At 33.4% G+C, this 57,671-nt stretch carries 53 protein-coding genes and 1 pseudogene (1 of these 54 running past the window's edge); 16 read left to right on the top strand and 38 right to left on the bottom strand.

Annotated features, from left to right (window positions below):
• The 4 genes in view from QZN45_RS05760 to QZN45_RS05745 are tightly spaced (at most 11 nt apart) and all read right to left on the bottom strand, a layout consistent with a single transcriptional unit that may run on beyond the window.
• Positions 1–551 carry the 5' portion of a zinc-ribbon domain-containing protein gene (locus tag QZN45_RS05760; RefSeq protein ID WP_296811798.1) on the bottom strand. Its footprint begins 259 nt before the window's first position, so the window shows 551 of its 810 coding nt (coding positions 1–551); its start codon is at positions 549–551; the stop codon falls past the left edge of the window.
• 11 nt (positions 552–562) lie between these two features.
• Entirely contained in the window at positions 563–1,522 is a 960-nt protein-coding gene (locus QZN45_RS05755) for a zinc-ribbon domain-containing protein (RefSeq protein ID WP_292606755.1), read from the bottom strand.
• A gap of 3 nt (positions 1,523–1,525) precedes the next feature.
• Positions 1,526–2,080 carry a hypothetical protein gene (locus tag QZN45_RS05750; protein ID WP_292606753.1) on the bottom strand — a complete coding sequence of 185 codons (555 nt, stop codon included), beginning with the start codon at positions 2,078–2,080 and terminating at the stop codon, positions 1,526–1,528.
• Positions 2,081–2,090: 10 nt separating this feature from the next.
• Entirely contained in the window at positions 2,091–2,522 is a 432-nt protein-coding gene (locus tag QZN45_RS05745) for a hypothetical protein (protein WP_296811792.1), read from the bottom strand.
• Between the two features lie 173 nt (positions 2,523–2,695).
• On the opposite strand from QZN45_RS05745, the gene QZN45_RS05740 reads away from it, so the two are divergent.
• Entirely contained in the window at positions 2,696–2,974 is a 279-nt protein-coding gene (locus QZN45_RS05740; RefSeq protein WP_292606749.1) for a winged helix-turn-helix domain-containing protein, read from the top strand.
• A gap of 12 nt (positions 2,975–2,986) precedes the next feature.
• Here the strand turns inward: QZN45_RS05740 and QZN45_RS05735 are convergent, their stop codons facing one another.
• The 4 genes from QZN45_RS05735 to QZN45_RS05720 all read right to left on the bottom strand — a co-directional run bounded on the left by QZN45_RS05735 (position 2,987) and on the right by QZN45_RS05720 (position 6,571).
• Positions 2,987–4,324 (bottom strand): NCS2 family permease, encoded by a 1,338-nt coding sequence (locus QZN45_RS05735; RefSeq protein ID WP_296811790.1) that lies wholly within the window; start codon positions 4,322–4,324, stop codon positions 2,987–2,989.
• Between the two features lie 94 nt (positions 4,325–4,418).
• Positions 4,419–5,240 carry a 4Fe-4S dicluster domain-containing protein gene (locus tag QZN45_RS05730; RefSeq protein WP_296811787.1) on the bottom strand — a complete coding sequence of 274 codons (822 nt, stop codon included), beginning with the start codon at positions 5,238–5,240 and terminating at the stop codon, positions 4,419–4,421.
• A 32-nt stretch (positions 5,241–5,272) separates the two neighbouring features.
• Positions 5,273–6,139: an agmatinase gene (speB, locus tag QZN45_RS05725; RefSeq protein ID WP_296811784.1), complete on the bottom strand. Its 867-nt coding sequence runs from the start codon at positions 6,137–6,139 to the stop codon at positions 5,273–5,275.
• A gap of 33 nt (positions 6,140–6,172) precedes the next feature.
• Positions 6,173–6,571, bottom strand: a complete 399-nt coding sequence (locus QZN45_RS05720) for a translation initiation factor IF-5A (protein WP_292606741.1) — start codon at positions 6,569–6,571, stop codon at positions 6,173–6,175.
• 246 nt (positions 6,572–6,817) lie between these two features.
• Between QZN45_RS05720 and QZN45_RS05715 the strand changes: the two genes are divergently transcribed.
• The 8 genes and pseudogenes from QZN45_RS05715 (at position 6,818) to QZN45_RS05680 (ending at position 15,132) form a co-directional block, all read left to right on the top strand.
• Entirely contained in the window at positions 6,818–7,279 is a 462-nt protein-coding gene (locus tag QZN45_RS05715) for a pyruvoyl-dependent arginine decarboxylase (RefSeq protein ID WP_296811781.1), read from the top strand.
• 1 nt (position 7,280) lies between these two features.
• Positions 7,281–9,134 (top strand): bifunctional NADP phosphatase/NAD kinase, encoded by a 1,854-nt coding sequence (locus QZN45_RS05710; protein ID WP_296811778.1) that lies wholly within the window; start codon positions 7,281–7,283, stop codon positions 9,132–9,134.
• The gene (gene cfbE, locus QZN45_RS05705) at positions 9,109–10,554 is read left to right on the top strand and encodes a coenzyme F430 synthase (protein ID WP_296811775.1); all 1,446 of its coding nucleotides are present in this window, start codon (positions 9,109–9,111) and stop codon (positions 10,552–10,554) included. Before QZN45_RS05710 ends, cfbE begins: the two co-directional genes overlap by 26 nt.
• Positions 10,555–10,679: 125 nt before the next feature.
• Positions 10,680–11,549: a hydroxymethylbilane synthase gene (gene hemC / locus QZN45_RS05700; RefSeq protein WP_292882811.1), complete on the top strand. Its 870-nt coding sequence runs from the start codon at positions 10,680–10,682 to the stop codon at positions 11,547–11,549.
• 14 nt (positions 11,550–11,563) lie between these two features.
• Positions 11,564–12,520, top strand: a complete 957-nt coding sequence (locus tag QZN45_RS05695; protein ID WP_296801694.1) for a Gfo/Idh/MocA family protein — start codon at positions 11,564–11,566, stop codon at positions 12,518–12,520.
• 9 nt (positions 12,521–12,529) lie between these two features.
• Positions 12,530–13,141, top strand: a complete 612-nt coding sequence (locus QZN45_RS05690) for an orotate phosphoribosyltransferase-like protein (protein ID WP_292606729.1) — start codon at positions 12,530–12,532, stop codon at positions 13,139–13,141.
• Between the two features lie 50 nt (positions 13,142–13,191).
• Positions 13,192–14,238 (top strand): annotated as a pseudogene (locus tag QZN45_RS11080) (cation:proton antiporter); the annotation flags it as partial.
• Between the two features lie 126 nt (positions 14,239–14,364).
• Entirely contained in the window at positions 14,365–15,132 is a 768-nt protein-coding gene (locus QZN45_RS05680) for a potassium channel protein (protein ID WP_296811746.1), read from the top strand.
• Here QZN45_RS05680 and QZN45_RS05675 read toward each other — a convergent pair.
• From QZN45_RS05675 to QZN45_RS05660, 4 genes are read right to left on the bottom strand one after another with little or no spacing between them, the layout of a single operon-like run.
• Positions 15,125–16,789 (bottom strand): N-6 DNA methylase, encoded by a 1,665-nt coding sequence (locus QZN45_RS05675; protein WP_296811743.1) that lies wholly within the window; start codon positions 16,787–16,789, stop codon positions 15,125–15,127. The genes QZN45_RS05680 and QZN45_RS05675 overlap by 8 nt on opposite strands.
• Complete coding sequence (locus QZN45_RS05670; protein ID WP_296811740.1) at positions 16,782–17,348, bottom strand: restriction endonuclease subunit S; 567 nt, start codon at positions 17,346–17,348, stop codon at positions 16,782–16,784. Before QZN45_RS05670 ends, QZN45_RS05675 begins: the two co-directional genes overlap by 8 nt.
• Before the next feature lie 43 nt (positions 17,349–17,391).
• Positions 17,392–17,784, bottom strand: a complete 393-nt coding sequence (locus tag QZN45_RS05665; protein ID WP_296811737.1) for a hypothetical protein — start codon at positions 17,782–17,784, stop codon at positions 17,392–17,394.
• 23 nt (positions 17,785–17,807) lie between these two features.
• The gene (locus tag QZN45_RS05660; protein ID WP_296811735.1) at positions 17,808–18,170 is read right to left on the bottom strand and encodes a hypothetical protein; all 363 of its coding nucleotides are present in this window, start codon (positions 18,168–18,170) and stop codon (positions 17,808–17,810) included.
• 370 nt (positions 18,171–18,540) lie between these two features.
• Here QZN45_RS05660 and QZN45_RS05655 point away from each other — a divergent pair, with 370 nt between their 5' ends.
• Entirely contained in the window at positions 18,541–18,702 is a 162-nt protein-coding gene (locus QZN45_RS05655; protein ID WP_296811732.1) for a hypothetical protein, read from the top strand.
• Positions 18,703–18,819: 117 nt separating this feature from the next.
• On the opposite strand, the gene mtrA is transcribed toward QZN45_RS05655, so the two are convergent.
• Entirely contained in the window at positions 18,820–19,386 is a 567-nt protein-coding gene (mtrA, locus tag QZN45_RS05650; protein WP_292606717.1) for a tetrahydromethanopterin S-methyltransferase subunit A, read from the bottom strand.
• Positions 19,387–19,782: 396 nt separating this feature from the next.
• On the opposite strand from mtrA, the gene QZN45_RS05645 reads away from it, so the two are divergent.
• Positions 19,783–20,343, top strand: a complete 561-nt coding sequence (locus tag QZN45_RS05645) for a phosphatase PAP2 family protein (RefSeq protein ID WP_296811728.1) — start codon at positions 19,783–19,785, stop codon at positions 20,341–20,343.
• Here QZN45_RS05645 and QZN45_RS05640 read toward each other — a convergent pair.
• The 11 genes from QZN45_RS05640 to QZN45_RS05590 form a co-directional block, all read right to left on the bottom strand.
• Positions 20,332–20,622 (bottom strand): hypothetical protein, encoded by a 291-nt coding sequence (locus tag QZN45_RS05640; RefSeq protein ID WP_292606713.1) that lies wholly within the window; start codon positions 20,620–20,622, stop codon positions 20,332–20,334. The two genes, QZN45_RS05645 and QZN45_RS05640, sit on opposite strands and share 12 nt — an antisense overlap.
• A 79-nt stretch (positions 20,623–20,701) precedes the next feature.
• Entirely contained in the window at positions 20,702–23,389 is a 2,688-nt protein-coding gene (locus QZN45_RS05635) for a CDP-glycerol glycerophosphotransferase family protein (RefSeq protein WP_296811724.1), read from the bottom strand.
• A 143-nt stretch (positions 23,390–23,532) separates the two neighbouring features.
• Entirely contained in the window at positions 23,533–24,855 is a 1,323-nt protein-coding gene (locus QZN45_RS05630) for a UDP-glucose/GDP-mannose dehydrogenase family protein (protein WP_296801724.1), read from the bottom strand.
• 22 nt (positions 24,856–24,877) lie between these two features.
• Positions 24,878–25,720, bottom strand: a complete 843-nt coding sequence (gene galU, locus QZN45_RS05625; protein ID WP_296811722.1) for a UTP--glucose-1-phosphate uridylyltransferase GalU — start codon at positions 25,718–25,720, stop codon at positions 24,878–24,880.
• A gap of 10 nt (positions 25,721–25,730) precedes the next feature.
• Positions 25,731–26,534 carry an acyltransferase gene (locus tag QZN45_RS05620; RefSeq protein WP_296811719.1) on the bottom strand — a complete coding sequence of 268 codons (804 nt, stop codon included), beginning with the start codon at positions 26,532–26,534 and terminating at the stop codon, positions 25,731–25,733.
• 138 nt (positions 26,535–26,672) lie between these two features.
• A complete protein-coding gene (locus QZN45_RS05615; protein ID WP_296811715.1) occupies positions 26,673–27,857 on the bottom strand; it encodes a coenzyme F420-0:L-glutamate ligase in 1,185 nt (394 codons plus the stop codon).
• 292 nt (positions 27,858–28,149) lie between these two features.
• Positions 28,150–29,325 (bottom strand): methionine adenosyltransferase, encoded by a 1,176-nt coding sequence (gene metK / locus QZN45_RS05610; protein ID WP_296811713.1) that lies wholly within the window; start codon positions 29,323–29,325, stop codon positions 28,150–28,152.
• Between the two features lie 509 nt (positions 29,326–29,834).
• On the bottom strand, positions 29,835–30,761 hold the full coding sequence (locus QZN45_RS05605; protein WP_296811711.1) for a glycosyltransferase: 927 nt from the start codon (positions 30,759–30,761) through the stop codon (positions 29,835–29,837).
• 309 nt (positions 30,762–31,070) lie between these two features.
• Entirely contained in the window at positions 31,071–31,766 is a 696-nt protein-coding gene (locus tag QZN45_RS05600) for a hypothetical protein (RefSeq protein WP_296811708.1), read from the bottom strand.
• Positions 31,767–31,771: 5 nt separating this feature from the next.
• A complete protein-coding gene (locus QZN45_RS05595) occupies positions 31,772–32,338 on the bottom strand; it encodes a hypothetical protein (protein WP_296811705.1) in 567 nt (188 codons plus the stop codon).
• A 351-nt stretch (positions 32,339–32,689) separates the two neighbouring features.
• A complete protein-coding gene (locus QZN45_RS05590) occupies positions 32,690–32,854 on the bottom strand; it encodes a hypothetical protein (protein ID WP_296811681.1) in 165 nt (54 codons plus the stop codon).
• A gap of 801 nt (positions 32,855–33,655) precedes the next feature.
• On the opposite strand from QZN45_RS05590, the gene QZN45_RS05585 reads away from it, so the two are divergent.
• On the top strand, positions 33,656–34,942 hold the full coding sequence (locus QZN45_RS05585) for a helix-turn-helix domain-containing protein (protein ID WP_296811678.1): 1,287 nt from the start codon (positions 33,656–33,658) through the stop codon (positions 34,940–34,942).
• A gap of 48 nt (positions 34,943–34,990) precedes the next feature.
• Here QZN45_RS05585 and QZN45_RS05580 read toward each other — a convergent pair whose 3' ends face one another.
• Positions 34,991–36,811: a hypothetical protein gene (locus tag QZN45_RS05580; protein WP_296811676.1), complete on the bottom strand. Its 1,821-nt coding sequence runs from the start codon at positions 36,809–36,811 to the stop codon at positions 34,991–34,993.
• Positions 36,812–36,891: 80 nt separating this feature from the next.
• A complete protein-coding gene (locus QZN45_RS05575; RefSeq protein WP_296811673.1) occupies positions 36,892–38,145 on the bottom strand; it encodes a hypothetical protein in 1,254 nt (417 codons plus the stop codon).
• A 131-nt stretch (positions 38,146–38,276) separates the two neighbouring features.
• Here QZN45_RS05575 and QZN45_RS05570 point away from each other — a divergent pair, with 131 nt between their 5' ends.
• Positions 38,277–39,887, top strand: coding sequence for a hypothetical protein (locus QZN45_RS05570; protein WP_296811671.1), 1,611 nt, complete (start codon positions 38,277–38,279; stop codon positions 39,885–39,887).
• Between the two features lie 183 nt (positions 39,888–40,070).
• Here QZN45_RS05570 and QZN45_RS05565 read toward each other — a convergent pair whose 3' ends face one another.
• The 4 genes from QZN45_RS05565 to QZN45_RS05550 all read right to left on the bottom strand — a co-directional run bounded on the left by QZN45_RS05565 (position 40,071) and on the right by QZN45_RS05550 (position 42,006).
• A complete protein-coding gene (locus tag QZN45_RS05565; protein ID WP_296811668.1) occupies positions 40,071–40,244 on the bottom strand; it encodes a hypothetical protein in 174 nt (57 codons plus the stop codon).
• Between the two features lie 165 nt (positions 40,245–40,409).
• Positions 40,410–41,060, bottom strand: a complete 651-nt coding sequence (locus QZN45_RS05560; RefSeq protein WP_296811665.1) for a hypothetical protein — start codon at positions 41,058–41,060, stop codon at positions 40,410–40,412.
• On the bottom strand, positions 41,057–41,425 hold the full coding sequence (locus tag QZN45_RS05555) for a hypothetical protein (protein WP_296811662.1): 369 nt from the start codon (positions 41,423–41,425) through the stop codon (positions 41,057–41,059). Before QZN45_RS05555 ends, QZN45_RS05560 begins: the two co-directional genes overlap by 4 nt.
• Positions 41,425–42,006, bottom strand: a complete 582-nt coding sequence (locus QZN45_RS05550; protein ID WP_296811660.1) for a hypothetical protein — start codon at positions 42,004–42,006, stop codon at positions 41,425–41,427. Before QZN45_RS05550 ends, QZN45_RS05555 begins: the two co-directional genes overlap by 1 nt.
• A gap of 172 nt (positions 42,007–42,178) precedes the next feature.
• On the opposite strand from QZN45_RS05550, the gene QZN45_RS05545 reads away from it, so the two are divergent.
• The gene (locus tag QZN45_RS05545; RefSeq protein ID WP_296811657.1) at positions 42,179–42,793 is read left to right on the top strand and encodes a hypothetical protein; all 615 of its coding nucleotides are present in this window, start codon (positions 42,179–42,181) and stop codon (positions 42,791–42,793) included.
• 336 nt (positions 42,794–43,129) lie between these two features.
• Positions 43,130–44,023, top strand: coding sequence for an ROK family protein (locus tag QZN45_RS05540; RefSeq protein WP_296811655.1), 894 nt, complete (start codon positions 43,130–43,132; stop codon positions 44,021–44,023).
• An 80-nt stretch (positions 44,024–44,103) separates the two neighbouring features.
• Here the strand turns inward: QZN45_RS05540 and QZN45_RS05535 are convergent, their stop codons facing one another.
• The 6 genes from QZN45_RS05535 to QZN45_RS05510 all read right to left on the bottom strand — a co-directional run bounded on the left by QZN45_RS05535 (position 44,104) and on the right by QZN45_RS05510 (position 51,804).
• Positions 44,104–46,020: a hypothetical protein gene (locus QZN45_RS05535; protein ID WP_296811653.1), complete on the bottom strand. Its 1,917-nt coding sequence runs from the start codon at positions 46,018–46,020 to the stop codon at positions 44,104–44,106.
• Between the two features lie 390 nt (positions 46,021–46,410).
• Positions 46,411–47,490: a phosphonoacetaldehyde reductase gene (locus QZN45_RS05530; RefSeq protein WP_296811651.1), complete on the bottom strand. Its 1,080-nt coding sequence runs from the start codon at positions 47,488–47,490 to the stop codon at positions 46,411–46,413.
• A gap of 2 nt (positions 47,491–47,492) precedes the next feature.
• Positions 47,493–48,614: a phosphonopyruvate decarboxylase gene (gene aepY / locus QZN45_RS05525; protein ID WP_296811648.1), complete on the bottom strand. Its 1,122-nt coding sequence runs from the start codon at positions 48,612–48,614 to the stop codon at positions 47,493–47,495.
• Between the two features lie 4 nt (positions 48,615–48,618).
• Complete coding sequence (gene aepX, locus QZN45_RS05520; protein ID WP_296811646.1) at positions 48,619–49,914, bottom strand: phosphoenolpyruvate mutase; 1,296 nt, start codon at positions 49,912–49,914, stop codon at positions 48,619–48,621.
• Positions 49,911–50,615: a sugar phosphate nucleotidyltransferase gene (locus tag QZN45_RS05515; protein WP_296811643.1), complete on the bottom strand. Its 705-nt coding sequence runs from the start codon at positions 50,613–50,615 to the stop codon at positions 49,911–49,913. Before QZN45_RS05515 ends, aepX begins: the two co-directional genes overlap by 4 nt.
• Before the next feature lie 289 nt (positions 50,616–50,904).
• Positions 50,905–51,804, bottom strand: coding sequence for a hypothetical protein (locus tag QZN45_RS05510; protein WP_296811640.1), 900 nt, complete (start codon positions 51,802–51,804; stop codon positions 50,905–50,907).
• A 493-nt stretch (positions 51,805–52,297) separates the two neighbouring features.
• On the opposite strand from QZN45_RS05510, the gene QZN45_RS05505 reads away from it, so the two are divergent.
• Positions 52,298–53,191 carry an ROK family protein gene (locus tag QZN45_RS05505; protein WP_296811636.1) on the top strand — a complete coding sequence of 298 codons (894 nt, stop codon included), beginning with the start codon at positions 52,298–52,300 and terminating at the stop codon, positions 53,189–53,191.
• A gap of 676 nt (positions 53,192–53,867) precedes the next feature.
• On the opposite strand, the gene QZN45_RS05500 is transcribed toward QZN45_RS05505, so the two are convergent.
• Positions 53,868–56,585, bottom strand: coding sequence for a glycosyltransferase (locus tag QZN45_RS05500; protein ID WP_296811634.1), 2,718 nt, complete (start codon positions 56,583–56,585; stop codon positions 53,868–53,870).
• A gap of 530 nt (positions 56,586–57,115) precedes the next feature.
• The coding region (locus QZN45_RS05495) for a DDE-type integrase/transposase/recombinase (RefSeq protein ID WP_296811631.1) at positions 57,116–57,671 on the bottom strand (556 nt) is incomplete at its 5' end.

Here is a 57,671-nt window from a genome sequence, read left to right as displayed (position 1 = left end):
GCACTCAATATTACTGCAATAACAAAAGAATACCATGAAAATCCTATTCCCAAACCAATTATGGATAAAATAATCCCCACTATTAATGCAATTATAGAAGGCTTGACCAGTACATTAAAATCGATTTTGCCTGCAGAGGAATGGGAGGTTGGAGCGTTATGCTTGTTTTTCTCACCAGTGAATACGTTTGCCCCGCATTCCTGGCAGAATGTGGTGTTGGCGTCAACTTCCCCGCCACAATTTGGGCAAGTTCTTTTTGAGGTCTGTTCGATTTTTTCTACCTTGGCCCCACATACCTGGCAGAACACAGCATTTTGAGACAATTCACTGCCACAATTTTTACATTTCAATGCCGAATTTTCAATTTCAACTTTGCTTCCGCAACTTGGACAGAATGAATCCGAATCCTTTAGCGGTGCCCCGCAACTGTTGCATGTTGAGATTTCTTCCTTTTTAACTTCAACATCTGATTTTGACAAATCATTTCCGCAATTCGGGCAGTTTTGAAAATTATCATCAATCTCCAATCCACAGTTACTACATTTAACCATCTAATCACCAATCAACCGAATAGCAAATCCTTTTTGAGTTGGTCAAATTCATCTCGAGTAATCGCACCGCTTTCAAGTAATTCCTGGAATTCCTTTAATTGCTGTGCTTTTGTAGGCTCGGATGTTGGATTTTGAACAACAACTGTCTGCGGTTTTCCCCTTAATGTTTCAAAGAGATCTATCAGATTTTGACCGAATTTATAGCTTGGAAGTCTGATTTCATATGAAGTGTTGTCAACCAATTTGATTAGCAATCTGTCAAACATGTCGGCACTGTCATTGTTTGTAATCATGTCTTTGAATCGTGTGGCTTTAAGTGATTGAATATCATTTTTTATTGAGCGTCTGATATCGTTGGCTGATGTCCATCCCCTTTTGGTAATATCTTCATATCTACTTTCATCACCTAACCTTTTTGTGACTCTCATTGATACGATTTTATCAAAATAGAAATTGTTTATTCCTGCATTGACCTTTTCCCAGTCCCTGTTGTCAATTTCCATGAAAACAAATTTATCTTCTTTTATGAGGAAAAATCCATCAATGATAGTTTCATTACCCAAATCTCTTTTCAACAATCTGTTTACCGGAATTCCAAATACTGCAGTGTCAACAACATCATTAGTCAATTGGTGTTTAGTTGTAGTCTGTTCCAACTTATTGAATCTTTTAACGCTGGTTAAAAAATAATCTTCATCTTTTATGCCGAATTCTTCAGCCAACATATCATATCTTCTAATAATCTCATCGTGACGTGCCTGCCATTCCTTTTGAGAATGAGATGAGCCGAAACCAACTCCATTATCCAACTTATGTCCGCATTCACGGCAAAATGTTGTGTTTTTACCATTTTTTGTACCGCATTTCGGACAGACATCAGAACCTGCTTCATATTTTTCTACTTTTTCACCACAGTTAAAACAGAAATCAGATCCGACAACTTCCGCTCCACACTTACTACACTTTACCATAGTTTAACCCCAGTTATTTTGATCAATGGACTTTCTAATCTTATTTCCCCATGAATTTTCTTCAATATCATCAACTGTAGCCTGCAGATTATTTGAAACATCTGCAATAGAGGAATTTAAAGCATTGATTTTATTGTCCAGAATATCTATTTCCAACTTCATGAATCCTTTTTCAATGTCGCTGTAGACCTTTGAAGTTTCTTCAGAAATAATTTCAACATCAGTTCCCTCATTTAGCATGTCCATCAATCTTAAAAATACATGCTCCTGATGCTGCTTTTCATATTCCTTGATATCTGCAATAGCATAAATCTTATCCAGCAGCATTTTAATTACATTTATGAAATCTTCCCTGTCGGAATGTTCATTGACATTGCTTGGGACAATATCAGTTTTCAATAAAAATAATGAATCAATAACATCTTCATTTTTTAAAACCAAAGAATATCCTTTACCGTTAATGTATACCAAAGCAATGGATTTATTGTCGTAAATCGTAATTTCAACTTTGGAAAACTCTTTAGGTATGGATAGAAAATCCAAATTACGAACTAACATTTTTATTCACCTATTTAAATTCAACAGAATGTGCATATCTTTTCAAGTCATTGAGATTGTGTCCTCCAACAAAAACAGCTTCACTGCCATCATCATTTGCAGTGCCTACAAGATATGGTGGCATATTTCTCATTCCGATATCATTGGTCAATACAAATAAATTTCCATCATTTTGCTCAATTTTATACAAATATGATGTATTTAAACCATTGAGAGAATGTTGCAATGCATTTGATTCACCTTCAACCAGCAGTGAATTATTATAATAATAAACAACGAATTCATTTTTATCCAATTCACAGCCGGCACTATCTTCCCAATATTCAGCGGCGCAACCTAATGCACCATTGGGGCGGCACCATGCAACATCACTATAATGCTTGCCCAAAGGAACATTCATTGTAAAATGCCCATCAAAATCATAAGTAGAACTAATAGGCATTATAATGATTAATGCAACAATAACAACAGGAATTACAAGAAAAATTTTTTTGTTGAAAATATCACCTCAATTCAGTACTGATAAATATGTTACACACATAATATAAACATTGCTATTAGCATGCTAATATCATATAGATATCTATTAAATAGCCAAAATTTAAATTGAAAATCATGATTAAAAAAGATGATATGAGCATCATATCTCTGCTGGCAAGGTCCAAAAAAAGAATAAACGTTTTAAAATCCCTTGAAAAGGAGGATAAGATTCCTTCAAAAATCAGCAAGGATATTAATGACAACAGCAATCACGTGTCAAAGTACTTAAAAACACTAAAAGAAGCGGATTTAGTGGAATGTCTTAATGAAGAAGACAAAAGGTACAGATTCTACAGCATAACCGATAAAGGCAAATATTATCTTGACAAAGTAGAAAAAGACTACAATGACTAATTTTAAAAATATCTAAAGCCCAAAGAAGAGATAAACTAAAAATACAATCATCAGGGCATACATTCCCCAACCCATCTCCTTGAACTTGCCTTCAGCAAGGGATCCTACGAAATAAGCAATGAACCCCCATGCAATACCTATGGAAATTGAGTATGAAAGAATCATCATAATGATTGTCATAAAAACAGATGCTGAAATTACCGAATTGGCCCAATCCACACTTCCTAATTGAGCCATCATCAAGAAACCTACAATAACCAAAGCTGCAGCAGTTACAGAAGGAGTAAACAATGCCAATATGAGTGGAGCGACAAATATTGAAAGCAAGAATAAGATACCAGTTACAACAGATGCCAAACCTGTCTTTGCACCCATGCCCACACCTGTTGCACTTTCAACAAAAGCAGTTACTGTACTTGTACCACATACAGAACCTATTATTCCACCTATAGCATCACTTAAAAATGCCTTTTCAATTCCCATCGATTGACCTTTTTCATCAATGAACCCGCATTGTTTACCTAATGACATTAAAGTTCCGGTAGCATCAAAGAATGTAACAAAAAGAAGCGAAAACACCATCATAAACAGGTTAGGAATATTTGAGAAAAGCTGTGCGAATCCTCGCAAAAATCCTCCAAAGAGACTAAAATCAAAATTGACAGATATGAATTGTGCAGGAATTGACGGCATTAACGGATTTCCAGTTCCGAATCCTAAAAAACTGAATACAATGCCTATTGCTGCAGTGATTATCATACCGAAAAATACTGCTGCTGGCACCTTTCGAATATAGAAAACCAATGTTATTAAAATGCCAATCAAAGCCAAAATTACAGAAGGTGCAAGCAGATTACCCATTGTAACATAAGTTGACTGGTCATTTACAATAATTCCCGCACCTTTAAATCCAAGAAATGCCAGGAAAAATCCGATACCTGCACCTATACCTATTTTCAAATCTGCAGGAATAAGATTTAAAATAGCTTCCCTTAAACCTGAGATGGTAATGATAAAAAATATTATGGATGAAATAAATACTGCTGCAAGTGCAGTTTCCCAGGAGTTTCCCATTTCCAATATGATTGTATATGTGAAAAGGGCATTCAGCCCCATACCAGGAGCCAATCCAACAGGGAATTTGGCAACCAATCCCATAACTATACATGCGAGACCTGATGCAATTGCTGTTGAAAAAAATACTGCATTGGCAGGCATTCCACCTTCAGCCAGCATCGACGGATTTACACCTAAAATATAAGCCATTGCAAGAAATGTGGTGATGCCTGCAATTATTTCAGTTCTATAATCAGCCCCATTTTCCTTAAATTTGAAAAAATCATCCAACATACAGTGCACCTTGGAAAACATGAATTCCGATATTAATCAGTATATAAAATGAAATTAATAATGTTATCGATAATCATCCATTATTTTTTAATTATCATATACTTATTGCCTTTTTCGGACAATCCATAACGCAATTGAGACACAATATACATTCTGTTCCGTTTTTTCTCTTTCTGGAATTGTTTAAAATTTCAACATCCATCGGACATCTTTTCATGCATTTGCCGCATTCATTGCATTTATCCCTGTTGACTTTCACCCTCAAAAGTGAGAAATAACTTGACATCTTTAAAAATACTGTAATCGGACATACATATTTGCAAAATGCACGGTTGTCCTTTAGTTTATATGCCAAGAATATCCCTAAAACATAGTATATGACATTTCCAATGACGAACATGTAAAACAAAACATTGTCCAGGTGATTTACCTTGAATATGAAGAGTGCTGAAACAAGACACAATATGGATGCAAAGAGCACATACCTCACATATCCCCAGTTCTTTCGTTCATTGGCAGGAGTCTTATATGGAAGCAGATCCAATATCATCGCAGTCCAGCAGGCATATCCGCACCATCCACGGCCGAATATGAAAGGACCTGCAATTTTAGCTATAAGATAGTGAACTACAGCAGCTTCAAATACTCCCAAAAACAGATAATACCAGAATCCGGAAAGCAAAAGATTTTCCCTGCCCAATATTCCAACATATATCAAAATATATGATCCTACCGCAAGCATTATGATATTGCGACCGAACTTATAACCATTTTGAGTTAAAAACACACCAACAGCTACAGAAGTTCCGATAAATGCAAAATTATATATGAAAAACACATTTCCAGAGAAAAAATAGATTGAAAATGCTATCAAAAGAAAAATTGTTTCAATAAATATTGGTCCCTTGATTCTCATATGATATTATATGAAAAAATAAGGTTAAATAATTATTCCATCAATGTTAAAAAATCATAGATTATTTTTGAGGCTACAACGGCAGTGGCATCACCCAATCTGTCACTTGCAGTTTCAACGACATCCAATCCTACAATAGTCTTATGGCACAATGTCTTTAGAATTGATTCTATTTCATGAACGAGCAATCCACCTGGTGTCGGATTTCCAACATTAGGAGCAACGGCAGGGTCTATGACATCCATGTCTATTGAAATGTAGATTGGTCCGTCGATGTTGGTGAGATAATATTTTATTGCATCCATATGCTTGTGGGCATCCTTGTTTTTGAATGTCTGGACATTGTATGTTGACTTTACGAATTCCTCTTCCTCAAGTGATGATGACCTTATTCCGATTTGTACCAAATCGGCACCCATTTCGTGAGCCCTCCTCATTACTGTTGCATGAGAGTATTTCTCGCCGATGAATTCGAATGCAAGATCCCTGTGAGCGTCGAGGTGAATCACTGTCAATTTTTCATATCTTCCACACAATGCCTTGATGGCTCCGATTGATGCCGAATGCTCTCCTCCAATTATAATCGGCTTGAGATTCATGTCCAAAATTTCATTGACGGTGTCTTCAACAATCTGTGATGTCTTTTCGCAGTTTCCAGGAACAACATTGACGTCACCGAAATCATAAAATGTGGCTGTCAGGCTCTTGTTAAAAACAGTATTGAATTTTTCAAAACCAAATGATGCTTCACGCACAACGATTGGTCCTAAACGTGCACCGGAGTGATAAGAAGTAGTGCTGTCAAAGGGAACTCCGATTATCCCATATGAGTTTTCTTTTATTTCTTCATTTTCAGATGAAAATGCAAATTTCCACGGTTCGTATGTATTAAAAAGCATAATTTATCTAAAAAAGGAAAATAATTAGAGGAATTAAGCAGATCCTCTAGTTCTCATTATTTTCATGTTTCCTAAAGCGACGATATATTCAACTTCAATACCTTCGACGATGTCGTCTTTTAAATCTTCAGGCATTGGTAAGTCAATGGTATCATAGTTTTCCATATCCATAATTTGAACGTTGTCGCCTTGAATGGAAATGACTTGACCTAATCTTTTGTCGATAATAGGAATATCTACTTTGTTATCTACAGGTTTAACGAGACTTCTTTTTTGGTTGTCGAATACACCTACAGCTTCAATTCTTGCTTTTGCCGCTCCGTGTTTACCTGGAGATGAAGTAGTATAACTAATAATTTTACAAGCTTCTCCGCCTAAAACAATATATTTTCCAACTTTTAATGTTTTAATTTCTACAACTTTTGTTGACATTAATTTTCCTCCATAAATAAAAACCGGTTTTTATAATCTTATAATAAGGAATATTATTAGATTAATATAAGATATATTTTCTATTTTATATAAAGTATTCGATTATTTTGCTTTTTTTAAAGGTTGAAATAAAGCCTTGTTTTTAAATCAAAGCCCCAAATGAAAGCCCAATTCATAAATGGGCAATTAAAAAATATGAGTAATTTATTATATGATAAATATCAAAATATTAAATTAAGTGATATAATGAAAATAGCTATAGTAAGTGGAAAGTCTGAAGGCCCAACAAAACTGAATGCCTTCGACAATGCATTGAGTGACGCCGGAATCGGTGATGTAAACCTAATTAAAGTATCAAGCATGCTTGCAGGCAATGCCGAAATTCAGGAATTGCCTAAACTTAAAGCGGGAAGCATGGTAAACTGCGTTTTATCCGAAGTTACATCATCCAAACCGGGAGCCGAAATAACTGCAGTCGTTGCAGTAGCTATTGGAAATGAATTAGGCTGCGTCGTCGAGACAACCGGAATTGACAAAAGCCCTGAAGAGTTAAGGAATGAAGCCGAATTCATGGTAAGATACATGATGGAGAAAAGAGATGTCGACATCAGGGAAATGATTATTGAATCAAGCACAGCAACTGTTGAAAACATTGCATCAGTTGTTGCATCAGTAGTATACCTAAAAGATGAAATAATTGAGGGATAACATGGATGCACAGGATAAAAAAATTGCAACAGACCTTGCATATGAAATCATAAGGGAAGTGGGCCGAGCAATAAGGCCATATGTTGGAAAACCGGAATCCGGTGAAAAGGTGAAGATGGGAGCCGACGGAACACCCACATCATTTATCGACATTATCGCCGAAGAGAAGGTCATAAACATACTGAAAAATGCACCGGTTCTTTCATATATTGTAAGTGAAGAAATCGGAGAGTTGAAATTAGGTAGGGGAACCAAAAGAAGCATTATCTTGACACGGGAGTTGAGGCGTGATGACTTTGATGAGGAAGAAAGGCCAAAATTCATATTCCTGGTTGATCCTATTGACGGAACAAGCAATGCAATCAAGGAAATCCCTGCATACGGCATTTCAATAGCTGTTGCAAGCGTGCCTGAAGGAAGGCTTGCCACATTGAACGATGTTGAACTGGGTTTTATAAGCAACTTCGGCAACGGAAACTTTTTTGAAGCTGAAAAGGGAAAAGGCTGCTGGCTGAACAATGAGGAAGTGCATCCAAGCAATACAGTAAACATCAGCGACATTACCCTCGGAGGATTTACAAAAAGCGGAACCTCAGCTGCATCACATCTGGTCGACAATGCAAGAAGAATGAGAGTGCTTGGAAGCGTAGTGCTTGAAATCTCATATGTTGCAAGCGGAAGATATGATGCATTCATCGACCTTAGGGGAAGTAGAATCATTGATATTGCAGCATCCAAACTGATTCTTGAAGAAGCAGGTGGAATAATTACCGACAAATACGGTGAAAAGCTAAACAACAAATTGAGCATTCACGAAAAGACAATCGTAATTGCTGCCAACAATAGAATCCTTCACAAACAGATGATTGATATCTTAAATGACAATCAAACCGATTTCATTGGAAAAATAGGAATCGTAAGCAGAATCGATCAGAAACGTCCGATCCTCTTTACAGCACAGCTTGTGGATTACCTGCTCACCAACGGAAGGGAGGTCATAATCGAAAAAAGGCTGGTTCAAAAGCTGATTGAGCTGAAGGAAAATCCGAAACTGGACAAAATTATTGAAAAGACCAAAAGGAAATATCCAGACATTGCCCATCTTTTGGATGACATCAACTTCAATATCGACTACAAGCAGCTTGCATGCGAAATAACCGATTTTGAATGTGATATGGCAATCGTTCTTGGAGGGGACGGAACCCTTTTAAGAGCACAGGCAAAGATGAAAGATGAAACACCAATATTCGGTATAAACATGGGTACCGTCGGATTTTTAACTGAAATTGAAGCAAGAGACACATTCAAAGCATTAGAAGAGGTTCTTAAAGGAAACTACTACAAGGAAAACAGGACAAAACTTGTCGTATCCCACGAAAACCACTACTACACCGCAATGAACGAAGTTGTAATAATGACCAACAAGCCTGCAAAAATGCAGCACTTCCAAATCAAGGTGGACGGAGAAATCATTGAAGAGGTAAGGGCTGACGGACTAATAGTTTCAACCCCAAGCGGTTCAACAGCTTATTCAATGTCTGCCGGAGGACCTATCGTTGATCCGAAAGTCGGAGGATTTATCATAATTCCAATCTGTCCGTATAAGCTAGGCGCAAGGCCATTCATCGTATCCGACAACAGTGAAATCACAGTAAAATTGCTTAAGAAAGGTAAGACTGCAGTATTTGTAATGGACGGTCAGAGAAACGAAGAGGCAGAATACGAAGAGGAAATCAAATTCAAAAAATCCGACAAAAGCGTTTATCTAATCAGAACATCAACCAAATACTTCTACAAAAAGGTAAAAAACAAGCTTGCACAGGGCGGACTTGAAAAGGACAACAGCTGGTGCTAAATTGCATTATGTAGTAATCGACATGACCCATGGAGGCGTCAAGATTGCAGTAAGCCTTGCCAAAACCGGAAAAATAGTCCATGCCATCGACATCTACAATACCATGAAAAGCATTGACGAAAAGATGCTTGAGGTTTACGGCGTAAACGTCATCGGTTTTGAAGATATGAGCAATCTCAAGGGCAATGTATGCATAATCGCACCCATACATCTTCCGATGAGCGAAGATGAAATTGAAAGTTACAATCCGAATTTAAAATACGAATCTCTAACACACCATGAAATAATAGCAAGAATTCTTGATGACTGGGGAAAAGACATTCCTAAAATTGAAGTTACAGGAGTCAAGGGGAAGACAAGCTCCGTTTTCATGCTAAAAGAAATTCTCATTGATGAAAACCCGCTGATTTTATCAAGCCTTGGCGCAATTCTTTATTCAGATGAAAATGAGATTGTCCTTAAAAGGAACATTTCAATAACACCTGCAAACATCAAGGAAACAATTGATTTGGCATATAAGGTCGCAAATCCAATATGCAAGATAGCTGAAGGCGAAGTTATCAGCGAAAATTTGAAAAAATACTCCTCAGCCATTTTTGAAAGCTCACTTGGAGTCACAGGCATTGGAGATGTGGGACTTTTAACAAACATTGCCGAAGACTACCCCATTGCCAAAAGCAGAAGCTCTGCAAGCAGAGCAAAAGCACAGGTTTTCAGATGCAATACTGTAGCATGCCAAAAGGAATGTTATGACGAATATTACAGTGATATCGAACACACCAAGGCAAATACATTTTCGCTAAGTGACAAATCCTCCAATCTCCATGTCAGAAACGTAACATACAGTCTTGATGAAACAACAGTCGATATTGTTTATAGGGATGTCAAAAGCATTAAAGACAATGTATTGAATGGTGAAATCACAGTGAAGACATTTGCACCCGGTCCGCACCACGTATCAAATGTTTTGGGAGTTGTCCTGACATCACTATGTCTTGAAATACCTGAGCAAAAAATAATCGATGGTTTGAAAAATTACAAGGGCATTGCCGGAAGAACCAATAAAAAGACTATTGAAAATTCAATAATAATCGAAGAGATAAATCCCGGAATCAACACACAGGCCATAAAGGAATCAATGAACATGATTGATAATCTTGATGATTATTACGTTGCAATCGGCGGAGACTATGGAATTACCTGTGAAGAAATTGATGAGGACAAACTGGCCGAATTTTTAAACACCACTGACTGCAGGCTGATACTGACCGGTGAAGTCGGCATTTCAATATCTGAAAAAATCACCAGAAATGCAGAAATAATCGAAAACTACAATGACTGTTACACTAAAGCAATAAGCGACAATAAAAATCTTCTTTTCATATATAGGTCAAGTTACAGCAATCTTTCACAAAGATGATTTTTCCAGTAATTACTAGAAAAATTGAAACATTTAATTATAATTAATTATAAAAATTAACAATGTAAAAATTCTTATAAGTTATAGGCTTATACGAATGAAAAATTAAAAAATGGGGATAATAAATGATTGTTGGAACTAGAGGTAGTCAGTTAGCTTTAGCACAAACAAATCAAGTATGTGCCGATTTATCAAAATTAACCAAAGAAGCGATTGACGTTGAAATTATTAAGACAAAAGGAGATAAAATCACAACCTCACAATTGTACAATATGGATTCAAAAGGCCTTTTCACCAAGGAGCTTGATATTGCACTTCTTGAAGAGGAAGTTGATTTTACCGTCCACAGTTTCAAGGATCTGCCTACCGAACTGGATGAAGACCTTGAAGTTGTTGCCGTTCCAAAGCGTGAATCCCCCCATGAAGTATTGATTTCTGAAAAAAGCTGGAATGAACTTGAAGCAGGTTCAAAACTTGGAACCAGCAGCCTTAGAAGGGAAGCTTTCTGCAATCATTATGAAAAGGAATTTGAACTTAAGCCAATCAGAGGAAATATCGAAACCAGAATCAATAAAGTCTTTGAAACTGACCTTGATGCTACTATAATGGCTGAGGCAGGACTTAAAAGATTGAATCTGACAAAATACATAAAGACAGTATTTCCGCTTGACTACATTACCCCACCTGCAGGTCAGGGGGCTTTGGCAATCATTACAAGAAAGGACTCTGATGTAAAAGACAAGATTTCCAAGCTGAATGATTATGTTTCAATGCAGGAAGTATTTTCAGAAAAGAAAGTGCTTGAGGAATTGGGCGTTGGATGCCAATGGCCAATCGGTTCCATAGCACGCATGAATGACAAAGAATTTAATATTTATTCAATATTATTAACCAAGGATGGAGAAATCCTTAAAGAGCAAAGCGAAAAGGGTTCAATTAAAGATGCGGTTGAACTTGGCAAACGTATCGGAAAACTTTTCGAGGATTATGTTTAAACGGAGGAATTGAATTGAGAACTGTAAACGTAGGAGTTATTGGAGTAGGAGCAATGGGTGAAAACCATGTTCGTGTATACCATAAAATGGAAGAAGCTAATTTGATGGGTGTTTCTGACGTTAGCGAAAGGGCACTCAAAAAAATTGAGAAGAAATATGGTGCGAAAGGTTATACCGACTATTGTGAATTACTCGCAAACCCGGAAATTGAAGTAGTAAGCGTATGTGTACCAACAACATTCCATCATGCTGTTGTAATGGAAGCAATAAAACATAAAAAGCATGTTCTGGTTGAAAAGCCAATTGCATTCACATTAACTGAAGCTGAAGAAATGATTGCAGCTGCAAAAGAGGCAGGAGTTATTCTCGCAACAGGACATGTTGAACGGTTTAACCCCGCAGTTCAAAAAGCAAAAGAGCTTATTGATGATGGAGTTATTGGAGATATAGTATCTGCTTTTGCAAAAAGAGTAGGACCACTTCCACCAAGAATAAAGGATGTCGGTGTATCAATTGACCTTGCAATTCACGACTTGGACATCATGAACTACTTGTTTGAAGAGGAAATTACCCAGGTTTACGGAACAATGAACAGCAGTTTCGATGACAGCGAATTTGAAGACCATGCAGAGATAATGGTAAGCTTTGACAATGAATCAACAGGAATCATCGAAGTAAACTGGCTTACTCCTTACAAACGTAGAGAATTAGAACTTACCGGAACAGCAGGAATCATTTCTGTTGACTACATCCAACAAAGCATCGAAGTCTTCGGTAAATTTGCTCAGGATATTGAAATCGTACACGAAGAACCTCTCAAAGGTGAATTAAAATCATTCCTCAATTCAGTTGTTGAAGAAAAAGAACCAGTCATAACTGGTGAAGATGGGCTTAAAGCTCTTAAAATGGTCATTGCAGCTAACAAATCCTCAAAAGAACATAGACCAGTTAGTTTAGATGAACTCAAATAGGTGAGATAAGTGAAACAAAAATTAATTCAAAAGGCTCAGGAACTCAGACAGCACGGATTTACTACCGGCGAAATTGCTGATGAACTCAATGTAAGTATGGACACTGCAAGATGGTTGACCTTGCAAAAACCAACCGAAGTAAAAGCAGATGCACCAACTGACTTTGCCATTAACTGGAAAAGCATTGGTGGAAATGCTGCACGTTTAAGATATGTTGCCAGTGCATTAAGCGACATGACATTGATTCACGGCGAAGCTGAAGTTGTCTGTGGAATTGCAGTGAGCGGAATTCCATTTGCTACAATGATGTCTGACCTGTTGGAGGAAATGACCGGTGTCGACACTTCCCTTGCAATATTCCACCCTCACAAGCACAGAAAAGACAATGACAAAAGCGATGACGAAGGTACAATAAGTACCAACTTCGGAAGCGTCGAAGGCAAAAAGGTCGTAATTGTAGATGACGTCATCACAAGCGGAAAGACTGCACGTGAAGTAATCCACACCGTAAAGGATTTAGGCGGAGAACCTCTCTGTGTAGTTGTATTGATTGATAAGGCAGGTCTTTCAGAAATTGAAGAAGTGCCTATAGAATCATTGATTAAAGTTAGTAGAATCTAATCTACTAATATTTTCTTATTTTTAACTCTTTTTTAAAACCCAGGTAAATTATGGATTTAGCGCTACTTGGAAACATGTCAATAATACTTATTACTGCAGTAATAGTGTTATTGGTCTTCAACAAATTAAAGCTGCCAACAATGATTGGTCTTTTTTTTACTGGAATCGTGCTTGGTCATGCAATCAACGATACAAGCCTGATTTCTACCGTTTCAGAACTTGGAGTCATATTTCTCCTATTCATTATAGGTCTTGAGTTTTCAGTTGAGAAATTTTCATCGATCAAGCGTTATGCTCTCATCGGAGGTTTCCTTCAGGTATCCATTACGACAATTCTCATATCCGCACTGGGACTGATTTTAGGACTTAGCCCCAACTCAGCGTTATTTTTCGGATTTCTGGTTGCATTCTCAAGTACCGCAATCGTCATGAAGATAATGCAGCAAAGACATATCACCCATTCAGTTCAGGGAAGGGTGACATTAGGTATTCTGATTTTCCAGGACATTGCAGTAATTATCGTTATACTGATTACTCCCCTTCTCGGAGGACATGAACTGGCGTTCAACAACCTGCCTTCACTTATTGTGAAATGTATAGGACTGGTTGTCATGTTATATGTCGGCGCAAAATGGTTCATACCACTTGCGTTAAGGGATGCCGCCAAAACCAAAAACAGGGATTTGTTTTTACTTTTGACACTTTTCATCTGTATGGGAACAACATTTGGAACAAGTTTAATCGGGATAGGGCCTGAACTTGGAGCTTTCATAGCCGGACTTCTGATTTCAAATACAGAGTATTCCCATCAGACCCTGGGATACATCCAACCGTTCCAGGATGTCTTCATGAGCATATTTTTCATAAGTATCGGGCTGATGGTCAACCTGCATCTTTTCCTTTACAATATAGTGACCATACTGGTCCTTACTGTAATAATTCTAGTAATTAAATTTACTGCAACACTGATTACTGGAATGGCTTTGAAGCTGCCTTCAAAAGTAACAATAAGCATTGCAGTTCTTTTAAGCCAAATTGGGGAATTTTCATTCGTCCTTGCCCGTGAAGGAATGAATTATGGTCTGATGACAAACCAATTCTTCAGCGTCTTTCTGGGCGTGAGCATCCTTACAATGTCTGCAACTCCGTTTCTGGAAAAGATGACTCCCAAAATAGTAAGGCTCTTCAACAATATAGACTACTTCGACATAGACGAGGAACTCATGACACTGCCTGAGGAAATTGAAGACCCTCAGGACATATCAGACCACGTAATCCTTGTCGGTCTTGGACGAAACGGGAAGCATATGGCAAGAGCCTGCAAGAAATTCAACATCCCATACCGGATTGTTGACATGAATCCGGTAATCGTTGAAAACCAGCAGGCAATGGGACTTCCAGTCATATACGGCAAAGGGTCAAACGAAAGTGTCCTGAAAGAATTGGGCATTACCTCCGCACTATGCATAGTCATATCATCCTCAACTTATGATGAAACCATTAAGACAATAGATGCAGCGCGCAGGCTGAACCCCGACATACACATTATCGTACGTACAAGATATCTGAAAAATCTGGATGATGTTATTGAGGCCGGTGCTGATGAAGTTATTCCGAAGGAGTTCGAAACAAGTATCATGATGTTTACAAGAATCATGGATTATTATAACAAGGATGTCGATGAGATTACAGATGCTGTCAACGATCTTCGTTCTAACAATTATGATGCATTCCGTAGCGTAACTTCAGAAGATATATCTACATATCTAAACCACAAATACACAAATTTGGAAGTCGACTCACTTAGAGTATCCAAAGACCAAAGCATCGATGACTTTCCATTTACAGAAAACAGCCTTACCATAACCGGTGTAATACGCGGAAAGGACACATTCATTGACGTGACCCCACACTTCAAACTCCTTGCAAACGACCTCATTGTCTTTGTAGGGCACAGGGAAAACATCAATAAATTCTTTGATGCTATCTGAAATTCAAATCGCCCATCAATTCATCGATTCTTTCGTTGAGACTATCCATCTTTTCATCAATTTTCTTTTTATCTGATTTCAAATCATTCAGACGAATGAATTCACCATCATAGGTATCGACATATCTTGAAACTGAGAGATTGAAATCATTCTCTTCAAGCTGTTTTAGTGAAACGATTTCAGAGAACTTATCGACGGTTTTGCGGTTGTTAAGGACGTCAATTATGTTTGATATTGTTTTTTTGTCCAAAACAAGATTGCGCTTGACAAGACCCGGAAAAGTGTTTGGTGACATTTCGGTTCCGTACTTCTTGGAGAGATCAATGAATACGACATCATCCGAACTTTTGTTTTTGCGAAATACAATTACTACTTCAGGCCGGATTACGCCGCCCAGCTCTTCTGGAAGGGAAATGACTGCATCAATATAGTTGTTTTCAAATGTCAGGAACTTTCTCAAAAGGGCCAGTGAATTTTTAAATAGGAAATTCTGTGAAAGTGATATCACCATAAGCCCGTTGTCCTTAAGGGAATTGATCATATTGATTAAAAACAGAAACTCACTGTCCTTTAGGGATTCATATTCACCTGTAAAAGAGGTCACTTCACTTTTTTCCATAGCATTTAAACGCTTTTCAAGTACCTTCAAGGCTTCAAGAGCCTCCTTATCATCGCTCAATTTATCCATATCAAGATTATTGAACAGCTTTTCCTTGAAATCCGTTTCGCTTGGAACTTCAATGCTTTGGCTTTTGAGAGTGGTTTTTGAAAACTCGTCGAAGCTGTTGGGAAGCTTTGAAGCGATGACGTCAAAAAGCTGTGAATCATATGACATTGACTTGATTGCATTTTCCCGAGACATGTGAAGATTTTCGAAGTTGATTTCATTGATGAATGCCTTGATTAGAGAGTAGAAATAATGCAGCTCGTTGTTTTCCTTTGCATAAATGTCGGACATGGTGAATTGGCTGTAAAGGTTAAATAGTATTGAAGCGTCCTTTAGGAAAGGATCATATGCATTTGACACAACGTTTCTTTGGGATTTTACGATTGAATTTATAAGCTCTGAAATGTAGTCGGGAGTTGATGAAAGCCGGATTTGCCTTGAATATGCGATTGCATCATAGACCTGGGAGAATGTGAACTCCCTTTCATCAATATCGAATTTTGATATTGAAAAGATGTAGCTGCTCATAAATGATGTCAAATCCTCATCGCCGTAAAGGCTTGTGAAATTAAGCTTATCCTCCAAGATTTCAATGATTTGGTCAAAATAGTCTTTTGACGGATTGTTCTGGCTGAATTCTATGTTGTTTTTAAGGTTTTTGAAAAAATCCGGACTGAAAATATCATCCACATACTTGTTTGATATGAACTGGTCAATGAATGCGGATTGGGAGGTGAAAAAATATCCCATATCATTCAAGGCCCACTGCCTCAAGTCGTCGGTTCCTTCTCCGGTCAGGTAAAGCATGTTCAAATCGGCCTCATCGCCTGAAAGATAATACATCAGGTGATTTTTAAGCTTGTCTGACATGTATTTGTATAAAAATGCATAGAGAACATAATATCTCATGTTTAAAGGAAGATTTTTGCGCCTTCCCTTTCTCATGAGCTTGTGAAGAATCATTCTGTTGTGGGATTTTGACCTAAACATCCATGCCACCTTCCCAGATTTCGTTTAGAATTCCTTCCTTCAGGTTTCTGTCATATTGAAGCATTTCCCTGTCGGCGACTATCTTTTCGTTGATGAGATCCAAGAGTTCAGCGCACTTGTCCTGTGTTTTTCTGTCGGGAATGATTAGTTTTAATTCCTTAATTTCCTTCAGTGATGTGTGTGGTATTCTTTCTGTACTTCCAAGTTCATGCAGCTGCTTTTTGACATGTGCATTTGAAAGCAGATGGGCTATAAACGAAGGGTTGAAATTCTTGTTGACTCTGATGATGGCTATCCTGTCGCTTACAACCAGGTTTTCATGGCTAACACAAACAACATCATACGGATACGGCATCTTCATCAGGATGTCTCCTGATTTTGTGAAATATCTGGATTTTGGCTTTACAAGCCTGACCTTTTCAAAATCCTTCAGGATTCCGTCCTTTCTGATGGATCTTTGAACAATCACATCATAGGAATCTTCGCTTTCATCCTTGTATCTTCTATATGACAGACCAGATATTACCTCTGCAATATCTGCGAGTTTTACCTTGTTCATGTTTAGCCTCTGTAGATATTTTTATATGTTAAAATATAAAAGATTAGGTTCCGAACACACGTCCCGGAACCATGTTTGCACCGATTGTTTTTGCCCAAAGGGCCAAGTGGTGAGGTACGTTGTGGTATTCTTCAATGTAGGTGAAAAAGGTTTTTCTTTTCCACATCATGTACATTGACTTGAATAGGGTGAGTTGGTCGAAATAAGCATGTTTGCGGTTGTATGACTTTTTCCATACCTTATACTCCTGGCATCTCAGGAGATATTTGATGTCTCTTCTGAGCATATCCATTTTGCGATACTCTTCGGGAAGAGGAGGATTGGAAAGATTGTAATAGTCATTTTGAAACTGCTTTATCTTTTTGTTGAACAACAGTTCCCTATCATAATATGCATTGTTTCTGTGTCTTTTGCGTGATTTGAATTTTCGCTTCATAATCATCCCAAATATTGGAAGGCCTATTGGTAGAGGCCTCCAATGTCATCATTACCTGTTTTCTCAGGTATTTCGCTCGCTTCCATCTTTTCAGCAGACACCCCGCCGATTACTCCAACGCTTTGGATGTTGGATTTCAACACGGCAGTTGATGTGATTCCGGAACCCTGCGGTGACAATACAAAGAGGTCGAGGAATGTGTCGTCCTCATCTACGATGAATGCAGGTTCGATTGACTCTGCTGATTTGGTTTGCACCTTGATTAAAATGTGCTTTGCTTCATTTTCACCTTCGATTCCAATTTCGCGGCGGATATTGTCATCGAGGTTTCTGACTTTTTCAGACCAGTTGATTACATTTTCATTATTTTTCTCTGCTTTATCCATATTATCAATTCCTACTATTTTTTGATGTTCACCTCAAAAGATAAGACATGTGAACAATGGTGATATCTTTTTTAGAAATATACATGATATTTCCTATGCATTTTCTTTGAGAAAATACATATTTTCATACATACTTTAGTAGTAATAGTATATAAACTTATTGGTTTTTAATTACATTTTTTAGAAAAATGCAAGTTCACACCAAGGTAATAAGTAATATATTGCATTTACTATATAAAGTTTATCTTTTTTAAAAAAGTGCAATCGAGGAAATGAAAAATTCCAAATCATCAAAGTAACTGTGGAAAGTATTGAGCTTTAAACAAACTGGGAAAAATAATTTATTTTTATATATCCCTATGATGTAAACATGCCTGTTAAAGACCCAAATGCCAAAAATAAAACAATTAACGGTAAAGATGGAATTTTCCTTGAAAAAGACGGCCGTTCAATATTCCTATACAAATCAGGAGACCAATTTGTAAATATTAATGCCCCAAATGAAAAATTAATTGAAGAAATCGTAGTATAATTTCAATTTTATAATTTTTCATTTTTCATTTTTCATTTTTTATTTTGACAGAACATATTGAGTTTTGAATTCTGTCCTATTTTTGAATTATTTAAAAAAAAGAGAGTGAAAAAAGATTTAAGCTTCTTCAGATGCCTTATCCTTTTTCTTTTTGTCAACGATTACCATTCTTTCATTTTTCTCATCGACTTCCATGACAATAGGGTCAGCCTCAACTGCGCCAGGATCCTTTTCAACACATTCATTGATTTTGGATTGGATTGCACCGACATCTTCGGTATCGATGAGGTCAACAATTTCCAATTGCTGCTGGAAGCGTTCAACACCTTCAAGAGGCACGTTTTCCACAAAAGGAATCGCACCGGTTGCTCCGATGATTTTCTTCTTATCAGCATCAGCGCCGTTTTCGTGCAATGCCTTGAAGCTCTGGCCTGTAATGTGGCCCTGCACTTCAGCGCCTGCCAATATCAGAAATCTGATATTCGGATTTGATATGATGTTTGCAACCACCTTTTCTATTCCCAAGTTTTCTGTCTTACATGGTCCTGCAATTGCAGCTCCGCTTAATTCAGCTTCAATGTGAGAAGCAAGAGTTGTAACTGCCACAGGACTTTCCGGATCTCCTACTATATAGTCTCCACTAATTACTGGCCAACCATCTGCAGGAGCTTTTTTATCAGCCATAACATTATCCTCCATTAATTTACAGCACGGCAAAATTTTTACCATACTTTAAATAATTAAGATTTAGATTAAACTATTAATTATACTTTTTCAAAAAATCAAACATAATTGATAAAACAAACAATCCCTTGTGAGGAAAATTGCGACATGTCGGAATTATTTCCTAATGGCATTTAAATCAACTTTTCTGGTGCCACTATAGTCTCCACTTTCAAAATGTCTGATTCTTTCATTATAGTAATCCGCTTCTTCAGTGCAAAATCACAGAAGAGACCTAAAAAACTCTTACAATACCAATGCAAGGCATCATTATAGAATTGAATAATTGTTTAAAATCCATTCCATCTAATTTTTTGAGGGCAACAAGTATTAACTACTTTGGAAAAAATATACTATATGGATTTTAATACAGAAATTTTTTATTTTATCAACAATGACCTGAGCAATCCGATTTTTGATGCGGTGCTTCCGAACTTCACCCATCTCGGCGGATTGACCTTTCTGGCCATTTTATTCATTATACTTCTAGTAATAACAAGACAAAACATTTTCAACACAAGAAAATACTACGGACTCGTCAAACTGATTGCAGCAGCCATTCTTTTGATGTTTGTCATTACAAGTGTGCTGAAAATGGCATTCCACATGCCAAGGCCATACATGATACTTGACCATGTAAACCATCTAGGTTCAGGCGGAGTTTCATCCTCAAGCGATCCGAATTCCTTCCCGTCAGGGCATTCCGCAACAACTGCTGCGGTTGCAACCGTAATCGTGCTCAAGGCCAAGGATTACTTTAAAAATTATAAATTGGTTTGGGTGATAATGGCTCTGTTTCTGGTTGTGATTGCATTTTCCAGAATCTATATAGGCATGCATTTCCCATTTGATGTGCTTTGCGGTGCATTGATTGGTATGGTGAGTGGTGTTCTGGTGTGCAGGTTTTTAAAAGTATAGCTCGGACGGTTTTCCGATATACTCGAAATCATCCTTGTTATTAAGATATTTTACTCCTATGACCTTTCCGTCAGCAAAGCGGGTTACAACGCTCATTCCGTCATTGGTGTCTATGACTATGACCTTTGTATTTTCACCGCTTTCGGCTTCTATTTTTATGATATCGTCATTTTGAATAAGTTTCGGTTCTTCAAACTCAGCTCCAACATCTGTTGAATACCAGTGCTGAGGCAGTTTAATTCTAATTCCCAAATCATCTAATACTTCTTTTACATACATGATTAAATCCCCTTTAATAGTAATTAACATTGGAATGTATTTAAAGATTTTGTAACTTTGTGCGGGTTAAAAGTAGTAATTAATGGTTGAATTTCATTTTACGGATTGCTTCATAGACCCTTTTGGAGTTTTCATGGTCATTGAATTTGAAGAATTCGTCCACACGCTGCTTATAGACATCCTCCATTTCACAGTCATGCAAAACGCATGATATGATGTCGTTTCTTAATTCTTCAGATGTTTTTGCAACAGGTCCGAATCCCATTTCATCATAGTCAAAGTATCCGCTTTCAACGTCAAAGTGATAGTCCTTTCCATAATGGTAATAGATTACCGGCTTTTTGAGATATGCGAAATCGAAAAATACGCTTGAATAGTCAGTTATCAAAAGTGAAGAGTGATTGAATATTTCCGAATAGTCCCTGTCAATGAAATCCACATCATTGTTTCTGTCAAACAGATGAATGAACTTGTATAGATTTGGGTGTGGCTTGAATACCAGCCTGTATCCCCTTGACTCGAGAAAATCAAGCAGATCATCATCATTCAAAAGATTGTTGAATGCATTGAAGAATGTGGTTCTCATGAAATTTTCATCACTAAGGTTTGTGTAATGGCGCCTCCATGTAGGCATTACAACAATTTCCTTTTTGTCTTCAAGCTTTTCAAGTTTATCAAATCTTGGAAAACCCAATACCTTGATTGAATCTGCAGGATATCCATAATCGTTGTCTATAAATGACTGCCTTTCAGCATCAGACACTGTAACTATCATGTCAAGGTTCTTGTCATACTTGTTGAGCCATGATGATGTGTCATCCTTTGTAACCCCATGCTGCAGGAACACTGTCTTTGACTTTACAAGGCCTGAAAGGAATGGGAAATTACCCCAGAACGGATAGATGATATTGTTGTCTGGGTTTGATGAAACGATTACCTCAGCAAATAGTGCATAAAGCCTGTGGCGAATTGACCGGTATGCTATATCAAAACCAACATCAGCAACCTTCTGGTATTCGCTGCTCTGATTTCCAAGGCCGAGAAGCCTTTTGATTTTAAACATCCTTGAGCTTGAGCGATACTTGTTTGCCATTATCTCAACATCCTGAACCTGATAGTCATGCTTTGAAATGGCGAAATACTTGTCAATGTCCTTGTCGTTTGCCGCAACTGCATATTTAAACAGCTGGAATGCATTGTCGTCTGCACGATACGGCAGGTCCATGAAAATCCAGATGTGCCTGTCTTTGTAGGCAGGATAATAGAAGAAATATAAGAATCTTAAAAGAACACCTGTTCTCCAGCCTTCCTCCCTTTTGGATATAATGCTTTTAAAAGCTCGAAGCTCATTTTTGAATGTGTTTGAAGTTGTTCTCTTTTGGATTAAAATTGAATCATCCATGTCCCTTACTATGAACTTGTCCGAGAGCATATATTTTGACACTTTGGAAAGCCTTGAGATATGTGAATATTCGGGAATGGATATGTCATCATCGACCCTGAACTCGATTTTCATGCCGTCTTCGATTGGAATTGACACCTTGAAGTTATGGTTGAATCCGTAGTTGAAGTTCAGTGAGAAGTTGTCCCTTTGAGGGAAACTTATTATTTCAACAGGAATTGTACGCTCGTCATTGATTCTAACCTGAATGTTCGGCTCGTGGGTGAATGTGGTGAAGTATCCCAATAGGAAAAGGTCGTCTCCTTCGATTTGGCAGATGTCAATGTTGATTCTGTTGAGCTCCAGCTCTTCGAAATGAGTGCACTTGTCATTTCCAACGGAATTCTTGTCAGCCAGATATTTGACGTCATGCTTTTTTAAAAGCAGAATATGGGTCTTTAGGATTCCTGGAATTGACTTTTGGAAAATGATTACATCTGAATCTATAAATGAAAGTATCTTGATTAATTTGGCATAAAGCACTGTGATTTCCTGGCGGTCCAAAAGATGGTTAATCCTTCTTATTTCAAAAATCCACTGCAGGTCATACATAAGCACGTGCTGGATGAATTTTGGAACCTCCGATTTCTTTTTAAGCGCATAGTCTATCAATGCCAAAAAGTACCTGTCCACTCGAGAGGTGAAATATGATTTGTGATTGGTTGAAGAACCTATTAGAGATGTTTGGTCATCATGCTTTCTGTAGTAATAAGCACATCCGTCCAGAAATCCAATGTTTGGATTGTCCAAAAGCATCTGATTGATTAAAAGCGGGTCTTCCGAAACCCTCAAGCCCTCTTCGAACTTGTAGTTTTGAAGAGCTGAAAATCTGAAAAAAGATGACGCTCCAGAAAGCTGAATGTATTCTGGCTTTTCATACAGGTTGATAACCTGTGTCTTTTCGAATTTGTAGTTTAGGGAATGTCCTCCACGCCTTGATCCGAAGTAATAAATTGGCATGGATACGATGTCAATTTCTTTATGTTTTTTAAACAGGTCTAATGCTTTGCTGAATGCATATTCTGTTATGAAATCATCACTGTCAAGGAAGTTTACGAATTCAGCCTGCACATGACCCAAACCACGGTTTCTTGAATAGGACGGCCCATAATTTTCATCATTTCTTAAAACAAAGATATTTTTCGGATATTTGTTCTGATAGTAATGGGCAATATCAGGCGTATGGTCATAACTTCCATCGTCAATGATTATTATTTGAATATTTCGTTTAAAGTCAAGGCTCTGGTTGATTACAGACTCGATGGCCACAGAAAGATAGTTTTCACTATTGTATGCAGTCATCACAACACAAAATTTAAAAGCCAAATTCAACATCCCCCAATATGATATAATATAAGTTGCACATATTATATAAAACAATACTACTTAGCTTTTTTTAATGAAATAAGGAACTTTAACTGATTTATATAAAAAAAAGAAAAGAAAAAAAGTAATGATTTTTTCACGATTTAACAACCGATTTGATACAATTCAAACCCATACTCCTCGATTTTTTTATCATATATATTTCTACCGTCAAAGATTATGGATTTGTTTAACTTTTCAATCAGATACTGCCAGTCAGGAGTTCTGAACTCTTTCCACTCGGTTATTAAAATCAACGCATCTGCATTGTCAACAGTTTCATATCTGCTTTGTGCAAATTTGATATTTTCCAAACATTCATCAGGAATTGCCTTTTTGAACTCTTCGGTTGCCTGAGCGTCATATGCATTTATTCTGGCACCTCTTTTTATGAGCTCTTCAGCCACCACCAATGAAGTCGCTTCCCTTACATCATCGGTTCCGGGCTTGAATGCAAGTCCCCACATGGCGAATGTCATGCCTGAAAGGTCTTCTCCGAACCTTTTTGTAATCTTGTTGACAAGAACCAGCTTTTGCTTTTTATTTACCTTTTCAACATGTGAAAGAATTTCTGGTTCATATCCGTTAGTTTGTGCAGTGTTGATTAGAGCCTGCACATCCTTTGGAAAACAGCTTCCCCCATATCCACATCCGGCATAGATGAAATGGTATCCAATCCTTTTGTCAGAACCGATTCCTAATCTGACCTTTTGAACATCAGCTCCTGTGACTTCACAGATGTTTGCAATCTCGTTCATGAATGATATCTTGGTTGCAAGCATTGCGTTTGCAACGTATTTTGTCATTTCGGATGACTTGACGTCCATCAAAACAAACCTGTCATGGTTTATTACAAAAGGATAATAGAGTTCCTTAAGCATGTCAAATACTTCTTCAGACTCTGCACCTATGACAATACGATCCGGACTTAGGCAGTCCTCGATTGCCTTTCCTTCCTTTAAAAACTCAGGATTTGAAGCAATCTGGATTTTAACGTCACTGCCTTTTTCCTTTAAGATATTGTCAATATGCTCTTTCACCCTAAATCCTGTTCCAATCGGAACTGTTGATTTGATTACAACCAGTGAATCCTTTGTGATGTTGTTTGCAATGTCTGAGGCTGCTGAGAAAATATAGTCAAGATTTGCGCTTCCGTCATCAGCCATCGGAGTTCCAACAGCAATGAAAATGATGTTTGTATCATCCAGTGCCTCTTTAATGTCAGTTGTAAAGACCAAATCCCCCTGTTTCTGGCCATTGATAACCAATGTACCTAAGTGAGGTTCAAAAATAGGCAAAATTCCTTCTTTAAGTCCTTCAATTTTTTCTTCATCAATGTCTACGCAGTAGACCTTGTTTCCCATTTTAGAAAAGCATGCTCCGGTAACAAGGCCAACATAACCGGTTCCAATAACAGTAATATTCATATAATCACATCATATAAAACAATTAATCCATGAAAGTTTTCATATATTCAATCAAATCATCCTTAAATTCATCATCATCCAATGCAAAGTCGATTGATGAGGTAAGCCAGCCTATCCTGTTTTCAATGTTGAAAACCTTGCCGTGGTAATTGACGCCGTAAACCTCATCGAGCTTGGATATTGCATCGGTAAGCTGCACTTCATCGTTGAATCCTGCTTCGGTTTCATTAATCTTGTCAAAAATGTCCGGCGTGAGGACATATCTTCCAACAATTGCAAGATTTGTAGGAGCCTGACCGATTTCCGGCTTTTCAACGAGCTTGCTGATTTTGTAGATATCATCATCAATTTCAGACCCGCTGATGATTCCATACTTGTTTACCTGCTCGTTTGGAACTTCCCTTATTGCAATTGTGGATTTCTGGTATTTTTCAAAAACATCAACAAGATGCCCTGTGCATGAGTTGCACTTGACGATTGAATCACCCAAAAGCACTGCAAAAGGCTCATCGCCCACATGTCTTTCGGCAGCCAACACCGCATCGCCCAATCCTTTCAAATCCTTTTGCCTTACATAACAGATGTCTGCCAGATCGGTGATTTTTCTAACCTTTTTCAGGTCACGGTCCTTTCCTGCCTTTTGAAGCATATATTCAAGTTCGTGTGATTTGTCAAAATAATCTTCAATTGACCTTTTGTTTCTGCCTGTGACAATCATGATATCGTCAATTCCTGCTTTCAATGCCTCTTCAACAACATAATGAATGGTAGGCTTGTCATAAACAGGCAACATTTCTTTCGGTTGCGCTTTGGTTGCAGGCAATAATCTTGTACCTAGGCCTGCCGCTGGGATAACTGCTTTCATAATAATACACCTATTTTATGGTAAATCTGTTCTTTCCGCCAACAATTATTGTGGACCAGATATATGATACGACATCGTCCAGCTCTGAAAAGCTGTTTAAGTCGTTTTCGATTCTATCAAAATTCAGTGTAGAATCGTCAACATCATATACGAACAGTTCTGAATTATAAACTGACATTTTGCTTATATCCTCTTCGTTCCATCCGTGAACTGAATGAGGAATCCAAAAGCTGTTGTCTTTTATTAACTTTAAGGGAGCTCCTGCATAAGTAGTGTTTGAATTGATTGTCTTGTTTGAAACCACGGAACCTGCACCGATTACAGCGCCCGAACCGATTTTTGAACCCTTGAATATGAATGCATTCTGACCCAACCACACATGGTCTCCAACATATATGCTTTTTGCGAAATTCTCTCTTCTTTTTGACTCGGCATTGTAAATCGGATGGCCGTCTGAAGTTCTGAAAACCACATTATATGAAATGAAACAGTCATCTCCAAGGAATATGTTCTTAGACTCCGAAAGGACAAATACTGTCATGCCGTTGAAGAAATTGTTTTTTCCGATAAAGCAGATGTTGTCGTTGTGCAGTGAAATGTTTACAGAATAGTTATGAGTATCGCTTGAAAGGTAGAGAATGGAATTGTTCAAATTGAAATCGATTCTGGAGTTCCACAGATTTACCCCTTCCTCGCAAACCAGAATGTTATTGATACCGTTGAAATTGATTTGTGAGTTTGTAAGGGTTGGAAGTTCGCCTATGAACTCGTTTTCCTTTAGTTCAAACAGTTGCTCTGGATTTGTTACTTGCACAGTTACACCTAAAAATCATTAATAATATAAGTTTGTTGAAGGAATTATATAATGATTGTTCTAAAAAAGCATTAATTACAGATACCCCAAAATCTTTGAGTTTATCTTTTGATAGAAAAATAGTAAAAAAAGGATAATTTAGTCGTTAGCTAAATTATCAAAGTATCCTTGGATAAATACGACAGGTGTTCCCTTATCTCCGGAACCGCTTGTCAAATCACATAATGAACCGATTAAGTCAGTCAGTCTTCTTGGAGTTGTTCCTTCAGTAATCATTTGACCGACCAAGTCCTTAGCCTTATGTCTGATTTCATCCTTAATAGCTTCTTTTAACTCATCGCCTTTCAAATCGGCGAATTTGTTATCTGAAACGTATTTCAATTTGATTTCATTAGGTGTTCCAACCAAGCCGTCGGTGTGTGCAGGTGAAACGACAGGGTCTGCAAGTTCCCAGATTTGTCCCACAGGATCCTTGAACGCACCGTCACCGTAAACCATTACCTCAATTTGTTTGCCTGTGAGGTCTATGAGTCTTTTTTGAACTTCCCTTACAAGAGTATCTCCTGTTTTTGGGAAAAGTTTCAATTTTTCTTCAGTTGCCTTGTTGGAACCTAAAAGTCCAAAGTCAGGGTTGAAACCTGAATCTCCAACCGGTTCAACTAAAACCTGATGAAGACCATATACATTAGCACCTAAGTCCTTAAGCAGTTTTGTGCTTTTTTCTCTCGTGTGAATATCACATGTTAAGACATCATTAGTGTAATCAAGAATTGTTTTGATGTCATTGGAAAAGACAAATTCAACTTCACAGTCTTCACTTTCAATCAATTCACGATAAAAGTCAATCATGTTGATTCCGGTAAACGGATGTATCCATGAGCCGAAAGTCTTATAATATCCACTTTCAGAAATAACACTACCCAAATTGAATTCGCTTTTTTCCAAAATTTCCTCATCCAAAATACCGTTTCCCACTTCATCTGCCGGGAAAGAGGTTAAAAGAGTAATCTTATCCATTGCTCTTGCAATACCTTTTAGGATAATGGAAAATCTGTTTCTGCTTAAAATAGGGTTTACTACCCCAATATTTTTTGACGGGAATTTCTTTACCAAATCTTCGGCAACGTCATCCACAGTCACATAATTTCCTTCTGAAATACCTACGACCGCTTCAGTAATTGCAACAATATCTTTATCCCTAAATTCAAATCCTTCACTTTCTTTTGCAGCCATCAATGAATCTACAACTATGGTGGCCAAATCATCGTTTTCCTTAATAATCGGTGTCCTTATACCACGTACAACAGTACCAACACATCTCATCTTTTTTACTCCTTAAAAGCATGAATAGTCCGTTGGAATATCACTTCCAACAACCCATTTATTTTATATTTTTTAAAATATATAAAAGTTAAGATTGATTTATTCAAGGAAGATAAAGCAATACTTTTAATTCATTCAGTTAATATTCATTTTTAATGAATTTTTTTAGCAAAATGAGTTGAAAGTTGTGAATTTTGATGTTTTTTAATAAAATAACTAAAAAATAAGCGAGAAAAAGTTTTTAAAAAAAAAGTTTTTAATTTGCTTTCAAAAGAAAGCAAATATTTTATAATTATCCTTTAATATATTTTGCCAAATCATCAGCCTTGTCGGTTTCTTCCCATGGAAGACCTTCAATACCGAAGTGACCGTATTTAGCGGTTTGTTTGTAAGTAGTGTCCCTTAAACCTAATGTTTCAATGATACCGTCCGGAGTCAATTTGAAGTTTTCACGAACGATTTCCTCAAAGGTCTTGTCTCCAATGTCAGCACCTGTTCCAAAGGTATCTACCATAACGGATGTTGGCTCGGCTACACCGATTGCATAGGACAATTGGATTTCACATTTTTCAGCAAGACCGCTTGCAACGATGTTTTTGGCAATGTATCTTGCCATATAACATGCACTTCTGTCCACTTTGGTACAGTCTTTTCCTGAAAATGCCCCTCCACCGTGTCTTGCATATCCACCATAGGTGTCAACAATGATTTTTCTACCGGTAAGTCCAGCATCTCCGTGAGGACCACCGATTTCGAATTTACCTGTTGGGTTGATGTGCTCTTTGGTGTTTTCTGTCATCAATTCCTGCGGGATGACTGCCTTGAAGAGCTTTTCACGAATGTCCTCTTTTAATTTTTCCTGATCATCAGAAACTGTTTCATCATGTTGGGTTGATAGGACAACAGCATCTAGGGAAAGTACATTTCCATTTTCATCGTAGTTTACTGATACTTGTGCCTTACCGTCAGGTCTTAGATATGGAATTTCTCCAGATTCCCTGAGTTCTGTAAGCTTGTTTGTGAGTTTACGTGCTAAATCGATTGGGAACGGCATTAATGACTCTGTTTCGTTTGTTGCAAAACCGAACATCATACCTTGATCGCCCGCTCCGGTTTCTTCATCTCCCCTGTCAACTCCCTGGTTGATATCCTGGGACTGTGCATGGAGCCTGTTTGCAACATCACAACTGTGACCGTCAAATTCCAAATCAGGATTATCATAACCGATTTCAATAATAGTATCTCTAATAATCTTTTCAATATCGTCTTTGGATAAATCAGTATTTGAAGTTATTTCACCAAATACCATACAAAAATCTGTTGTTACACAAGTTTCACATGCAACGTGAGAATTCTTATCGTTTGCCATGTATGCGTCCAATATCGCATCTGATATAATGTCTGCAACCTTGTCCGGGTGTCCTTGTGTTACTGATTCAGATGTAAAAGTTCTATATACTTTACTCATTTTTTCACCTAAATGTCATTACTTTAGTTATGTATGTTATTAAGCATTAAAATAATTTTTGCATATTTTAAGAATTTTAATTATTTGACTCAACCAATGAATTAACAGATTTAGCAACTTGACAGGTTCAACTCAAAAGAATTATTATAATTTACCCTACATAATTTTGATGCAACCTACTGCCAAAAACCATCCACCATTTTGACTGTTTTTCACAAAAATGTAAAAAATATTTATCGCAAAATCAATTTACAAAAAACAATATTTAAAATTTTAAAAAGTGCACAACAACATATGGATTAACTAACAATAAATATTGAAAAAATGCATGCAGAAATTATGTTACCCAACATTAATACAAATGTACCTGCTCAACAATCATAAAAATATAGCAAAACTTAATATGGAATAAAATCAAAAATTTAAATTGACAAATCAATTAACTTACTCAAGTCATCTAATGCAATATCTTTTTGGTATTGCATTAGATTTTATGTTTGTCGATTAATCTACTTTTTTTTCAATTCATTCAATAAAATCAAATGGTGTTCCAAGTCGTCTCTGTGCTGCTTTTTGAGAACATATAAAATGACACCAGTAAAAAAGATTATTGTTGCAACGATTACAACTGTTGCAATCATTATCAATGTAGGTATTCTTACAACATAACCTGTTGAGAAGTATTTGAATAAAATTGGGAAGAAATATATTCCTGCAATGATTAAAAGAATTAAAGTTAACATTGAAAAGAAAAACAGCGGACGTTTATCACGTACCAATGCCACAATCATCCTGATAACCTTATAACCGTCACGATAAGTATGAAGCTTTGATTCTGATCCATCAACCCTGTCACGATACTCAATTGGAATTTCACTGATTTTAAAATTGTTATTTAGTGCAAAAACACTCATTTCAGTTTCAATTTCAAAACCTTTGGACTGAATCGGGAAGGATTTGACGAAATCATAGTTGAATGCCCTCATTCCAGTCATTATGTCGTTGAGATCGCTTTTAAAGAAAAAGTTTATGAACTTTCTGACCACCCTGTTTCCAGTATTGTGGAAAGGCCTGTCGTTTTCCTCAAAATAGGTTGATGAAAGCCTGTCACCTATAGCCATATCAGCTTCGCCGTTTAGGATGATTCTTTCCAATTCCTTTGCATGGACTGCAGGATAGGTATCATCACCGTCGACCATGATGTAGCAATCAGCATCGAGTTCGCGAAACATGGCCCTTACGACATTCCCTTTGCCCTGCTTGTATTCATATCTGACTATAGCTCCTGCACTTTTTGCGATTTCATCTGTGCCGTCTGTGGAGTTGTTGTCATAGACATAAATGTCTGCATGAGGCATTTCTTTTTTGAAGTCTTTGACTACTTTTTCAATTGTTTTTGCTTCATTGTAACATGGAATAAGGATAACGGTTTTCATTATGTTAATGTTTATAACAACACATTATTATATTTATGTATTGAAGATACTCCAATTTAATTAATCTTATTAAATAACAATTAGAGCAATAAAATAATCTGAAGAATATCCCATAAACACCACCACTACATTTTTACTTGAGGAAGTGATTTTGTGTTTTACTCCTTGAAACTTAATTTAATAATAAAATAAAATTATTTAAGACAGAAAAAATGAATTTTAAAAAGATTTGATTTGAAATTTAAAAATTGGATGATGACAATGAGATTTAGTAAAAGTCACTTAAGTTTTTGAAATTGCCACCTAAAACTAACAAAAATCTTTTAAATAAAAAAAGCCATCTATACTTAATAAATTAAGAATATTTTTTGCTCTTTCAATCATTTTCTTATCAGCACTAATAAAATTAAGACCGATTCCATCATTTAATGACAAATCATGTGCATCAAGGATAATGTAACTATCAGGATAATGGATGCCAATTTTTGATAAATTATCATTTAAATCTGAGTATTTTTTAGTTCTCTTTTCGCACTCAATAACCTCACTTTTAAAAAAACGTGTCCTATCGATAAGTTTTCCTTTAAATCCCCTCATAAACTTTTTAATATAAATTAACAAATCCTTAACAGCACATACATATTCTTCTAAATGAGAATCGAATTCATGTTTATTTTCACATCTTTTCCAGAGAACCTCAACTATTTTTTCTTTTAAATTATCCTCAAAATCTCGTTTTAATACAACGAATGATGATTTTAGTTTCAAATCCTTTAAAGATAATCTTTTTGAATAATTTTCAATTTCTAACACCTTTCGAAGTGAATAAAGAAAATTCATTTGTTTTTTTAAAATATTATTATATTTTCTATCAAATTCATTTCTAACACAATAAGAAATATAAAAAGTACCCTCTTTATTGAAAAGATGCTCTGATTTGTCATTCCATGGATCTGTACAGAATACATAACCCAGCCCCACATTAGTATCTAAGAAGTAATTCATGACAACTACTCCATAATAATGTTAGTATATTCAATGAATAAATCATCATCGAGAGTTTCATCACAAATATTTTCATAAAAATAAATTTGAGATTCATTGAATTTAGTTAAAAATAAGTTATATGCTGATTCGTAATCCTCAACATTAAAAGTGTTATTTTCTTTTAAATCCAGTTTATAACAAATCAATTTAGAAAAATCTAAAACTAATATTAAAATAAACACTAAATCAAATCTTTTAATTGAATCCCTATTTAAAGTATCTTTAATCATATCTTGAATTTCACAAAAATCAAAATACTCATCATAGAAGAAATCATCTTCTTTAAGTAAATTAGCAATAGAATCCATTAACTCATACATTTCAATTTTTTTATTATCATCAATTTCAATGAGGATGTTTTCAGCATTATGAATATCTTCAGTTATATCTTCAGTAGCTGTTGAACTGGATTTTAATTTATCACTAATATATTTTGAAGGTTTTGAAATTATTTCAGCAATTTTTTTTAGAATTTCTTCAATATTTTCTAAATTAGTACCTACATAATTACTTTGATAACTATTTACCATATATTGACCCCCAAAAAAAATAAATTTACACTAATAATATGTTAAATAAAGTATAAATACTTTAGTATAAAGACTTCAAAAGAAACCATATGGTGTTTTATATATTAAATTTACTTAAATAAATCATTACTAATTTAAAAACCATTACTATAATAATTTAAGTAAATTAACACGAATATAATTAAAATAAAAATTAGGTGCAAATTTACATACGATTTAAGTAAATATTGGCAATTGAATTAATAAAATTCATCACACAATAAATTTCACAATTTTGATTTAATTTTTCTTTTTTAGTGCCTCAAATTTCAGATTCTAATTCCTTAAGTGAATTTAAACCTAATTCCAATTCTAATTTTTTTCAGGATATTTATCTTGCAAATATTGATTTTCCAGAATTAACTGTTGAACCTCCATAAGTTCTTGTTTAATGGATTTTTGGTTGGTCATTTTATCAAGCCCATATTTTTCAAAGTTCATCTTTATAAAAAACAATAAATCCTTTCTTTTTACCATCTATAATATTGTTTTCTCTATCAATATAAGATTTAGCCCACCAATCGAAAACTTTTTTCTTCTCCATATCCAAAAACGTTGTATTTCTAAGGGATCAACATCAGTAGTGTCTTTTGCAAAAAATACATGCACTTCATAATCCTCTTTCATTTTCTTTAGGTTTTGAGTTATTTCAAAATATTTGGTGTATGATTCTTAAAATAACATGCCATCTGATTATCCATTTAAACTTTAAAACTATAAATAACTTTTCTTTTGTTTTTAAGACAATATTTTAAAGTGAAAACAATTTTACTAACTCAGAATAAATTTAAAAGAATATTATGCGAAAAAAAGCATATAAACTACAAAAAGATTAATAATAACAACATGGATTATTTTGTGCTTTTTTATGGGAAAAAACCACTCATAGGAAAATTAGAAAATACCAACAACAAACTAGAATATTACTTCAGAAATACATTTAGTAAACACAAAAAAATTATAGAACTCCTGAAGGAATATTTGACTACATTTTGGCAAGAAAAAATTGCTGGATAGAAAATCAAAAAAAGTCCTAACAAATTGACAGCCCATTAATATGAACAAAATATCAAATTTGGAAACTACAAAATTAGTATGAATTAAAATATTCGAATTATTCAACGTTATCAATCCATTGCAAGTAAAACATACAAGTGACCTAGTCATAAATATAATTTATAAAATCGACAATAATTCAAATATAATAATTATTAGAATCACCATTTTAACAATAAATTGCAAAATAGTTATATAATTCCCAATTTAAGAATATATCACATGTACAATCCATTTAATAAAAACATCAAAGAACTTGAGTATGAAGATTTAGAAAAACTAATTGAGAACAATATTTCAGAAGGATGGCATATAGAATATAAAAAGGTATTTCCCAAACCTAAAAAAATAGCCAACTCAATTGCATCATTTGCAAATTCCGAAGGTGGTTGGTACATCATTGGAATTAAAGAAAATGATGATGAATTCAATCCCTTTGAGATAGTGGGTTTTGATTTGGAAACCAATAGAAAACCTGATGACAAGATTGCAAATATTATTAAAGGCAATATTGAACCAATCCCTTATTTTGAAAATAAAATTATTGAAACTCCTGAAAATAAAGCTGTTTTGGTTGTTCAAGTATTTGAAGGTTATGACGCCCCATACATCAGTAATGGCAGCATCTGCATTAGAGTTGGTGAAACTTCAATGCCTTTAGAGATTAAAAATCGATATCAATTTGACAAATTGATGGATAAAAAAGAACAATATAGAAAAAAGATTAACTCCTTTATGGATAATGAATTTTACATCGAGAATAATTATACCCAACCTTATTTAGAATTTTACATTTATGTGAATAATCCTAAACATTACTTATTCGAAGATTTTTATTCTGAAGAATTTTTTGAAAATCTTAAAGAAAATTTTAATTCTAATGTGCAATTATTAAATGATTTGGGCTTATCCACATCCGTTAATTTTGATAATGCATATGCATCTGTAGATTCTTACATATTAAGACACATTTATGACAACGACCCCTTGCAGACCGGCCTTACATTAGAATTATTTAAAGAAGGGCATTTAAAATTAATTTTACCATTTAATGTCTATGATAAAAATTCATTAAATAAGGACTATGAATCATTAATTTATTATGATTACTACATTTTAGAAGAATATGATAATTTAAGAATTATAGATTTAGCAGAATCCATGCTTGCATTTCAAACCATATTATCCCAATATAAACGATTATTGGGAAATAACAACTGCGATTACGAGTTAAATATTAAGTATAAATTTAACAATTTTGAGTTAACAACACCATTTATAGATTCAAAAGAATATATGGAATTTATTTATAAAAATAAATTATCTATTAATCTTAAAAAATCAATAAATATTCCAAATATAGGTTATTTGAAATGCGCATTTCAAGATTTTGATGTAATGGCATTTACTATAAAAATTATCCCCGCTATGGGATTAACTACACATTTAACAGAGGTTATCTCAAAAGGATATGGCAAATTCATAGAAATTAAATTTAAAAACAAATAAATCATATGCAATATCAAAAAGCATACCAACAATAGTAATAACACATAATTACAAAAAATAATTTAAAAATTCTCCAATTATTGCTTTATCCATTTTAGATAAATCCTCGAAAGATAATTTTTCAACATTTTCTTTAATATCTTCAGGATTAATGAATTCTTCAAGCAAATTCCAATTAATTTCAACATCAATTTTGTTTTCATTGTTTTGGACATTACTTTTTACTTTTGAAAAGAATGTGATGAACTCTAATGTTTCATCATAAGCCAAAACCGAAAAAGATTTGCGCTTTGTTTCATTTAAACATTTATAAACATAGGGAGTTATATATCTAAAATTCTCATATGTCAAAATTTGTTTATTATCCTCATCAAAAATTGAATTTAGGCAAGTACAAATCGATTTATTGATTGAATCAATTATTAAATCAATGTCTTTGGAAATTGATTCATTTTTATCATTTATTCTTCTTAAAAAGTATTTGGCCCGATTAAATATAATAAAATCATCCCGTTTTGGCTTGGATGATTCGATATTTGACAATAACTTATTAAAAACAACATCATGATTTGAATACTGATGTATCATTAACAGTACATGCCTAGCGAAACGAGGTTTATATCTAAAATAATTATTTTCATTGACAAAAACTTCATTGAGAATTCCTTGAACAAGATGAATATTGTGAAATTTATTATTTTTTTTATCATGGAAATCATCTATTAAATCCTCACAATCCCATGCACCACCTTCTGCAGACTGCAGGATGTTTCGTCCAATTTCTTCAAGTTCCAACTCACTAAATTGAGTCAAATCTATTTTAAATAGTGATTTCATCGCGGTATTTTGATATCCGAAATTATGCATTTTAAAATAATCTATGATTTTTCTGAAATACAAATCTGAACTTACATCACAATAAAGCAAGGCTTCTAATGAAGTTTCATCTAAAATGTCCAAGAATTTAGATTTAAAATTCTCTTCAATCAAATCAGATCCATATAATGGATAAAAAATATTTATAAATTCACTTTCTGAAAAAATGCCATTTTCAAAATCAGAAGCATAATAAAAAATTCTTGATTTGGACCTGAAGTCTAATAACTGCCAATTTTCACCATAAGTAAAAATATGGCAAGATGTAAGCCTATACTTATCAAGATAATCATTAACATCCTCTTCAGTTAACGATATCTCATCGAAAGACATAAGTTCATTTAGATAAATCAGACAAGTGTTAATGCATCCAGTCTTATTTTCATTGGAATCAACAAACAAATCTTCTAACGAAGTGAATAATAATTTCAAAACAGATCGAAAACTATTCTTATCTAATCTTTGAAAAAAACTATGTGCATAATTTTGTATTTGGATATTGTTTTTGCCTTCAAAGTAAAACTGATCAACAGCTAAATAATCTTCAATCAATGATTTTGCATATAAAAATGAATAATAAGGAGGTCTTTTAAGGACATATTGAACTGCAAAATATAAATATGAAATAACCTGAATTTCAGTTGGTGATTCAAATGAAGGATGTGCATAATTGTTTCTGGCATCCATAATCATTTTTAAGTGATTATGCTCCATTTCATTGATTAACTCGTATTTTTTTGCATATTCAATTAACAGAAAATCTTTACCATCTTCACGATAATTCGCTAAATCTTGAGTAATTTTCTTATTACTTTCCGATAAAATTTCCAGTTTATTCAATAATGATTCTGTAAACGATATACAGACCATTATTGTAGCAGCTCTATATGCTTTAGCATCAATACATTTTACAATTTCATCAAATAATATCTCATCAGAATCGTCATAAATTTCTGATTTCCATAAATTATAATCCCCTAACAACTCAGACATAAATGTTTCTCCATACGTTAAAGTAAGACTTAATTAGTTCTAATAATGAAACTCCCATTCAAATGCGTGAAAATTTAATTTTAATGACTTAATTCAGATAGGAAATCTAAAATCAGAAAGCATCTACATACATAATCCTTTCGACCGTATCTAGTATTTTCACCATGTAAAATCTTATGTCTACTAAAATGAATTGATTTTGAATAAGGTTGGCCTCTATATGCTTTTTGAAACAAAATATCTAAAAAAAGATTATTCATTGCTTCTAAAAAATCATCACCATTTATTAAATTTTCCCAATACTCATCTAATAATATATTAGAACCATCAGAATGTGTTAATTTTGTATTTTCATTAATCCATAATCTATATTTCTTATCAACTTTTAAAAAATGTTCTTCCATAAAACTAAAACGTACACCTTCAGTTTGAGCTATTAATGTAGGCACTATTACATTTGAAAAATTAAATGTATTTGGCATTTTATTAATTGTATCAATACAATCGCGAATAATTTTTATCCGATTATTGAAACGTGGTTTTGAATCCCATATTTCAAGAAGTTCGTATAATCGCTCACAATCATTATCAAAGAGATAACTATTAAAAAGATGATTAATTTCACGGCGTTTATGTTGAGAATCACTTTTAAATATTTCAACAACATCATAAACAACTTGACTATCCATATTGGGACTAATAATCCAATGATAATTTTTTAAATTATCAAAAGCATCTTTTTTAGACATATTATATTTTTCTAATGCATCATCCCAATATTTCTGTGTCCTTTCGTGAATTTCCCGAATTTTTTTATTCTGATCTGCCCAATCCTCCCACATTTTTTGTTGGGGAGAAACATATAACATGAGATTTTTACCAAAATCCTCAATAACATCTTGAGAAGTTAAAAGGGGAAATGTGTCATTCATAAAAATTTTCATTGCATTTGGCATAGCTAACTCATTAATGATTTTATTTGTAGTTCCAACACCTGATTCAATGAAATTCATAACCCCCTCTTTAAAATCACTATAAAAGTCATTACTAAAATCAAAATAGTTAATTAAACTGGATTTAGTCAAATATTCCTGAACAATATTAGATATTTCAGTATTATCTAACTCATTTAATTCATCTAAACTGAGCTTTGGGTTTTTTAATTGATTGATTATAAAATATTTACAATATTCCTCAGGATTATTATCCTTATATTTAAACAATAATTGTTTATCATTATCGAAAAATTTTCTAAATTTTAAAATTCCAATACTGCTTTCAATGTCAATAGTTTGTTTTGCATTCATTAAAATCATGTCTCTTGTAACCTTCATCATTACACCTTAATATATCTTTAAATTTTGGATAAATTAAAATTTAATGTCTTTAAAAATGGGAAATAATAGTTAACACATAACAATAAATAAATAATTAATAATATCAGAAATCTAAAAAAGGTGTTTAAATGGAACAAAACAAATTCGATTTAGAAGAATTTATTATTAAAAATCATGACCCCAACAATCAGTATTATCTAATAAAACAAAATATAAAGAATTTAGAAAATGAAGTTTATGAATTTGATGAATTTATTAACAAAGACAACTTCAAGAAATTTCAAAAAATCGATATTTTCAGGGGTGCCGTTCAATATCTTGAAGAATTTTTACTGTATTTCTTTGCAAAATTCGAAGATGTGGAATATCACGTTGCATTATCCAGAACTGATAATCGAGACATTATTGAAAAAGTCAATGCATTGTTAGAAATAGAAAATCTTTCACAATCATTAATTGAAAAATTTGATTTGAATGGGGATAATGTTTCAGATTTTATTGAAGTATTTAAGAATATCGTGAGTTTTTTTACTATGCATAAAGATGTTTATAATTCCATCAAACATGGATTTAGGGTTTTTCCGTATGATTTTGATTATTTTGAATTAGGCAATGATGAAGTGACTTATGAAAGACTCGATATTGACGACGAATATGTTGAATTCATATGCAAACATGAAGAAACTATTTACACATTAGGTTATCCAATTGATTGTCTTGTTGAAGATTCCGAAGTAGTATTGGATCAAATTCATGAAATTTTTAATTATATAATGGGTAAAAGCAATTATGAAAATAGTGAGAATTTCAAATATTCACCTACAAAAGAATTCAATAAATACATTAAATTAAGAAATGGAGAGGCAACACTATTTTTTAAGCATAACGAATGGTTTAAGAAATATTTAAGTAACGATAAACTATATTTTTATTCGGAACTCATCAAAGAGAGAAATAAAATTAAAATGCAACTATCGACTGTTCCAGAATATCCATTTTTAGTGATGCTTGAAACTAAACAGGAATTAACAACATCCCCCGAATTATTCAATGTTGAAAAAATTAAGATTATTGAATTTGACAAAAGAGGAGATATTGAACAAATCAAACTTCTTAAAGAGATACAGGAATCAATCAATGATGAAGAATTCAAATTTCATCTTAAATTTAACAATATCGAATATGAATGTAAAAATATTGATTTAGGATATTATTCTGATTATGAGTTTGAGGAAAATATAATTGATATCATAATCCGTTTAAAACAAATATTGGGTATAAATGTTGCTTTTCCATTCAGTTTATCTGAAACACAATACAACTTATTAAATAACCATAATGGAAGATTCAATCGCAGAGCCGATGCTGAAAAATTTGTTGATGAACTTAAAAAAACTAATAGAACAATAGTTAATGTATTTTTAGATGTAGTTAATGAAGATGGAAAAAACTTATATAAGCGAATTTTAGGATCAACCCCTGATTTGAAAATACTTAACTTTTATAAATTAGACAAATTAGAAGATGAAAAACATGTTTATGGGCGTGAAGTGGAAGACCCAACCGGAAATGTCATCGCAAATTTATCAAGAATTCAAAATAATTTAATTGAAGGCAATGACTTATCTGATTTAGAGGGATTTTCATTCGACAGCAAAATTAATGTAAAAATAGGATATATAAAAAAATTATGGATAAATGAGTACAATATGTTTTTTACAATAAAACTTAAGGAATAACATATCAATGATTTTCTTACATCATATTATAAATTTAACTCATAATTTCTATTATAAATCTGAGATTTTTTTAATAATTAATTCAAATACAATACAAAATAAATATAATTATAACAATACATTAATCTAATTAATTACAAAATAAAAATGAATAGTGCTAACTGGAACATACAGATTAACCAATCAATTACATGAAATCTTTCCATTAAACATTACACGTCTTGCAATGAAGTTCCAAAACATTACAATAATAGCTACAATTACCTTGGAAATCAGATAATACAGGCAAAAAACATTAGTGAATAACACATTAATTTCTGTAAACATCAAACTCAATGCAGAGATTGGTAAAAACAAATTAAATTCAAAAATTATAAAAAGTAATATACGTAAAGATATTTAACTCGACATTACAGTTCAATCTTAAAATCACACGAATTCATAATCTGAAAAAACATTTAAAATCAAAAATAATGAATAAAATAAGAATATTCCGTTTATACCTACTGTTTTATTGAATGGTTAAATATTAAAATTTGCTAAATCTTCACGTGCGATACAATAAACATCATCAATGATTCCTCGAGATTCTTCAACACTATTCTCAATTCGTTGTTTTTTACTATCCATACGTTCCTTTAAATCCAATGTAATAGCATAAACATCAAAAAAGTTTTGAGATTGCATTTTTATATCTAACAAATTCTTAAAAATATTCCAATCAAATTTTGAAGTTGGAACCTTACATTCACAACATAATGCAGAAGAATCATATTCCATAGCAATATCTACGGTTAAATTGCTACACCAACCATTTATACAAATTATACAATCAGTACTGGTAGTATGAGGATTATAATATTTTTTTAAAATTTTAAATGCTAAAACTTCTAAAAAGGCACCTTTAAGATTTTTAATTTGAGGATTAACAAAAAGATTTAAAAAAATTGATTTATAAGTTGAAAATAACTGAAATTTAGGAGTTCCCATATATCTATTTTCTAATTCATCTAAAAAATCAAATGCAGCTTCCTTTGGAAGATTCATGACTCCCACAATATCATCAAATATTGTGGTGTGATAATTATCTAAACATATTCCAACTAATTGTTGAATGTTTATATCATCATGAAATCTTTTCATACTAAAATTAAGTTCATATGAAATATTCATTTCCTATTCTCCATAATCTCTGAAAAAGAGGGTAAATTACCTGCCAAATTTCTAGATAATAATTGAATAAAAGAATCTAATTCATTTTGAATACTTTCATTTTTAAACAAATCATCAACAGTAACATTAGGTTCATCATCAAATTGCAAGACAAAAACCCCAACCCAATTTAATGAAATAGGAAACTCAAGTGAATCAATATCATAATAAACTTTAAATAATATACTATTTTTTAAGTTATTATTTTCACTTATAAATCCCCTAAAACTAACATTTAAAGGTATATTCTGATTTTTACCATGTTCAATGTAATTAGAAATATTTAATTTCTCAGTGAAACTAAGAACAATCTCAAAATCTGACATTATTTACCCCCTACACTATCCTCCACACTAAATGGAAAGTTATCCATCATAATAACATTTTTATCATCTTGAATTTCATAACCAACATCAAAAATATCATATTCAGTTGACAATTTATTAAATAAACTATAATTATTTATTAAATGGTTTTTCTCAAATCTGCTTTTAAGTTGGTAGAATGATTCATAAATTAATTCCATATCATTTTCTTCAAAGGCAGTATTGAGAATAATGCTAGCTAATTTTAAATCAAATAAAAATTCTTTAAAATCTCTAAGATTTTTAATATTTAAATTTGAATTTGCATCATCAAAATAATTCGCAATGAATTCAGACAAGTCTAGAATAAAATCATCAGATTCATTAGTGTTTCCGACAATGCTCTCTAGAGTATCAAAAATATTTAAATGAAAACATCCCAAAACAAATTTTGCATTATTATTTAATGTTCTATGATAAACTTTTTTAATCTCAAAATCTAATTTTGGGTTAAACTCTATTGATTTTGAAAAATTAATTTCAATATTTTCATAATCATTAAAATTTTCCAAATTTTTTGAAACTTTATCCAGATTAAACATTTTTTCACTCCCTTTTGATTTATAAATATTAAAAATTATATATGTTTAATAATTATATCTAAAGTATTTAAATAATTTTCTAAATTCAAAAATCAATATTGATTTGACATTACTAAATCATAACACTGAATTAAATATTAATAACTAATATAAATAAAAACCAGTGATAAAAATGAATTTAGATGCTGATAACTTTTTAAACCAATATTGGAAATATTATTTAACATTAGAAGAAGAATTTATAGAACTAGAAAAAATAATCCCTATTGACTCAGTCAATGAAAATACATTTTCCTTAAAATATTTAGAATTATTATTCTCAATTTGTAGTGAAATCGACGTTGTATTTAAACAATTACTTTTATTTAAGGAATATGATGGAAATCCAAAAGATTGGGATATGCCGGACTATATGAAGTTTATAAAAGAGAATTGCAATAGATTTACACAAGAAAAAGTCATATACAACAACAGAATAGAAACCTCACCATATTTTGAATGGTCTGAAAATAAAAATTTAACATGGTGGATAAAATACAATCTAGGAAAACACCATAGAACCGATAAAAAAGAAGGACTTGAAAATTATAAAAGAGTTAATCAGAAAACAGTATTATCCTCATTAAGTGGATTATATCAATTAGAATTATATTTATTCGCATATATCACAAAAGAAAATCCTATTGAAGAAAATTTAAGGGTTCCAGCACCCCCTTCAAAAATTTTTGAGTTGAAAAATTGGGAACATAATAGATCATTCATCGCCGATTTTATGATTTTAGAATAAATCCAACTTTAATATTAAGAAATTAATTTAATTATCAATTGGATGAGAATAGAGTTCGAAAGGGCACTGTCAAAAATTGTCATAATTTTGATTTATCTTTCTGTTAAATTTGAATTAGTTAAGATTGTAAAAAACAATTCATCGTGCCCCCATTGCTTTTTATAGTCTCATCATCTGCAAATTTTAGGACATAAACTCCATATTTTGCCAAGCCCCACCAATTTGGTTAATCCCACTAAGAAATGAAACATCAAAAAGCAAACTTTGATAGCTTTTATATCATCAAAAACAAATCAATATTTAACAACAAACCCCCGAATGGAGTGAATTTGATTTATGTGCCGTGAAAAATATTTGGCAATTGATGTCGGCGGAACCGCCATAAAATACACACTAACCGATAAAAATGCCGAAACAATTAAAATTAATGAAATCAAAACCAGAAGAGAAGCAGAAAAGTTATTTGAATCATTTGATGAAATTATCCTCCCCCACTTAAATCAGATAGCTGGCATTGCACTGTCTTTTCCAGGCAAAATTAATGCTGAGCATGGAATAGTTAACAAGGTAGCAACATTTGACTGGATTTGCAACATGCCTTTAAAAACCATATTGGAAGAGAAATACAAAAAACCAGTGTGGATTGAAAATGACGGCAAATGTGCAGCACTGGCCGAACTTTGGAAAGGAAACCTGTCTGATGTGAAAAATGGAGTGGTCATAGGACTTGGTACTGAAATAGCCGGCGGAATAATTATCAATGGAGCACTATATCGGGGAAGCAGTGAAACTGCAGGGGAGTTTTCAAGCATTCTTACAGATTTTAAAAATCCCAATAACAAAAAGAGGTTCGGCAAAATCGGAGGCCACAAAAATCTAACCGATGCATATAAGGATAAAAAATATGCCATCGACAGCCATGAACTCTTTGAAAAGTATAGGGAAGATGATAAAACAGCCAAAAAAGTGGTTCGAGATTATGCCGAAACAATTGCAGCAGGAATCGTAACCATACAGTCCGTATTGGACGCAGAAAAGTTCTGCATCGGCGGCGGAATTTCAGCGCAGGACATTTTAATAACTGAGATAAAAGACAGAGTGCATGATTTCTATTCAATAAAATTCCATGAAGCCGTAAGTGAACCTGCAATTGAAAAATGCCATTTTGAAAATGCATCAGGATGTGTTGGTGCACTATACAATTTCTTGATTAGGCAAAAGATTATTTAGGTAGAAATTAATGGATTTAACATTTTAAATTGCTTGGGATTTATCCAATAAAATAAAAAAAGAATAGATGTGATTAACATCTATTTTACAGTAATTTTTACATTCACTGATTTTGCATTGTAATACTTGCTTCCAGCATATTTGACGGTTGCAGTATATTTTCCCTTTTTAGTCAATTTGGTTATTTTGAATGTTGCAACACCCTTGTCTGTGGTTTTAGCAGTGAATGTTTTCTTATTGACTTTAAGAGTAACTTTTGTATTTTTCATGACTTTGTTTAAGTTATTTTTCAAAGTGACTGAAAACTTTTTGGTTTTTAATGATTTTTTAAATGTTTTTGCTTTGGCTGTCAATTTAGGTGTTGCCTTTTTGACTGTGACTTTGACATTGAGTGACGATTCCACATAGTTTTGATTTCCGCAGAATGTGACTTTTGCAATATATGAATTTGGAATAAGATTGATTACAGATAACTCTACCTTGCCTTCAGAATTGCTTGGCAGTGTCTTTTTGCCGTTCAAATCAATACTTATGTTGGCATTTGAAATTGGGTTTCCGTATTCATCAAACAAATTCACAGTCAGGCATTTGTTCTGGTTGAAAACAGCTGATATCGCCTGTGATGTAATTTTGCTTTTTATTTTGTTAACTTTTATTGTCACATTGATGCTGTCAACATCATAGGATTGATTTTCAACACTCAGCACTGCAACATAGTCTCCGGCATCCAGGGTTACATGCCATTGGGCTTCGCTTTGACAATAATATGTACCTATTAAGGTTTTGTTTTTATATACCCTAATTGTAACGTTTGCATCATAAATGGCCAAACCTCTGACTGATGTAAGATTTATTGACATTGTGTCATTTGAACCATAAACTGACATGAAGTTATCACAGCTTAAAAAAGGTTTGTAGAGTGTATTGTAAGTATCATTTCCTTCCACATCTGCAACATTGTCTTTAAAAATACAGTTTTCTGCAGTTCCATTATAGCATCCCCCACCGTTTTTGGAGGCGTGGTTTTTTGTAAAACTGCAATTATCCGTATCAGACCTGAAACTGGCTCCTCCATTATCTGCAGTATTGTTTGTGAAATTGCAATTTGCTGCACCAGTGTCTGCGATTGCACCTCCTGATTTTGCGCTATTGCCTTTGAATGTGCAGTTGATTGAACTGCCTCTAAGTATTGCACCACCCAATTCAGCATAGTTTCCAACAAACTCGCAATTTACGGCACGAGCATTATACACCGCCCCTCCATTGATTGCCCGATTGCCTATGAATGTGCAGTTTATGGCTGCAACTTCATCTGAAGGGTCGTAATACTCCGAGTATAGTGAAACTGCGCCACCAAACCACGCATAATTGTTTATGAACGTGCAGTTTGTAGCAATTCCATTAAATACTGCCCCTCCACCATCACCTGCAGTGTTGTTTATGAATGTGCAGTTAATTGCATTTCCATCACTTATTGCACCACCAAAGTAATCATTTGTATTGTTTACGAATGTGCAGTTTATTGCAGTTCCATAACACATTGCAGACGCTTTACAATTTATGAATGTGCAATTTATAGCTTTTATATCATAAATTGAAGCAGATTTACTGTTGATGAATTTAATGTCATACAATACCACCTTACAAAGCGATTTACGCAAAGTAGGGTTTTGATAGTTTCCATCTATCGTATGTCCATTTCCATATATGATTACATCATGCCCAATTATTAAATCCCTGTCTTTAAATTTCGAATCAATTTCAGAGTCAAACCTGTAGTCATCAGTTAAATAGACTTCACTATTGCTTTTGTTATTTACTGCTGAGTCCAAATCTGTAAATGTTTTAAAAGTATTGTTTTCGTTTAAATAAATGTCATTATCTGTTTTTTCTAAAACTGCATCATCAACTGTGGAATTGTCGGATGCCCCTACAGCCGAAACAAACAGCAGACCTACGAAAAATATTACAAACATCATCATTTTCCTATTTGCCAAAATTTTTCCCCCCAATATAGTTCATTAATTAATATATATTGCACTCAGTTTAATATTAATATTGACCCTTTGAGTTGGAAATATTGGGAAAAATGCTTTTGAAACAAGAATTTTAGGCCATCATCTAAAATCGGCCATCGGGACAGATGATTCCACACAATTTACCTTAAAAACCAAGCAATAATTTTGCTATTTTTAACTTTAATATAAAAATAATTTATCGACAATTCAATTTAGTAAAAAGTATATTATGAATTACAAATATTTCAAAACTACATACATACTGACAATTGCCTGCAGCCTACACAATGCCAAAAGTTAGTTGATAAATATTACTGCAAATCCTAGCCTAATCCAATTACCTTATAATCATGCAAATGCCAATAAGATTCAATAAACAGTATTTAAAATATCTTCGATTTCATCTTCACCAAACACTACAGGATTATTGTCCATCCTGCCACCGGTTGTTGCCAATTTAACAATATCGGGAATGTCCTCTTTTTTAACACCAAATTTTGACAGTTTAAGAGAATCATTTGAAACTTCACTAAACCATCTTTCAATATCTTCCAAATCATTGGCATCCCATGCATCCAAAAACAAATCCTTTTCTTTAATATACTCCCAGTTTCTTTTTAAAACTTCAAATAATGTTATTGCTGCAGCAAACCCATGGCTGATGCCGAACATCATGGTCAAAGGATATGAAATGGAATGGCATGCGGTTGTACGAGTATTTGAAAATGCAAGACCTGCAAAAAAGGATCCCATCAGCATTTCCTGACGGTATTCCAAATTATCCAAATCACCTAAAACCAACGGCAGATACTTTTTAATGATTCTAATTGAATCCCTTGCAAGAACTCTTGTGTATTTATTGGACGGACGGGACCAGTAGGACTCCATTGCATGAGCCAATGCATCAAGACCTGTTGCCAAGGTCAAATTTTCATTCATTGTAGATGTCAGTTCCGCAACCAGCCAGGCCTCATTGGGATACAAGTAATCGGCATCGATGGAATATTTCTTATTATTGTCAAAGTCCCATATTGTCGCCCATTTGGTGCATTCAGAACCTGTCCCGGCAGTTGTTGGAACTGCAATGAACGGAATAGAATTGGAGTTATCTAGATAATCCTTATTTTTAATCAAATCCAAAACATCACAATCTTTGTATTCATATAATGATGATATTGCCTTTGCAAGGTCAATTGAACTTCCGCCGCCAACTGCAATAATCAAGTCAGGTTTTTTGATTTTATTTAAAATATCTCCAACCAGATGAAAATCGGGATTGGCAATGCTTTCATCCAAAACCTGAAAATTGCCAACATCAAAATCAAAAGTGCTTATCACCCTTTTAGATGCAATAAACAAAACGTTACCTTCAAAACATTTAAGTCTTTTTTTCATTTCATCCAAATTGTACTCGTGAAATTTTATCGGCACATTATAAACCCAATCCATACTTATTCCCCTTGCAGTTTTTTCATGAAATCATCCTTATTTTCAATCGGAGTTGTGGTCGGACGTCCAAGATCGGCCCTTGATGAAATATCAACATCAACATTTAAAAATACAGGACCTTTTGACTCTATGAATTTCGGCAAAACATCCTTTAACTCTTCAAGATTTCCTGCATTGAATACTTTTTGATATCCGCAGGAGGTTACAAGTTCAGCAACATCAATGTCCGCCATTATTGTTGGAAGACCCCCGACACTTTCATGGGCAGAATTGTTAAACATGACATGATAGAAATTTTCGGGAGATCTGGAGCCAACTAAAGCCAATGCACCCATATGCATCAGCACTGCACCATCACCGTCAAAGCAGAATATCCTTTTTGAAGGATTGTTCATTGCAATTCCCAAAGCGATGCTTGATGAATGGCCCATGGACCCGACTGTCAAAAAGTCATTGCCGTGACCCTGGTTTTTAGCTTCCCTATATTCAAACAATTCCCTTGATGACTTTCCAGTTGTTGAAACAATCATGTCATCATCATTTAAATAATCGCTGACAGTTTGAATTGCCTTTTCTCTTGTCAAAGTGTTCTTGTTGGATTTTGGAATCTTGTACTTCTCAAAGGCACCCTTTGATACAACAACTGCAACACTTTCACCATTTTCCAACTTATCCAAAAATTCATTTTGAAATGTGTTTTTCAAATCATCAAATGTTGAATCCTTATCGATTACAACATATGAGATGTCCAGAAGTTCAAGCAAGTCCAAAGTGATTTCACCCTGTTTTTTATGCTGCGGCTCATCATGAACACCAGGCTGGCCTCTCCAACCAATAACATAAACGATTGGAATGGAATAAACCTTTTTATGAGTAAGTGAAGTTACAGGGTTAACGATATTTCCCAATCCGGAATTTTGAAGATAAACCACTGGAAAGTTATTGGTTGAGAGGTGATAACCTGAAGCTATTGCAACGGCATTGCCCTCATTGGCCGCAATGATGTTAGTTTCATTTTCCTCAACATAATCACAAAAAGAGCTCAATTGTGAATCCGGAACACCACAAAAAAAATCAATATCAATTTCCTTTAAATAATTTACAAAATCCTTAACGTCAATCATATAATCACTCATCCGGAATTAAAGTTAAAATCTCCTTGATTGACAGGCATTTGTCATCGGCTTCCATGCACCTTTCATTTTCCAAAATCATATTTGCGGTTTCAACCATTGCAGGATAAGAGCTTCTGATTAAATGATTAGCATAGATTACAATATTAACACCTTTTTTGGCGAATTCATCCTCATAAACCTGATTGAATGAAGTTGGAACAACAACCAAAGGCACATCAGGTGCAAACTCCTTGAATTTATCACAGAACTCAAAGATTTCATCAGGTTCAGACTCTCTTGAGTGAATCATGATTCCATCAGCACCTGCCTTGATGTAGGCCTTTGCCCTTTTTATGGCATCATCCATTCCCTGCTTTAAAATCAAACTTTCTATTCTTGCAATAATCATGAATTCTTCAGTTAATACGGCCTTTTTACCTGCACTTATCTTTTCACAGAAGTTTTCTATTGAATCCTGAGTCTGTTTGACTTCAGTTCCGAAAAGTGAATTCTTCTTTAGTCCAACTTTATCTTCAATGATGATTGCAGAAACGCCCATTCTTTCAATGGTTTTGATGTTGAAGACAAAATGTTCCAGAAGACCGCCGGAATCCCCATCCAAGATAATCGGTTTGGTTGACACTTCCATAATCTCATTTATTGTATTTATCCTCGAGGTCATGTCCACCAGTTCTATGTCCGGCTTGCCTTTGGCTGTGGAATCAGTCAGGCTTGAAACCCAAATTGCATCAAATGTATTGATTTGCTCATCCTTTTCAACCTTGGCATTCTCAACAACAAGTGCAGACAAACCATTGTGGGCTTCGATTGTTCTGACAATCGGTTTTAGGGAAATCAATTTTTTAAGTTTGGATCTTCTAATGTCAGGAATAGAGTCTGTCTTTTTGATTAAATCATTGATTTTATCAACACTGACATCTTCAGTAAACGGAATTTCTATTAACTGACCATCCCATTCCTTTAAAGTTTCAATTACATCACATCTGATTTTGCTTTGAACGCCCTCTTTCCAGTCATCACCATGAAAAACATAATCCGGCTTGTATTTTTTAAGGTTATCTGTGTAGTCAAGAGTATTTTGAGGAACAACTTCAGATACACCACTGATGTTTTCTATGATGAATTTTCTCTCTTCAAACTCAATAACAGGAAATCTTTTATATGTCGCCACCGCTTCGTCGGTAAGCACACCCACTATCAGTTTTCCATATTCAGACGCTTTTTTAATTAAATTTATATGACCGTGATGTAAAATATCAGCGCTTATTGCAATATAAACAGTTTTCATTTTAAAATCTCCTTAACTTTTGCTAAATCATCTTTATTGTCAACTTCCATGCATAACAAGCCTTTCAAATCCAAAGGTTTGATAATTACTTTATCTGTAATTTCATTCAAGGCATTTTCTGCATAAACACCTGTTTTGTTGTTATTGCAGAAGACATGAATGTTGTCTTTCCAGGCTTGCCAGTCTTTTGGTTTTAATTTGTAGAATGGCTGGCAGGAAACCGCATCATCTTCAAAGTAGTCAACCCCAATATATTTGATATGGTTATTTTCAATTTTTGCTTTAAAATCATCTTTTGGAATTTCAAGGGTGGTGTCCACCACCACACATGATTCATCAGAGTTTATAATCTTTTCAGCGGTTTTTAACTCAAAAACCAAATCCCCATGAAGTAGGAGAACATCATCTTCAAAATCATCTATAAAATCCAAAGATTTGATATAGTTAGTTTTATCATAAACAGGATTGTGAACAAAAGTGAAATTGGTGTTAGGAAAGTTTTCTTCACAATAATTGATTAAAACTTCATTTAAATAGCCTGTTGTGAGGATAAACTCCTCAATGTCAAAATTAGAAAGGATTGAAATAGCTCTTGAGAATATAGTTTCATTTTCATTTAATTTCACCAATGATTTTGGATTGTTTTGAGTCAGCTCACCCAATCTTGTTCCCATTCCAGAATTTAAAATAATTGCTTTCATAATAACCCTTGAATTTTTAATTATTATTAATTTAACTTTTGTATTTAAAGTATAATAAAATTATCAGATTTTGCCTTTAATGCTCTTTCAAAAACTTAAGTGATTTTTGGAAAATCGCATTGTCCTTATCTCCATACTTTAGTTTTAGATTGAATCTTTTTATAATTCATTTATCTGTTTTAAATAAATTTTTATGTGTTTTGGGAAGTTCTTTATGAAGCAATTTTCGATTTTATTACATTAAAATAAAAAAAAAAGTTGAAACTTGAGTCTGCCCAATAAATAATTTTTAAGACTGTCCAAAAATCTCGGCAAAACATTTCAGTGATTCCTCACCCGATTGATTGACCATGCGATTTGACATTTCTACAGACTTTCTAAGCTTAGTTACAAATAAATCATCATCAAAAACATTAGTTTTATTTGCAATAAATTCAGTCCTTTTCTTATAGACCTCATTTAATGATATGTTAAAATTCTCATACAGAAATTCATTAGGACTGCGATTATTATAATAATCAATGATTGTACTTTCTAAAAAATAATCCAATTCCTCATCATAAAAATTCTGACAGTGCACCCAATGCTTCAATATAAGAATGTTGTCCGTAACTCTTTTTTGAACTTTCATGTTTCCGCCGATTGAATCATAATACATTAACTCCAACTTTTTCCAAAAAAAATCATCGCAAGGCACAAGAGTGAGCCTCGGGGATGTGTCCTGAAAATCCAAGCATGGTACAACATTTAGTGAAATGTTATCTTCAACCAATATGGCCTGATTATTGCAGATATCAAACTCCAATCCAAGAATTTGTTCAAACCACTTGAAAATTACCTGAGGTGTTAAACAATCCTGTTTAACTAATGGTTTTAAAAGAGAATCCTTAATTTTAACCTTAAACTTTTCTGACCCATATTTTTCAATTTCAAAATCATTGCTGGAAAAGTCAATAAACAAACTAATCATATAATTATGCTTTTTAATTTCGGTTCTCCTATCAAAAGCACTGCATTGCCTTATTATCTTATGATTGATTTGCGGAAATATACCCATATTCTTAAAATATGTATTAATTTCATCAAATGTTTTATTTCGAAGCTCTTTTATTTTTTGAACTGTTTTAAACTCGATATGCACAATATCATTGAGCCTCTTTTTAAATTGCTTTTCAAGTTTCTCATTCATTTTGATTTTCCCCATATTTTTATTCAATTAAAAATATGGTTGATTGCTTAAAAAAATATTCCTATTTAAAAACTAGGTTTTTTATCAAAACCATACATGTTTAACCATATTTAACATAAAATTAACCAAAAACTTACAGACAATTCACTACCACATCAATTATCATAAAAATTCCAAAGAAAAAACAATAGCAGTTACTGCAAAAACCAATCAATAATTCAGTAGATTTTAGGTAAGTTCACAGATTATTGGTCAACACATTAATTTAATATGATTACAATTTCAGTTAAATGTAAACAATAACATACATACATCCAAATTTTTGGACATGATTAACATATAATTTTGCCAAGACCACCAAGGCGAATCTCACCAATTTTCATTAGTTCAATTTAAGAAAATGAAACATCAAAAAGCAAACTTTGATAGCTTTTATAACTCCAAAAACAAATCATTATTTAACAACACCACCCGAAAGGAGTGAATTTGATTTATGTGCTGTGAAAAATATTTGGCAATTGATGTCGGCGGAACCGCCATAAAATACACATTAACCGATAAAAATGCCAAAACAATTAAAATTAATGAAATAAAAACCAGAAGAGAAGCTGAAAAGTTATTTGAATCATTTGATGAAATTATCCGCCCCCACTTAAATCAGATAGCTGGCATTGCAGTGTCTTTTCCGGGGAAAATTAATGCTGAGCATGGAATAGTTAACAAGGTAGCAACATTTGACTGGATTTGCGACATGCCTTTAAAATCCATATTGGAAGAGAAATACAGAAAACCTGTGTGGATTGAAAATGACGGGAAATGCGCTGCATTGGCTGAACTTTGGATGGGAAACCTGTCGGATGTGAAAAATGGAGTGGTTATCGGACTTGGAACTGAAATAGCCGGTGGAATAATTATAAATGGAGCACTATACCGGGGAAGCAGTGAAACTGCAGGGGAGTTTTCAAGCATTCTTACAGATTTTAAAAATCCAAATAACGAAAAGAGGTTCGGCAAAATCGGAGGCCACAAAAATCTAACCGATGCATATAATGATAAAAAATGTGCCATCGACAGCCATGAACTCTTTGAAAAGTATAATGAGGATGATGAAACTGCCAAAGAAGTGGTGAGAGATTATGGCGAAACAATTGCAGCAGGAATTGTAACCATACAGTCAGTATTGGACGCAGAAAAGTTCTGCATCGGCGGCGGAATTTCAGCGCAGGACATTTTAATAGCTGAGATAAAAGACAAAGTGCATGATTTCTATTCAGTAAAATTCCATGAGGCAGTAAGTGAACCCGCAATTGAAAAATGCCATTTTGGAAATGCATCTGGATGTGTTGGTGCACTATACAATTTCCTGATAAGGCAAAAGGTTATTTAGATAGAAATTAATAAGTTTTATAATCCCACATGCTGTGTTAACTCCTCTGAAATTATCAAAAAATACATTACAAAGTTTACCCCACAATGTACAACTCAAAAAAAAATCATTAAATATTAAAAGATTGTAGAGGAAGAGGTAATCTTCAGCAGGAGCCCAATTCACAACAAATTCACTCTTTTAACCACCAAAAATCCACCAATACCCCAACAAATTGGACAATAAATTCCATGATAACTGTGATAAACACCAACAATACCAATATCATCAAATTAATGCGATAAGTGAAAAAATATATCACTCTAAATATTAATTTTCATAAAACACATTATTAAATTTTCTGCCAAATATCAAAAAAATATGACAAAACTGAATTCGAATCAAAATAATTAAAGAATTAATCAAATAAATGACTACTTTTTAACTCACAATCAAGTATACTTTAACCACAAACTAATTTAAACAGACAAATGTTTCAAAAAGCATCAACTACACAAAGACATATATATTCATTCGAATGTTCCTTCAGAAATTATATGCCAAACCAAAAAAAAAAAACATCAAACCTTTGAATTTTTATAACATAAATGCAAATTCAGCATTTTCCATTGGACGAACCACCTGTGCATGAATCTGCTCACCACTTACAGAATTAAAATTAGTCCGATTAAAGTTCTTAATCAGACTGGTTTTCCGCATGGACAGTTTCTTTATTTAAATCAATGCATTTTTTATAATCCCTATCAAAACCCCCCTCATCAAATTCAAAGTCCAAATCAGCAAAGCAATAATAGTAATCATCATTGAAATCAAGATTTGCTAAATCAGATTCAAGAATAGTATTACTTAAAAAGAGATTTTCTTCACATGTAATCATTTTCAGATGTTTGAAAGGATAAGTAATTGAGTGAAAATGATTTGTGATATCATTTAATTCTTTTAAATCAGTTAAACGATAAAATAAAACCAAGTGTTTTAAATCGGGAATGTATTTGAAGTTGATTGAATCAAGAATATCATTTAAATTACCAGAATCCTCATCCCATTGAACAGCTTGAATATTATGGTCATTACAATAATTCACAATTTCTTCATCCTCATCATGACTTTTGAATAAAAGTAAGTCTGGCTTTTCTGATTCCATCTGTTCTGCCCAGGACTCCTGAGACAACACAAATATGTTAAATTTAGGGACGAATGAATCCTTTGGAAATTTATCCGAAACTGTCACTTTAATATCCTTTTGATTTTTTATCCCATCCCCATGAATTTCTTTTAATGCATTCTCATAATCTTTATTTGCAATATATTTAAATAATGTTGCCGTGCCAATATTTAAATTAGGATTATAATTCACATATAATCTAAATAAAGGTGTTGCATGCACTAACACATCCAATAAATCACTTATAGACAAATTACATTGCAATACGTGGAAATTTATAAAATAATTCAGTTTACCAAAAAGCAGATATTTTTTAAAAATTCGGGATTTGTTTTTTTCAAGGGAAATCAAAAACATTTTAAAATAAGAATTTAACCTATTTATCATGCTTTCTTTAGTGATTTTATAACTTATGGACTCATTCCCATCTTCCATCCTTTGAGGATAATAATATACAAGTTTATTTATAAATTTAATGCCATTGGCATTTAGTAAAGCACTTAATAAAAAAACAGAATCTTCCGCAACAGTTGAATGGGGGAAATATATGTTATTATTTAAAAGGAATGATTTTCTATATATCTTGGAAGAAAAACCGAAATTTGCAATCACTGATTCGTAATCATCAATAGTGTTGATTTTTAAGCTAAAATCGTCAGTTACCATCTCCTTGATTTTATTCAATCTAACTTGATAGTTATCTTCAGGATCAGTCAAAATACTTTCCCAAAATCCAGGATTAACGTTTTCACCGTCCTTAGTGATTGTGCCGCTAACAATGTCAATGTCTTCTGTTGTTATTTCATCATGCAAAAATTCACAGGCATCTTCAAAAAACAAATCATCAGAATCTAAAAACATAAGATAATCGGCAGTGGCATGATCCATACCGACATCCCTAGGTTTTCCACCAGCACCACTATTTTTATCCAAATGAAAAGACACTACATTTTCATACTTTAAAGCTAACTCATCGATTATCTGAGGAGTATTATCATCCGATGCATCGTCAACAAAAATCACTTCCAACTTTTCAAAGCCAATAGTTTGCATTAATAAAGAATCAAAAGTATTTTCTATAAATGATTCGGAGTTATATGTCGGGACGATTACCGAGACCAAATAATTATAAATATTCATAGACTTTGGATTATCAAAAAACAGTTGTTTGTAATCATCATCTAGACAACCATACCATTCTTTATATTTTTCAATTTTTTCCACCAAAGATAAATGATTATTTATAAAAACTTCATAAAATTCTTTTAAATGATTAAAGTCTTCATAATTTTTTGCAATTAAAACACAATCAAAAAGGAATTTATTACCAGAATATAGATTATTTCTAAAATCGGAGCATTTCAATAATTTAAAATCTTTTTTCAATTCAGTGAAGTACAACTCTTTAAATTCACCTCGAATTTCATCATATCTTCGAATAGTATGATAGACTTTACTGTTAAATAGATTTACTTTAAATTTGTCGAACTGATTATATTTAATGAATACATCTATAGTATCATTACTTACAGGAATTGCATCAATATGGCTTTTTCCACCTGATTCGATTAAAGAGTCTGAGTGAATATTTTGAGTATAATAAAATTTATCCAAAAAGAATATTCTTTCAGCTTGAAAAAGTATTTCCCAGAAAAATTTATTATCATGGAATTTGGAGTTTTCTTTGAATTTGGCATCACTATTTAATATGAACTGAGTATTGTAAAATTTACACCAGGGAGTTACATTAATGCTAAATATCAACTTGCCGATGTCATCAAATTTAAAAACTTCATCCTTAACGAAGTTTGAAAGATTCATCATATTATAATAATCGGTTTCAAAATATTTTCCTGTTTTAACGTCATGCTTTTTCGCTTTAAAAATTAAAAAATCAAGATTTTTGGATTTTGCAATTGAATAAAAATCTTCAAAAGCATTCAAATCTAAAACATCATCAGCATCTATGAAATAGAGATATTCGCCGCAAACTTGTTTTAGGGCGAAATTACGGGCATCACCACCACCTATATGATTTAAAGCAAATATTTTAACTCTTGAGTCCTGACTTTCATATTCTCTTAAAATTTCAAGAGAATTATCCGTTGACCCATCATCAACACATATTAATTCTAAGTCTGATAAAGTTTGGTTCAAAATAGACTCAACTGATTCATTTAAAAAATCCCCACAATTATATACTGGCATTATTACTGATACTTTAACCATATGTTTCACCAATTATAATCTCCAATAACTTGAAAAACTCTGAAATATTTAGATTTCATTAATTTATATTATAAATGCAATATTTTTCACAAAAAACTGATGTGTTGAATTTTAGGGAAAAATAGTTGTATCATTACATAATACATTAGATATCAAAATATTTAACTATTTCTTAAATATCCAAAAGAGCACTTTCAATAACTTAAGTGATTTTTAGTAAATCGCATTGTCCTCATCCCAATACTTTAATTTTAGATTGAATCTTTTTAAAATTCCTTTATCTATTTTAAATAATTTTTTTATGTGTTTTGGGAAGTTTTTTAGGAAGCAATTTTCGATTTTATTGGATGTTATTGCTATTTTTGAGTCCGCGAGATGGTTTGTGAGTTTTTTGAATTCGGGAATTATTAATTTGGAGACTAATTTACGAATAATCGATGGAAATTTACGAATAACTGATGGAACATTTGAATTTATATAAAATAATTTATCCCTTATTTTTTTAGCTTCGTTTATTGAATCTGCATCAATTATATCAAAAATAAACTCTTATAATCGCGAATGATTTCAATTTCTTCTTCAGAAGCATTGTTTTTGTCAATATGGTCCCTTATTTCTCTGTTTATTAATTGTTTTGTGTGAAATGTACAGAATTGTTGTTTTATTTGTAATTTATCAATTGCTACTCGATACTCTGATTTTAAATCTGTTATAATGCAATTCTTCTTTTTCTTTTGATTACGTAATGATTGATTCAAAAAGTCATATACGTTTTCTACTGTCTCTGATTCGACCAATTCTTTGGCCACTATTGTATTGAGTTCTAAGTCGAATAAAGCTAAAAGATACTTCCATTTTCCATTCTTTTTAACCCAAAGAGCATCAAATAAATAATATCCTGAAAAAGTCCAATTTCTATGCTCAATTTCATATTCAGACTTCAAAATAATGTTTTCTATGCTTTGATGTGAAATTTCAATGTTATGTTCTTTTTTCAATGATTTACGAATTTTATGAAGACTACCATTAAAATAACTATATAAATACTCAATATGTTCAATTACAGGAATAGTTATATTTGCATTT

Origin of the sequence: uncultured Methanobrevibacter sp., from assembly GCF_900314695.1 — an archaeon.
Classification (GTDB): Archaea; Methanobacteriota; Methanobacteria; order Methanobacteriales; family Methanobacteriaceae; genus Methanocatella.
This window is presented reverse-complemented; position numbering and strand designations above follow the sequence as displayed.

What these genes read in the sequence shown, in the direction of transcription:
- QZN45_RS05755 (WP_292606755.1), bottom strand. Translation starts at nt 1,522, where the DNA reads ATGGTAAAGTGTAGTAAGTGTGGAGCGGAAGTTGTCGGATCTGATTTC.
- QZN45_RS05750 (WP_292606753.1), bottom strand. Translation starts at nt 2,080, where the DNA reads ATGTTAGTTCGTAATTTGGATTTTCTATCCATACCTAAAGAGTTTTCC.
- QZN45_RS05745 (WP_296811792.1), bottom strand. Translation starts at nt 2,522, where the DNA reads ATGCCTATTAGTTCTACTTATGATTTTGATGGGCATTTTACAATGAAT.
- QZN45_RS05740 (WP_292606749.1), top strand. Translation starts at nt 2,696, where the DNA reads ATGATTAAAAAAGATGATATGAGCATCATATCTCTGCTGGCAAGGTCC.
- QZN45_RS05735 (WP_296811790.1), bottom strand. Translation starts at nt 4,324, where the DNA reads ATGTTGGATGATTTTTTCAAATTTAAGGAAAATGGGGCTGATTATAGA.
- QZN45_RS05730 (WP_296811787.1), bottom strand. Translation starts at nt 5,240, where the DNA reads ATGAGAATCAAGGGACCAATATTTATTGAAACAATTTTTCTTTTGATA.
- speB (WP_296811784.1), bottom strand. Translation starts at nt 6,139, where the DNA reads ATGCTTTTTAATACATACGAACCGTGGAAATTTGCATTTTCATCTGAA.
- QZN45_RS05720 (WP_292606741.1), bottom strand. Translation starts at nt 6,571, where the DNA reads ATGTCAACAAAAGTTGTAGAAATTAAAACATTAAAAGTTGGAAAATAT.
- QZN45_RS05715 (WP_296811781.1), top strand. Translation starts at nt 6,818, where the DNA reads ATGAAAATAGCTATAGTAAGTGGAAAGTCTGAAGGCCCAACAAAACTG.
- QZN45_RS05710 (WP_296811778.1), top strand. Translation starts at nt 7,281, where the DNA reads ATGGATGCACAGGATAAAAAAATTGCAACAGACCTTGCATATGAAATC.
- hemC (WP_292882811.1), top strand. Translation starts at nt 10,680, where the DNA reads ATGATTGTTGGAACTAGAGGTAGTCAGTTAGCTTTAGCACAAACAAAT.
- QZN45_RS05680 (WP_296811746.1), top strand. Translation starts at nt 14,365, where the DNA reads ATGACACTGCCTGAGGAAATTGAAGACCCTCAGGACATATCAGACCAC.
- QZN45_RS05675 (WP_296811743.1), bottom strand. Translation starts at nt 16,789, where the DNA reads ATGTTTAGGTCAAAATCCCACAACAGAATGATTCTTCACAAGCTCATG.
- QZN45_RS05670 (WP_296811740.1), bottom strand. Translation starts at nt 17,348, where the DNA reads ATGAACAAGGTAAAACTCGCAGATATTGCAGAGGTAATATCTGGTCTG.
- QZN45_RS05665 (WP_296811737.1), bottom strand. Translation starts at nt 17,784, where the DNA reads ATGAAGCGAAAATTCAAATCACGCAAAAGACACAGAAACAATGCATAT.
- QZN45_RS05660 (WP_296811735.1), bottom strand. Translation starts at nt 18,170, where the DNA reads ATGGATAAAGCAGAGAAAAATAATGAAAATGTAATCAACTGGTCTGAA.
- QZN45_RS05655 (WP_296811732.1), top strand. Translation starts at nt 18,541, where the DNA reads ATGCCTGTTAAAGACCCAAATGCCAAAAATAAAACAATTAACGGTAAA.
- mtrA (WP_292606717.1), bottom strand. Translation starts at nt 19,386, where the DNA reads ATGGCTGATAAAAAAGCTCCTGCAGATGGTTGGCCAGTAATTAGTGGA.
- QZN45_RS05645 (WP_296811728.1), top strand. Translation starts at nt 19,783, where the DNA reads ATGGATTTTAATACAGAAATTTTTTATTTTATCAACAATGACCTGAGC.
- QZN45_RS05640 (WP_292606713.1), bottom strand. Translation starts at nt 20,622, where the DNA reads ATGTATGTAAAAGAAGTATTAGATGATTTGGGAATTAGAATTAAACTG.
- QZN45_RS05630 (WP_296801724.1), bottom strand. Translation starts at nt 24,855, where the DNA reads ATGAATATTACTGTTATTGGAACCGGTTATGTTGGCCTTGTTACCGGA.
- galU (WP_296811722.1), bottom strand. Translation starts at nt 25,720, where the DNA reads ATGAAAGCAGTTATCCCAGCGGCAGGCCTAGGTACAAGATTATTGCCT.
- QZN45_RS05615 (WP_296811715.1), bottom strand. Translation starts at nt 27,857, where the DNA reads ATGAGATGTGTTGGTACTGTTGTACGTGGTATAAGGACACCGATTATT.
- metK (WP_296811713.1), bottom strand. Translation starts at nt 29,325, where the DNA reads ATGAGTAAAGTATATAGAACTTTTACATCTGAATCAGTAACACAAGGA.
- QZN45_RS05605 (WP_296811711.1), bottom strand. Translation starts at nt 30,761, where the DNA reads ATGAAAACCGTTATCCTTATTCCATGTTACAATGAAGCAAAAACAATT.
- QZN45_RS05600 (WP_296811708.1), bottom strand. Translation starts at nt 31,766, where the DNA reads ATGAATTACTTCTTAGATACTAATGTGGGGCTGGGTTATGTATTCTGT.
- QZN45_RS05595 (WP_296811705.1), bottom strand. Translation starts at nt 32,338, where the DNA reads ATGGTAAATAGTTATCAAAGTAATTATGTAGGTACTAATTTAGAAAAT.
- QZN45_RS05590 (WP_296811681.1), bottom strand. Translation starts at nt 32,854, where the DNA reads ATGGTAAAAAGAAAGGATTTATTGTTTTTTATAAAGATGAACTTTGAA.
- QZN45_RS05585 (WP_296811678.1), top strand. Translation starts at nt 33,656, where the DNA reads ATGTACAATCCATTTAATAAAAACATCAAAGAACTTGAGTATGAAGAT.
- QZN45_RS05580 (WP_296811676.1), bottom strand. Translation starts at nt 36,811, where the DNA reads ATGTCTGAGTTGTTAGGGGATTATAATTTATGGAAATCAGAAATTTAT.
- QZN45_RS05575 (WP_296811673.1), bottom strand. Translation starts at nt 38,145, where the DNA reads ATGAAGGTTACAAGAGACATGATTTTAATGAATGCAAAACAAACTATT.
- QZN45_RS05570 (WP_296811671.1), top strand. Translation starts at nt 38,277, where the DNA reads ATGGAACAAAACAAATTCGATTTAGAAGAATTTATTATTAAAAATCAT.
- QZN45_RS05560 (WP_296811665.1), bottom strand. Translation starts at nt 41,060, where the DNA reads ATGAATATTTCATATGAACTTAATTTTAGTATGAAAAGATTTCATGAT.
- QZN45_RS05555 (WP_296811662.1), bottom strand. Translation starts at nt 41,425, where the DNA reads ATGTCAGATTTTGAGATTGTTCTTAGTTTCACTGAGAAATTAAATATT.
- QZN45_RS05550 (WP_296811660.1), bottom strand. Translation starts at nt 42,006, where the DNA reads ATGTTTAATCTGGATAAAGTTTCAAAAAATTTGGAAAATTTTAATGAT.
- QZN45_RS05545 (WP_296811657.1), top strand. Translation starts at nt 42,179, where the DNA reads ATGAATTTAGATGCTGATAACTTTTTAAACCAATATTGGAAATATTAT.
- QZN45_RS05540 (WP_296811655.1), top strand. Translation starts at nt 43,130, where the DNA reads ATGTGCCGTGAAAAATATTTGGCAATTGATGTCGGCGGAACCGCCATA.
- QZN45_RS05530 (WP_296811651.1), bottom strand. Translation starts at nt 47,490, where the DNA reads ATGGATTGGGTTTATAATGTGCCGATAAAATTTCACGAGTACAATTTG.
- aepY (WP_296811648.1), bottom strand. Translation starts at nt 48,614, where the DNA reads ATGATTGACGTTAAGGATTTTGTAAATTATTTAAAGGAAATTGATATT.
- aepX (WP_296811646.1), bottom strand. Translation starts at nt 49,914, where the DNA reads ATGAAAACTGTTTATATTGCAATAAGCGCTGATATTTTACATCACGGT.
- QZN45_RS05515 (WP_296811643.1), bottom strand. Translation starts at nt 50,615, where the DNA reads ATGAAAGCAATTATTTTAAATTCTGGAATGGGAACAAGATTGGGTGAG.
- QZN45_RS05510 (WP_296811640.1), bottom strand. Translation starts at nt 51,804, where the DNA reads ATGAATGAGAAACTTGAAAAGCAATTTAAAAAGAGGCTCAATGATATT.
- QZN45_RS05505 (WP_296811636.1), top strand. Translation starts at nt 52,298, where the DNA reads ATGTGCTGTGAAAAATATTTGGCAATTGATGTCGGCGGAACCGCCATA.
- QZN45_RS05500 (WP_296811634.1), bottom strand. Translation starts at nt 56,585, where the DNA reads ATGGTTAAAGTATCAGTAATAATGCCAGTATATAATTGTGGGGATTTT.